General features: G+C 66.7%; 55 protein-coding genes (2 of these 55 cut by a window edge). 30 read left to right on the plus strand and 25 right to left on the minus strand.

The genetic code is table 11. The features are described from left to right. Together IBX18_RS17970 and IBX18_RS17975 are read left to right on the plus strand one after the other, a co-directional pair. Positions 1-760: the 3' portion of an acyltransferase gene (locus IBX18_RS17970; protein ID WP_306796306.1), read on the plus strand. Its footprint begins 506 nt before the window's first position; 760 of the gene's 1,266 nt are visible here — the last part of the coding sequence; its start codon lies beyond the left edge, outside the window; its stop codon occupies positions 758-760. Between the two features lie 119 nt (positions 761-879). Further along, a complete protein-coding gene (locus IBX18_RS17975) occupies positions 880-2,898 on the plus strand; it encodes a hypothetical protein (protein WP_194834744.1) in 2,019 nt (672 codons plus the stop codon). A gap of 83 nt (positions 2,899-2,981) precedes the next feature. Here the strand turns inward: IBX18_RS17975 and IBX18_RS17980 are convergent, their stop codons facing one another. Next, the gene (locus tag IBX18_RS17980; protein ID WP_194834745.1) at positions 2,982-3,455 is read right to left on the minus strand and encodes a DUF6194 family protein; all 474 of its coding nucleotides are present in this window, start codon (positions 3,453-3,455) and stop codon (positions 2,982-2,984) included. Between the two features lie 60 nt (positions 3,456-3,515). On the opposite strand from IBX18_RS17980, the gene IBX18_RS17985 reads away from it, so the two are divergent. Then, complete coding sequence (locus tag IBX18_RS17985; protein ID WP_194834746.1) at positions 3,516-4,247, plus strand: MerR family transcriptional regulator; 732 nt, start codon at positions 3,516-3,518, stop codon at positions 4,245-4,247. A gap of 221 nt (positions 4,248-4,468) precedes the next feature. After that, a complete protein-coding gene (locus IBX18_RS17990; RefSeq protein WP_107658355.1) occupies positions 4,469-4,759 on the plus strand; it encodes a hypothetical protein in 291 nt (96 codons plus the stop codon). A gap of 98 nt (positions 4,760-4,857) precedes the next feature. Here the strand turns inward: IBX18_RS17990 and IBX18_RS17995 are convergent, their stop codons facing one another. Then, positions 4,858-5,808, minus strand: coding sequence for an alpha/beta fold hydrolase (locus IBX18_RS17995; protein ID WP_194834747.1), 951 nt, complete (start codon positions 5,806-5,808; stop codon positions 4,858-4,860). A gap of 177 nt (positions 5,809-5,985) precedes the next feature. Between IBX18_RS17995 and IBX18_RS18000 the strand changes: the two genes are divergently transcribed. The 3 genes from IBX18_RS18000 to IBX18_RS18010 all read left to right on the plus strand — a co-directional run bounded on the left by IBX18_RS18000 (position 5,986) and on the right by IBX18_RS18010 (position 10,397). Next, positions 5,986-6,678, plus strand: coding sequence for a TetR/AcrR family transcriptional regulator (locus IBX18_RS18000; protein WP_194834748.1), 693 nt, complete (start codon positions 5,986-5,988; stop codon positions 6,676-6,678). A gap of 183 nt (positions 6,679-6,861) precedes the next feature. Beyond that, on the plus strand, positions 6,862-8,676 hold the full coding sequence (locus IBX18_RS18005) for an ABC transporter ATP-binding protein (RefSeq protein WP_194834749.1): 1,815 nt from the start codon (positions 6,862-6,864) through the stop codon (positions 8,674-8,676). Beyond that, a complete protein-coding gene (locus IBX18_RS18010) occupies positions 8,673-10,397 on the plus strand; it encodes an ABC transporter ATP-binding protein (protein WP_194834750.1) in 1,725 nt (574 codons plus the stop codon). Before IBX18_RS18005 ends, IBX18_RS18010 begins: the two co-directional genes overlap by 4 nt. Positions 10,398-10,451: 54 nt before the next feature. Here IBX18_RS18010 and IBX18_RS18015 read toward each other — a convergent pair whose 3' ends face one another. Beyond that, on the minus strand, positions 10,452-12,446 hold the full coding sequence (locus IBX18_RS18015) for a glycosyl hydrolase family 18 protein (protein WP_194834751.1): 1,995 nt from the start codon (positions 12,444-12,446) through the stop codon (positions 10,452-10,454). 530 nt (positions 12,447-12,976) lie between these two features. On the opposite strand from IBX18_RS18015, the gene IBX18_RS18020 reads away from it, so the two are divergent. The 5 genes from IBX18_RS18020 (at position 12,977) to IBX18_RS42120 (ending at position 16,209) form a co-directional block, all read left to right on the plus strand. Then, on the plus strand, positions 12,977-13,147 hold the full coding sequence (locus IBX18_RS18020) for a hypothetical protein (protein ID WP_194834752.1): 171 nt from the start codon (positions 12,977-12,979) through the stop codon (positions 13,145-13,147). 466 nt (positions 13,148-13,613) lie between these two features. Then, entirely contained in the window at positions 13,614-13,928 is a 315-nt protein-coding gene (locus tag IBX18_RS18025; RefSeq protein WP_194834753.1) for a hypothetical protein, read from the plus strand. Between the two features lie 179 nt (positions 13,929-14,107). Beyond that, entirely contained in the window at positions 14,108-14,959 is an 852-nt protein-coding gene (locus IBX18_RS18030) for an inositol monophosphatase family protein (protein WP_194834754.1), read from the plus strand. Further along, positions 14,959-15,489, plus strand: coding sequence for a hypothetical protein (locus IBX18_RS42115; protein ID WP_228541273.1), 531 nt, complete (start codon positions 14,959-14,961; stop codon positions 15,487-15,489). Before IBX18_RS18030 ends, IBX18_RS42115 begins: the two co-directional genes overlap by 1 nt. Positions 15,490-15,531: 42 nt before the next feature. Further along, positions 15,532-16,209, plus strand: a complete 678-nt coding sequence (locus tag IBX18_RS42120) for a hypothetical protein (RefSeq protein WP_228541274.1) — start codon at positions 15,532-15,534, stop codon at positions 16,207-16,209. A 29-nt stretch (positions 16,210-16,238) separates the two neighbouring features. Here IBX18_RS42120 and IBX18_RS18040 read toward each other — a convergent pair whose 3' ends face one another. Beyond that, on the minus strand, positions 16,239-16,625 hold the full coding sequence (locus IBX18_RS18040) for a DUF5997 family protein (RefSeq protein ID WP_228541388.1): 387 nt from the start codon (positions 16,623-16,625) through the stop codon (positions 16,239-16,241). Positions 16,626-16,688: 63 nt separating this feature from the next. Between IBX18_RS18040 and IBX18_RS18045 the strand changes: the two genes are divergently transcribed. The 3 genes from IBX18_RS18045 (at position 16,689) to IBX18_RS18055 (ending at position 18,601) form a co-directional block, all read left to right on the plus strand. Next, entirely contained in the window at positions 16,689-17,627 is a 939-nt protein-coding gene (locus tag IBX18_RS18045; RefSeq protein WP_194834755.1) for a LysR family transcriptional regulator, read from the plus strand. 177 nt (positions 17,628-17,804) lie between these two features. Then, positions 17,805-18,347: an RNA polymerase sigma factor gene (locus IBX18_RS18050; RefSeq protein WP_194834756.1), complete on the plus strand. Its 543-nt coding sequence runs from the start codon at positions 17,805-17,807 to the stop codon at positions 18,345-18,347. Next, positions 18,344-18,601: a hypothetical protein gene (locus IBX18_RS18055; RefSeq protein WP_194834757.1), complete on the plus strand. Its 258-nt coding sequence runs from the start codon at positions 18,344-18,346 to the stop codon at positions 18,599-18,601. The genes IBX18_RS18050 and IBX18_RS18055 overlap by 4 nt, the downstream gene beginning before the upstream one ends. Positions 18,602-19,473: 872 nt before the next feature. On the opposite strand, the gene IBX18_RS18060 is transcribed toward IBX18_RS18055, so the two are convergent. Next, a complete protein-coding gene (locus IBX18_RS18060) occupies positions 19,474-19,791 on the minus strand; it encodes a hypothetical protein (protein ID WP_107658343.1) in 318 nt (105 codons plus the stop codon). A gap of 203 nt (positions 19,792-19,994) precedes the next feature. Then, the gene (locus IBX18_RS18065; protein WP_194834758.1) at positions 19,995-20,264 is read right to left on the minus strand and encodes a DUF2631 domain-containing protein; all 270 of its coding nucleotides are present in this window, start codon (positions 20,262-20,264) and stop codon (positions 19,995-19,997) included. Positions 20,265-20,440: 176 nt separating this feature from the next. On the opposite strand from IBX18_RS18065, the gene dxr reads away from it, so the two are divergent. From dxr to IBX18_RS18090, 5 genes are all read left to right on the plus strand, one after another. Continuing rightward, positions 20,441-21,580 (plus strand): 1-deoxy-D-xylulose-5-phosphate reductoisomerase, encoded by a 1,140-nt coding sequence (gene dxr, locus IBX18_RS18070; RefSeq protein ID WP_194834759.1) that lies wholly within the window; start codon positions 20,441-20,443, stop codon positions 21,578-21,580. A 352-nt stretch (positions 21,581-21,932) separates the two neighbouring features. Continuing rightward, positions 21,933-23,126 carry an RIP metalloprotease gene (locus IBX18_RS18075; RefSeq protein WP_194834760.1) on the plus strand — a complete coding sequence of 398 codons (1,194 nt, stop codon included), beginning with the start codon at positions 21,933-21,935 and terminating at the stop codon, positions 23,124-23,126. Positions 23,127-23,359: 233 nt separating this feature from the next. Then, positions 23,360-24,517, plus strand: coding sequence for a flavodoxin-dependent (E)-4-hydroxy-3-methylbut-2-enyl-diphosphate synthase (gene ispG / locus IBX18_RS18080; protein WP_194834761.1), 1,158 nt, complete (start codon positions 23,360-23,362; stop codon positions 24,515-24,517). 133 nt (positions 24,518-24,650) lie between these two features. Continuing rightward, positions 24,651-25,517: a GNAT family N-acetyltransferase gene (locus IBX18_RS18085; RefSeq protein WP_107658337.1), complete on the plus strand. Its 867-nt coding sequence runs from the start codon at positions 24,651-24,653 to the stop codon at positions 25,515-25,517. An 87-nt stretch (positions 25,518-25,604) separates the two neighbouring features. Then, on the plus strand, positions 25,605-27,413 hold the full coding sequence (locus tag IBX18_RS18090; protein ID WP_194834762.1) for a penicillin-binding transpeptidase domain-containing protein: 1,809 nt from the start codon (positions 25,605-25,607) through the stop codon (positions 27,411-27,413). Here IBX18_RS18090 and IBX18_RS18095 read toward each other — a convergent pair. After that, positions 27,407-27,559 carry a hypothetical protein gene (locus tag IBX18_RS18095; protein WP_194834763.1) on the minus strand — a complete coding sequence of 51 codons (153 nt, stop codon included), beginning with the start codon at positions 27,557-27,559 and terminating at the stop codon, positions 27,407-27,409. The two genes, IBX18_RS18090 and IBX18_RS18095, sit on opposite strands and share 7 nt — an antisense overlap. Before the next feature lie 551 nt (positions 27,560-28,110). Next, the gene (locus IBX18_RS18100; RefSeq protein WP_194834764.1) at positions 28,111-28,611 is read right to left on the minus strand and encodes a peroxynitrite isomerase; all 501 of its coding nucleotides are present in this window, start codon (positions 28,609-28,611) and stop codon (positions 28,111-28,113) included. A gap of 221 nt (positions 28,612-28,832) precedes the next feature. On the opposite strand from IBX18_RS18100, the gene IBX18_RS18105 reads away from it, so the two are divergent. Continuing rightward, positions 28,833-30,200 (plus strand): TIGR03118 family protein, encoded by a 1,368-nt coding sequence (locus tag IBX18_RS18105; RefSeq protein WP_373889201.1) that lies wholly within the window; start codon positions 28,833-28,835, stop codon positions 30,198-30,200. A gap of 187 nt (positions 30,201-30,387) precedes the next feature. On the opposite strand, the gene IBX18_RS18110 is transcribed toward IBX18_RS18105, so the two are convergent. Genes IBX18_RS18110 through IBX18_RS18120 form a run of 3 tightly spaced genes read right to left on the minus strand, consistent with a single transcriptional unit; the run spans position 30,388 to position 32,385 of the window. Further along, on the minus strand, positions 30,388-30,876 hold the full coding sequence (locus tag IBX18_RS18110) for a hypothetical protein (RefSeq protein ID WP_194834766.1): 489 nt from the start codon (positions 30,874-30,876) through the stop codon (positions 30,388-30,390). A 12-nt stretch (positions 30,877-30,888) separates the two neighbouring features. Beyond that, positions 30,889-31,995: a MerR family transcriptional regulator gene (locus IBX18_RS18115; protein WP_194834767.1), complete on the minus strand. Its 1,107-nt coding sequence runs from the start codon at positions 31,993-31,995 to the stop codon at positions 30,889-30,891. 33 nt (positions 31,996-32,028) lie between these two features. After that, the gene (locus IBX18_RS18120; protein ID WP_228541276.1) at positions 32,029-32,385 is read right to left on the minus strand and encodes a helix-turn-helix domain-containing protein; all 357 of its coding nucleotides are present in this window, start codon (positions 32,383-32,385) and stop codon (positions 32,029-32,031) included. Positions 32,386-32,458: 73 nt separating this feature from the next. On the opposite strand from IBX18_RS18120, the gene IBX18_RS18125 reads away from it, so the two are divergent. Together IBX18_RS18125 and IBX18_RS18130 are read left to right on the plus strand one after the other, a co-directional pair. Then, the gene (locus tag IBX18_RS18125; RefSeq protein ID WP_306796307.1) at positions 32,459-33,217 is read left to right on the plus strand and encodes an SDR family oxidoreductase; all 759 of its coding nucleotides are present in this window, start codon (positions 32,459-32,461) and stop codon (positions 33,215-33,217) included. A gap of 389 nt (positions 33,218-33,606) precedes the next feature. Next, a complete protein-coding gene (locus IBX18_RS18130; protein ID WP_194834768.1) occupies positions 33,607-34,059 on the plus strand; it encodes a DUF4254 domain-containing protein in 453 nt (150 codons plus the stop codon). Here the strand turns inward: IBX18_RS18130 and IBX18_RS18135 are convergent, their stop codons facing one another. Together IBX18_RS18135 and IBX18_RS18140 are read right to left on the minus strand one after the other, a co-directional pair. Then, positions 34,060-34,560: a hypothetical protein gene (locus IBX18_RS18135; RefSeq protein ID WP_228541277.1), complete on the minus strand. Its 501-nt coding sequence runs from the start codon at positions 34,558-34,560 to the stop codon at positions 34,060-34,062. Positions 34,561-34,653: 93 nt separating this feature from the next. Beyond that, positions 34,654-36,036 carry an APC family permease gene (locus IBX18_RS18140; RefSeq protein ID WP_194834770.1) on the minus strand — a complete coding sequence of 461 codons (1,383 nt, stop codon included), beginning with the start codon at positions 36,034-36,036 and terminating at the stop codon, positions 34,654-34,656. Between the two features lie 211 nt (positions 36,037-36,247). Between IBX18_RS18140 and IBX18_RS18145 the strand changes: the two genes are divergently transcribed. Together IBX18_RS18145 and IBX18_RS18150 are read left to right on the plus strand one after the other, a co-directional pair. After that, complete coding sequence (locus IBX18_RS18145; protein ID WP_194834952.1) at positions 36,248-37,063, plus strand: ABC transporter permease; 816 nt, start codon at positions 36,248-36,250, stop codon at positions 37,061-37,063. Next, a complete protein-coding gene (locus IBX18_RS18150) occupies positions 37,060-37,890 on the plus strand; it encodes an ABC transporter permease (protein WP_194834771.1) in 831 nt (276 codons plus the stop codon). The genes IBX18_RS18145 and IBX18_RS18150 overlap by 4 nt, the downstream gene beginning before the upstream one ends. On the opposite strand, the gene IBX18_RS18155 is transcribed toward IBX18_RS18150, so the two are convergent. From IBX18_RS18155 to IBX18_RS18165, 3 genes are all read right to left on the minus strand, one after another. After that, a complete protein-coding gene (locus IBX18_RS18155) occupies positions 37,887-38,750 on the minus strand; it encodes a helix-turn-helix transcriptional regulator (protein WP_147129724.1) in 864 nt (287 codons plus the stop codon). The genes IBX18_RS18150 and IBX18_RS18155 overlap by 4 nt on opposite strands. 163 nt (positions 38,751-38,913) lie before the next feature. Beyond that, positions 38,914-40,173 carry an NADH:flavin oxidoreductase/NADH oxidase family protein gene (locus IBX18_RS18160; RefSeq protein ID WP_194834772.1) on the minus strand — a complete coding sequence of 420 codons (1,260 nt, stop codon included), beginning with the start codon at positions 40,171-40,173 and terminating at the stop codon, positions 38,914-38,916. 27 nt (positions 40,174-40,200) lie between these two features. Beyond that, the gene (locus IBX18_RS18165; protein ID WP_194834773.1) at positions 40,201-41,952 is read right to left on the minus strand and encodes an NAD(P)/FAD-dependent oxidoreductase; all 1,752 of its coding nucleotides are present in this window, start codon (positions 41,950-41,952) and stop codon (positions 40,201-40,203) included. Positions 41,953-42,077: 125 nt separating this feature from the next. On the opposite strand from IBX18_RS18165, the gene IBX18_RS18170 reads away from it, so the two are divergent. The 3 genes from IBX18_RS18170 to IBX18_RS18180 all read left to right on the plus strand — a co-directional run bounded on the left by IBX18_RS18170 (position 42,078) and on the right by IBX18_RS18180 (position 44,233). Continuing rightward, positions 42,078-42,656, plus strand: a complete 579-nt coding sequence (locus IBX18_RS18170) for a TetR/AcrR family transcriptional regulator (protein ID WP_373889202.1) — start codon at positions 42,078-42,080, stop codon at positions 42,654-42,656. 134 nt (positions 42,657-42,790) lie between these two features. Beyond that, a complete protein-coding gene (locus IBX18_RS18175; RefSeq protein WP_194834774.1) occupies positions 42,791-43,333 on the plus strand; it encodes a hypothetical protein in 543 nt (180 codons plus the stop codon). 3 nt (positions 43,334-43,336) lie between these two features. After that, positions 43,337-44,233 (plus strand): hypothetical protein, encoded by an 897-nt coding sequence (locus IBX18_RS18180; protein ID WP_194834775.1) that lies wholly within the window; start codon positions 43,337-43,339, stop codon positions 44,231-44,233. Positions 44,234-44,245: 12 nt separating this feature from the next. Here IBX18_RS18180 and IBX18_RS18185 read toward each other — a convergent pair whose 3' ends face one another. Next, entirely contained in the window at positions 44,246-45,670 is a 1,425-nt protein-coding gene (locus tag IBX18_RS18185) for an aminotransferase class V-fold PLP-dependent enzyme (RefSeq protein ID WP_194834776.1), read from the minus strand. A 153-nt stretch (positions 45,671-45,823) separates the two neighbouring features. On the opposite strand from IBX18_RS18185, the gene IBX18_RS18190 reads away from it, so the two are divergent. Beyond that, entirely contained in the window at positions 45,824-46,252 is a 429-nt protein-coding gene (locus IBX18_RS18190; protein ID WP_194834777.1) for a ribonuclease domain-containing protein, read from the plus strand. Positions 46,253-46,779: 527 nt separating this feature from the next. Then, positions 46,780-47,139 carry a DUF4254 domain-containing protein gene (locus IBX18_RS18195; RefSeq protein WP_107658318.1) on the plus strand — a complete coding sequence of 120 codons (360 nt, stop codon included), beginning with the start codon at positions 46,780-46,782 and terminating at the stop codon, positions 47,137-47,139. Positions 47,140-47,349: 210 nt separating this feature from the next. Here IBX18_RS18195 and IBX18_RS18200 read toward each other — a convergent pair whose 3' ends face one another. The 8 genes from IBX18_RS18200 to IBX18_RS18235 all read right to left on the minus strand — a co-directional run. Beyond that, a complete protein-coding gene (locus IBX18_RS18200) occupies positions 47,350-50,643 on the minus strand; it encodes a hypothetical protein (protein WP_194834778.1) in 3,294 nt (1,097 codons plus the stop codon). 144 nt (positions 50,644-50,787) lie between these two features. After that, entirely contained in the window at positions 50,788-51,384 is a 597-nt protein-coding gene (locus tag IBX18_RS18205) for a DUF4126 domain-containing protein (protein ID WP_194834779.1), read from the minus strand. Positions 51,385-51,506: 122 nt separating this feature from the next. Then, positions 51,507-52,304, minus strand: coding sequence for an iron ABC transporter permease (locus IBX18_RS18210; protein ID WP_194834780.1), 798 nt, complete (start codon positions 52,302-52,304; stop codon positions 51,507-51,509). Positions 52,305-52,308: 4 nt separating this feature from the next. Next, on the minus strand, positions 52,309-53,205 hold the full coding sequence (locus IBX18_RS18215; protein ID WP_194834781.1) for a 2-aminoethylphosphonate ABC transporter permease subunit: 897 nt from the start codon (positions 53,203-53,205) through the stop codon (positions 52,309-52,311). Between the two features lie 124 nt (positions 53,206-53,329). Next, complete coding sequence (locus tag IBX18_RS18220) at positions 53,330-54,520, minus strand: ABC transporter ATP-binding protein (RefSeq protein WP_194834782.1); 1,191 nt, start codon at positions 54,518-54,520, stop codon at positions 53,330-53,332. Between the two features lie 29 nt (positions 54,521-54,549). After that, positions 54,550-55,620, minus strand: coding sequence for a 2-aminoethylphosphonate ABC transporter substrate-binding protein (locus IBX18_RS18225; protein WP_194834783.1), 1,071 nt, complete (start codon positions 55,618-55,620; stop codon positions 54,550-54,552). A 71-nt stretch (positions 55,621-55,691) separates the two neighbouring features. After that, on the minus strand, positions 55,692-56,381 hold the full coding sequence (locus tag IBX18_RS18230) for a phosphonatase-like hydrolase (RefSeq protein ID WP_194834784.1): 690 nt from the start codon (positions 56,379-56,381) through the stop codon (positions 55,692-55,694). Positions 56,382-56,389: 8 nt separating this feature from the next. Continuing rightward, positions 56,390-56,444, minus strand: partial view of a TIGR03364 family FAD-dependent oxidoreductase gene (locus tag IBX18_RS18235; RefSeq protein WP_194834785.1) — the final stretch only. Its footprint extends 1,073 nt past the window's final position; 55 of the gene's 1,128 nt are visible here — the last part of the coding sequence; its start codon lies beyond the right edge, outside the window — the gene reads right to left on this strand; the stop codon is at positions 56,390-56,392.

Consider the following 56,444-nt stretch of genomic DNA (forward strand, 5'->3'; position numbering starts at 1 on the left):
GCTGGCGCCGCTGGTGGATCGACTCGGCAGCCGATGCATCGGATGGGTGCTGGCAGGGATATTTCTCGTCATTGTCGGCCTACACGCCGGTTTCTACCTCTATGCCGATGGGCCGAAGGGCGTCGAGAATCTATTCTTGCCGCGCCTGCTGCCGGATGCCGCCACGCCGGAGTACGAGATACATGCCTCGCCGATCTGGTTCCAGCAGCGTGACATTCCGGTCTCGCCGGCATACTGGCTCAGTTACAACTTTCCGCCGAGTCGGCTGCTGGAATTCTACCTGGGCGTACTCACGGCCAAGCTTGTGATATCCGGTAAATGGACCAATGCCAAATTACGCTATCCGCTATTGGGTCTCGGTTGTAGCTACGGCCTGACTTGGTTCGTGCCGATCAACTTCAAACTGTCTGTGCTGATATTGCTGCCGACCGCTGCTGTGATAGCCACAATGTGTGTACGCGATATGACCGGCGTGCGAGGTGTTAATTCCGGCCGTATAATGATTTGGCTGGGCGAGATATCGTATGCCTTCTACTTGATCCAGTACCCGGTGATGGTAGCGGTCACCAAATACTGTCTCCATGGGAGAAGATATGGCCTGTTGGGCTGGCTGAGCTGGTCGCTCGTCTGTCTGGTGTTATCGGTAGCACTGGCGGCCGTTATCTATCATTGCATCGACAAGCCAATTACCTGCCGAAACCGAGAGCGACCGGTAATCGCCCCACATGCGATACTTCCCGCCCGCGTCGCAACCGGTTGAACCCTGTTCTCGGAGCAGTAGCTCCACAATCGCACTGTGCCTTCGGAGTCCGTACCGCTTGCGCGACAGCTGGAAGATTCGATGCCTAGTCGCGAACAACCCCGAAACTGAGGCAAGCCATGACAGAACAATCCCAGGACTGCCGAGAGTCGTCGCCGCCCGCACCGCACGGGCACGTGGCCGCGCCGCCATCGCATCGCGACGGCACAAGGGGCAGCGCATCACGGCTACCGGCGATGCGAGCGTGGGTGCTGAGTGGGTTGCGGACCGGCACACTCATCGGCGGCGTGATCACGATGGCGGTCGTCGCCACCGTGGCCGCCGCCTCGACGGCACACGGCGAACCCGCCTACAACACCCGCACCGAACGAGTGGTCGAGCCGCTGGAAGCGGACCCGCTCGTGGAGATTTCCTGGGTGAGCCTCTATTCGCCGCTGACCACCGGCTTCGCGCCGCACCCAGCGGAGTGCGACTGGGTTCACTACCTGCGCTATCGGCACCGCAGCGGCCCCACGGAGTCGTCTGACGCCGACGCGGTGGTCTCCGCGCAGGCCGGATTCCAGGGCGGATCGAGCACCTACGACGTAAAGGCTCGGCAGGTCGTGCGCAAAGCCGCGGAACAGGGCAAGCATGTCGAGTTCTGGTCTGTTGAACGCCGCTCGACATGTCTGGTCGACCGCACCGGCATCGAAGCCGCGGTCGCGGCCCGCGACTACCACGTCGGGCTGGACTACTACTTCCACGGTGCCACGATCGACGGCAGACGCTATGCAGGCACCTTGGACTGGTGGGATGTGCCCGGTTCGCCACATGGCAGCGCCTCCTGGCTGCGGGACCTGCGTCAAGAACAGGAAATCCGGGACTGGCACCAAATAATGTCCGAGGCCATTCCTGACCCCGGCCTGCGTGGAAAGAAGGTGTTCTGCGGCGGACACTCCTACGGCGGTCTGCTCGCCGGCCTGTACAGCGCGTGGGATTTCACCATGGACCAGGCGAGCGCGGTGCACGACGGCCCGGGCTACGCGCAGTGCGCGGGATTCTTCGCCGATGATTCCCTCGTGACCCCTGATCCGGCCGGCATGGGCAACACACCGATCCTGGGCAGTCTGGTCGAGATGGTCGCCGGGCTGGTCTACACCTACAACCGCGGCATTCCTGGTGTGACCGGCGGGTTTTCGTCGCTGTACCCCTATTTCGACACCGGGCTGATCCTTACCCCCGAGACCTACTATCTGATCGAAATCATCGCCATGGCTGCCTATTTCGCGCCGGACGAGGAAAGCGATCTGTTGCGCCTGATCCCGCGCACCCCGAACATCGAGGCGGCAATCCGGGTCTTCCTGTCGCGCACTTATTTACAGGTGCTGACCAGCACTCCGGATGTATGGAGCTTCCGCTACACCAATGCCGCGTTGTTCGGGGCACTGCTGGGCAGTGCGGGATCGCCGGTCTCGATTCTCGGCAGCGGCATGGGGTCATACGAAGGATGCCCTGTGGCGGACAAGGACTTTCCCGTCGCCAACCAGCTCGCTGACCTACATCTGCCCGGTATCGAAGAACTACGTAAGATCCCGCAGCTGGCCGAGATTCCCGACCTCGGCACCCTCATTTCCCACCTCGTCGCGCCGGGCGCACGGCGGGTGGCTCCGGTGGACCCTTCGGTGCTGTGCCGGTGGCGTGACTACGACGAAGAACCCCTGCCCACGGTAGACGGCACGCCGTACACGTCGAAGGCAGAGCAGATCGTCGACCTGCGTGACGCCGCCCGCCTCTGGTTCGAGGGTCCTGGCAACTATGTCGAAATGTACCTGCCGTACATCCGAGGCCCGGGAAACACGTTCATGGCCAACATGAAGTGGTGGGAGTACGCCGCCGCGCCGCACCGCCAGGAGGTCTACCGTCGGCCGATGCTGACCACACTCGGCACGGTCGGAGAGATCACCGACGGGATACACCTGCTCAACCCATTGGTCGCGCTGTTCCCGGTCAGCGGGCCGCTGGTGCCCGCCAACACCGTCTACGCGCCGGGGCGGCACCACTTCGATGTGGTGCTTGCCGCCGAGCAGCAGAACGACGGGCGTCCCGAGATCGGCAGTCAAGCGATGACGGATTGGATCATCAAGAACGCCGGGCAGTGAAATGCCCGCCACGGCCGACTGTTCATCTCGATAGGGCGAGCTGAGCACAGTATCTGGTCTCTCTGCGCGCGAGGTCGAGTCGGTCAGTGCGGGTCTGCTGCACGCCGCTCGTAGCGGGAACGTGCGCGGTGGTAGGCGGTGTGCAGCAGTTCTCGGGTCGCGGTGTCGGCGCGGGTGCCGGGATTCACGACGGCGAGCCAGGCTGCGGTGCCGTAGCTGGGGTGGGGGATGACGGTGTCGGTGATGCTGTGGTCCACGTCCGTGGTGGTTGCCTCGCGCGGCTGGTAACCGGTGTGGTCGAGGAAAGCGTCTTTTCCGGCGGCGATATTGACTCGGAAGGTACCGGGGCGGTTCAGGCGCGAGGTCTGGTCGTCGGGGTAATCCTTCGTGACGATGGTGGCGAAGGGCTGGGTGTTGGTGGGGACCACGCCGTCGGGGGAGTAGTAGAAGAAGGTGTCGCCCCAGCTGATCTCCGGCCACTGGTCGCCGGCGGTGGGGCGCAGGGTTAGTACGCCGTCGAGGGCTGCCACGAAGTCGATGATCTCGTCTATGGTCATGGTTCCAGCGTGTCATTCAAGTGCTTGTGTGGACTTTGGGTGCGATCAATAGGAGTTTGATTGCGAAACCTAAAATCGCAGGTCACGCGCACTGTCGATATCGCACGCCGTGTCGGGTACTCGGTGCAGCAGGTGCGCAACCTCGAACGCGTGGGCGTCCTGCCGCCTGCGGCACGCACTCCGGGCGGTCACCGGGTTTATGGGGAGGTACACCTCCATTCGGCGCTTGCCTACCGGGCACTCGCGGCCGCTACCGGCCCGACCGAAGCAAAGGAGATTCTGCGGACCGTCCACACGGGCCCGCTCGCAGCAGCCCTTGCGCTGCTCGACGCCGCGCATGCGCGTCTGCACGTCGAGCGCATCGAACTCGGCCATGCTCGACAGGCCGCCGCATCGATCTCCTTCGAGCCGATCGTCGACGTACACAGCGCCGATTCGATGAGCATCACCGAACTCGCCGACGCCCTCGGGATCCGCACCTCGACGTTGCGGCATTGGGACGCTGAAGGTTTGGTCATCCCTGAACGCAGCCGAACCCACCAGGGCGCACGGCACTACGCCCCGGCGCAGGTTCGAGACGCTCGCATCGTCCATCAACTCCGCAAAGCCGGCTACCCGATCACACACCTCCGGGCCGTGCTGCCCGAGTTGCGCCAGGCCCACCGATCCGACGACGTGCAGTCCGCTTTGGCTGCCCGAGACGCCACCCTCGCCATGCGGTCCACCGCGTTCCTCGACGCCGCCGCAGCACTGCACGCCGTGATTTCATCCACTGCTGGACCAGGCCGCTGACCGCTAGCCGACCGGCTGCGGCGAGGCTCACAATGCGCTTCTGAACAGGGGAAATGCTGCCGACCGCGAAAAATATAGTTTCGCGAAGCAGCCGATGGCTACTCCTGAGAGAACGCCGGTATGGCCTGCCGACGCCGATGGGGGCGTTGGTGGCGGTCGGCGGGATCGGAGTTCGCCAAATTCTTGGCTGACTGTCACGACAGCGGGAAGGAACCACATATATGTTGATGCTCACCCCCACCGCCATCGAGGTCGTTCGCACTATTACGTCCGCGGAAGGCACACCGGAGGATGCCGGGCTGCGCATCTCCACGGCCGACGGCGCGGAAACGCTGCAGCTCGAGGTAGCCGCGGTACCGGCTGAGCAAGACCAGATCCTGACCGCCGAAGGGTCACGAATCTTCTTGGACGAGGATGCTGCGGCGTTCCTGGACGACAAGGTTCTCGACACCGGGCAGGACGCCAACGGGCAGGGTGGTTTCGTCATCGCCCAGCAGGCGCAGTACACCTGAGTTTTCGGGATGCGCGGGTGTCGTGCGAATCGACCGGTCGGTGACGCTGACGGTTGACCCGCACGACACCGCTCTGTTTTGAAGCACCAGCAGAAGCGCTATGCAACGAGCGTGAGACGTGCCCGCGGCTGAATCCCGCTCACCCGCTTCGCCAACCGAGCAACAGCCTCGGCAACCCGCTCCGGCTGCTCGAGTATGACCGAGTGCCCAGCTCCCTCGACCAGCACCAAATCCGAATACTCGATACCCGCCGCCATAGCGATGGAGTGCGAGGGCGGCGTCATCAAATCCGCTGTCCCGCAAAGCACCAACGTGGGAATCTGCGAGAGCACCGCAAGCGCATCGGTCCGGTCATAGTCCATGAACGAGCTCAAGAAGCCCGCCATCGTCACGATCGGTGTCGCGTTGTGCATCGCGTTGGCCAGCGCGAGCACGCGCGCGCTGACCTTGCGATCACCGAACTCGGCCATCCGGATGATGGGCGCGAAAACCTTGCAGGCCAACAACTTCGCGTGATGCATCAGCACCGGAGCCCGTCGAACCGCAGCCTGGAACACCGAAATCACCGGGTTGCGCAGTAGAAGACCGAAGCCCGCCTCGGCCAGCCCACTCGCCGCGGTGGCGATGAGTGCGACGCCGACGATCCGAGTGCCGATCTCGTGCGGTCGCTGGCTGACGTAGGTCAGCACGGTCATGCCGCCCATCGAGTGGCCGACGAGCACTACCGGGCCGGTCGGCGCGACGGCGTCGAGCACGTCGCGCAGGTCGTACCCGAGTTGCGCGAGTTGATAGGTCTGTCGGGACGCGGCGGCGGAGTCACCGTGCCCACGGTGGTCGTAGCAGACGATCCGGGCACCGGGGTACTGGCGCCGCAGCCCGTCACGCACATCGGTCCACGACTCGGTGCGCAGGCAATGCCCGTGCAGAAGAACGACGGTGAGCTCCGCATTCCGCGGCCCGTATTCCCGAACCGCAAGCGCCACACCGTCTTCGGTCGACACCGTCGCACGGCGTGCTGCCGAGGTGGCAATGGTGCTCGAGATCGACATCGGGGGCTCCGGGTTCGCTGGTGGTGACTTCTTCCAGAGTCCACCGCAACGGCCGCCGTTTTCAGAGCCCCGAGTGCTGGGCTCGATCCCCCAAGGTGGAGCAGACCGCCACCAAGGGTGTGCACGGATCTATGCTCTGGATCGCCGTTCCAACTCCGCTCACGATTAGGAATACCGATGTCCGCAGGTTCCAGGCGCGCCTACCGCACCGGCATGTCGCGCGACATGATCGTGGCGGCCGCGACGGCGCTGACGGCCGAGCGGGGGCTCGACGGCTGGAGCATGCGCGAACTCACCGCCCGCCTCGACACCTCGCTGTCGGTGATCTACCACCACGTCGGCGACCGGGCGAAAGTCTGTGCGGCCGTCGTCGACCGCGTGTACGCGACGATGGACCTGACGATCGATGACACCGACTGGCGGTCGATGCTGCACAGCGTGCTGTCGGCCATGATCGACCACTTGCCGCAATGGCCTGGTGTCGCGACCTGGCTGCTGCACAACGGACCGCAGACCGACCAACTCCTGCCGACGCTCGCCACCGGGATGCGACTGATGGTCGAGGCGGGGTGGGGCGACGAGTCCGCCGTCGCCTACTCGACCGCCTTCGACACCTGTCTCGGGCTGATCGCCGTCGGCGAGCGATCGCGCGCCGACACCGGGGCAGGTCTGGCGGGCCTGCTGACCATGCTCGAATCGCATCCCGCCGCGGGAACCGGCACCGAGGAGATGCGGCGGATGGTCGCCCGCTTCGAGGGTGATCCCGCCGTGCGCGACGCTATGCAGCGGGAGTTCTGCCGGTACGCACTCGACCGGGTGCTGGACGGGCTCGCGGTTCGGTTGGCCGAGCTCGGTGCGTCGAGGCAGTAGCCGACGCGTTGCGCTCGCCAGGAGGCGCCGGATCGCAGGGTGGGCGGGGGCAGTTGCCGCGTAACCCGCAGTCGCCCTTCGCTATTCGACAGCCCTCGGTGGGCTGAATTCAATGCTCTTGCATTCGTCGGAGTCATCTATACACTCTGAATTGAAACACTGATCTAATTTGCGAGGGGCCGGATGAGTACGGCAGTGCGAGATGACGCAACGGTGGCTGAGGCAGCGCAGCCGGAACAGAAGCGCAGCGGATTGGGTGTTGTCCTCGCGCCCGTGCGTGGCCGCCTGGCGGTGGCGGGGGTGCTCCAGCTGCTGGGGTCGCTGGCCGGACTCGCGCCGTATCTCGCTATCGTCGAGATCGCCCGCGAGTTCCTCGGCGATGACGCGGTGGATCGCGACCGGATCTGGGCGTTCGTGGCGGTGGCGGCCCTCGGCTTCGTCATCCGCACGGTATGTGCGGGATTCGCGTACACGCTGAGCCACAATGCGGATGCCGATGTGAGCCTGCAGGTCCGGCGCAGCACAGCGCAGCGGCTGAGCCGAGTTTCGCTGGGCTGGTTCTCCGAGCACAGCTCCGGTCGGGTCAAGCGAGCGCTGTCCGATGACGTCACCGCCGTCCACCACGTGGTGGCGCACGCGATCAACGATCTGGTGGCCGCCGTGGTCACTCCCGTTGTCGCACTGGGCTATCTGTTCTTCCTCGACTGGCGGCTGGCGGCGCTGTGCCTGGCGCCGCTGGTGCTGTGGTTCGGCTTGGTGGCGTACATGGAGCGCGGCGAAGGGGTGCGGATGGCGCGCTGGAACGCGGAGGTGGACAAGGTGAACTCCGCCATGGTCGAGTTCGTCGACGGCATCGCGGTCGTGAAGGCGTTCGAGCGAGCCGGACGTGAGGCCCGCTACCGGCGCGCGGGCGACGACCTCGCGCGTTTCTTCAGCGAGTGGGCCGGACCGACCCGCCGACTGGATGCCCTTGCGTCCATGGCTATTTCGCCGCCCGTGCTGTTGCTGGTCGCCCTCGGCGGGGGTTTGTGGCTGCGGGCTGATCCGGTCGAGCTCATCGCGTTCGTGATGTTGGCAGTGGGGCTCGGGGCGCCGGTGCTGGCGCTCGGCTTCGGCGCGATCGCGATGCAGCAGGCGACCGCTGCCGCCGGGCGCGTCGCCGAACTGCTCGCGACGCCTGAGCTGCCGCGAGTCGCCGAGCCATCGGTGCCGAGCGGTGCGCGCGTCGAATTCGATTCGGTGCGTTTCTCTTACGACGGGCAGACGACTGTGCTCGACGGTGTCGATCTGGTGCTGGAACCGGGCACGGTCACCGCGCTGGTAGGCGCGTCGGGTTCGGGGAAGTCGACGCTGGCGCGTCTGCTGCCCCGCTTCTGGGATGTCGACGGTGGCGCTGTGCGGATCGGTGGCGTCGATGTGCGGCATATCGCGGAGCGTGAACTGTATCGCCGGGTCGGGTTCGTCTTTCAAGAAACATCATTGCTGCGCACCAGTATTCGCGACAATATCGCGCTCGGACGGCCCGAGGCCGAGCTGACGGAGGTCGAGGCCGCTGCGCGGTCGGCTCAGATCCACGAGCGCATCACCGCTCTGCCCCACGGCTACGACAGCGTCGTCGGCGCGGATGCACAACTTTCCGGCGGTGAGGCGCAACGGATTTCGATCGCACGAGCGTTGCTGGCCGATGCACCGGTGCTGGTGCTGGACGAGGCGACGGCCTTCGCCGATCCGGAATCCGAAGCGGCGGTGCAGGATGCGCTGTCACGCTTGGTCAACGGCCGCACCCTGCTGGTGATCGCCCACCGCCTGTACACGATTCGCGGCGCGGACCGCATCGTCGTTCTCGCACGCGGCCGAGTGGTCGAAGCAGGCACGCACGACGAACTGCTCGCGGCCGACGGCGAGTACGCGCGGATGTGGGCGACCCAGCGGCACGACACGGTCACTGTTGCTCCCGCCGCCTCGGCTCGGCCGGCATATGGAAAGGAATCAGTATGATCCGCAAGCTCTTTCGGATCGTCCACCCGAATGATCGAGCACGGTTCATTCGGTGGGTGGGGCTGATAGTCGCCTTCTCGGTGCTGCAGGGCGTCTGCCTACTACTCGTGGTTCCCGTGCTGCGTCCGCTGCTGGACGGCGATCGGGACGCCGCGGCACCGTGGTTGACCGCCCTCGCCGCGACGACGGTCGTGACGTGCATGGTGTTCTATGCGCAGGCCATACATGGCCAGCGGATCGCCGACAGCCTGCTGGCCGGGATGCATCACCGCGTCGGCGACCATCTGGCCAAGCTGCCGTTGGGCTGGTTCGGTACCGACCGGACCGGTCGGCTGACGCACCCCATGACGCAGGGGACGATGAGCATCCTCGGTGTGCCCGCACACCTGATGCAACCGGTGGTCGGCGCGGTGGTCACCCCGGCGGTCGTGGCCGTGGGAATGCTGCTGTTCGATTGGCGGCTCGGGGTGGCGTTGGCCCTCTCGGGTCTGGTGCTACTTGCCGCATACCGCTGGTCGCAGCATGCCCTCGCGCGCAGTTTCGGCGCGGTCGATGACGCTGCGGTCGAAGCGGCCGGGCGCGTAGTGGAATTCGCGCAATGCCAACCGGTGCTGCGGGCCTTCGGTCGCACCGGCACCGACAATCATCTGCTCGACAACGCGCTGGTCGGGGAGCGGCGCGCCTTCGGTGAGCTGAGCCGGAACGCGGTCTCCGCGCTGCTCGTGTTCTCCGTCGCCGTGCAGGCGGTGTTCGTCGCGTTGATCACGATCGGCGTCGCCCTCGCGCTGGGCACCTCGCTCGATGCCGCCGAGTTGATCGCGTTGCTTGTACTGGTAACCCGGTTCGTCGGCCCACTGGTCGAGATCATGGACCACGGGGCAGCGTTGCGGGTGGCCGCGGAGAACATCGATCGGATCGATGAGGTGCTTGCGGTCCCCACACTGCCGGAAGGTGCAGTGACACAGGTGGTTACACCCGGCGCGGTGAGTTTCGAGAACGTCGGTTTCAAGTACGGCGATCGGCCGGTGCTGCGAGGCATAGGTTTCGAGGCAGGCCCCGGCACGCTCACCGCCATCGTCGGCCCGTCGGGAGCAGGAAAGACCACGCTGCTGCGGCTGGCCGCCCGCTTCTGGGATGTCGACGCCGGCACGGTCCGGGTCGGCGGTGTCGACGTGCGTGAACTGACCACCGAGGCGCGAATGAACCAGCTGGCCATGGTGTTCCAAGACGTATACCTCTTCGATGACACCATCGAGGCCAACATCCGCCTCGGCCGACCCGACGCCACCGACGCGGAAATCCGCGACGCCGCCCGGCTGGCCCGCGTAGACGAGATCGTCGAACGCCTCCCCGACGGCTGGCGCACCCGCGTCGGCGAAGGCGGCGTCAGTTTGTCCGGTGGTGAACGCCAACGGGTTTCGATAGCCAGGGCACTGATCAAGCAGGCCCCGATCGTGCTGCTCGACGAAGCCACGGCAGCACTCGACCCGGACAACGAGGCGGCGGTCGTCGACGCGATCCGCGTACTAGCCCAGCAGCGCACCCTCCTGGTCGTCGCCCACCGCCTGCACACCATCGCCGCGGCCGACCAGATCCTGGTGCTCGACAAGGGACGAATCGTCCAGCGCGGCAACCACGATGAGCTGATCTCGCAAGAGGGCAAGTACGCCGACTTCTGGCGTGAACGCGAGCGGGCACAGGGGTGGCGGTTGACGGTATAGACGCCACGAAAGGTGGGTCTCGTCGAGCGAGACCCACCTTCGTGTGTCGGGTTCCTACTTCAGCGTGATGTCATCCGCGTTGTAAGACCCTTGGCCGTACCAACCGTGGACCCAGATGGTGACCTTCGTGGTGGAAGGTCCGGTGGTGAACTTGGTCGAAAGTTGTTGGTAGGCACCGTTGGTTCCCGGTGTCCAGGTGGACGTGTCAGTGGTGCCGGAGCCGGTGACACCGAGGTAGACGTACTTGCCGTTGACCCAGGCCGACAGCGTGTACGTGCGGTTCGGTTCGACGGTGATCTCCTCGGAGCAGCGGGCAGTGTCACTGTTGCTTGCCGCGCCGGTGAGGGCGTTCTTTCCGCCGTGGACCGTGGTGGTGGTGATCGAGCCGAGGTTGCCCGCGCACGACCACGGGGACAGGCTGCCGGTCTCGAAATCGCCGTTGATCACACCGTTTCCGTTCGGCGGTGTGGTTGTCGTGGTGCTGGTCGGCGGGGTGGTCGTTGTCGTAGAGGTGGGCGGAGTGGTTGTTGTGGAGGTGGGCGGTGTGGTTGTTGTGGAGGTGGGCGGGGTCGTGGATGTCGGCGGGTTGCAGTTCGTCGCGGTACCGTCGACGGTCTTGACCACCTGGTTGAACAAGGTCGACGCGGGATCCAGGTTCTCCAGCGAGTACATCATCGCGCCGCCGAGACCCTTGCAGTGCAGGTAGTCCGACTTGGCTTGGATGGATCGCAGTGAGTCGCCGCCCCACCAGTTCGTGCCGTCGTAGAAGAAGGCAGCCTGGGCGACGGGGTCGTAGAAGGTCCGCGACGGGTTGTCCACCACGCCGGCCAGTTCCTTGTACATCCGGATGCCGGGGACGTTGCCGGAGGACGGACCGCCGGGTGCCGGACCCGTCGCGGGTTGGAACAACCCATTGCTATTGCCCGCGGGCACACCCGTCCAGCCGCGGTAGTAGAACGGATATCCGATGGTCAGTTTGTTCGCCGGGAAGCCGCCGGGGATGCCGTACGAGCTGTCGCCGGTGGTCCATGCGCTGATCGCCGCGTCGATGTTGTACTTCCCGTTGCCCGGCGGGACCGGTGCCATCGGGTCGTCCGGCCTGCTGTAGATCGGATCCTGGAAGTTCGTGGGGCCCTTGGCATCCCACGCGCCGTGCATGTCGTAGGTCATGACGTTGACGAGGTCCAGGTACTTGCCGAGGTTGTTGGTCTCGTAGTGGCGGATCTTGTCCTGGCCCGCTGCCACCGCCGCGGTCAGTGCGTAGCGTTTGCCGTCGACCGCGCCCTGCGCGTCCAACTGCTTGCGCAACTCGGCCGTCAGCAGCGTGAAGTTCGCCCTGTCCGCAGCCGAGGCGTGGTTACCCACATGGCCGCCGCCGCCCGGGTACTCCCAGTCCAGGTCGAGACCGTCGAAGACGCCCTTGCCGGTGCCCGGACCGCCGTAGCCGTCCATCTTCGGCAGGTTTCCCTTGATGAACATGTCGATGCAGGAGGAGGCGAACTTCTTGCGCGCGGCGTCGGTCGCGGACGCATCGGAGAAGAACTTCGAGTACGTCCAGCCGCCGATCGACAACAGCACCTTCAGGTTCGGGTGCTTGGCCTTGAGCTGCTTGATCTGCTTGAAGTTGCCGACGATCGGGTCGTCCCACTTGTCCGCGGTGCCGTCGACACTCATCGATGCGTCGTGGGACTTGCCGTAGTCGGCGAACGCGTCACCCGCGCCGTCGCCGGCATTCGGGTTGTTCTCGTCCTGGCTCGCCGCCTTGTTCGCCTCGAAACAGGTGTGTTCTGTCGGGTGGATGTTCGCGAACGCGTACATCATGTAGTCGAGCTTGGCCGCCATACCCGAGGTATCGACGTTCTTGAGGTAGAAGCGGTTCTCGTAGACCGACCACTGGTTGAAGTAGGCGATCTTGACACCGCCGGAGGTCGCGCCGACCGACGCCGTGTGCACCGGCGCGGCATTGGTGAATCCCACCAACACCGCCGATATGCCGATCACCAGACTCGCGACCGTGGCGATGAGCCCCGTATGTTTCGCGGTTCGCATGGGTCCTCCCTATGGGGACGTTGTATCGGTCCCCGATGAACCGAATCGCCTAGGTCAGCGAATCGGCCACCCCGACACCCAATTTCGGTGAATGCGCGCGGCGACAGCCCGAACAGAGGAGGCAAACGAGAACCGAGAACTGTTGTGCAAGAGGATGTCCCGGCCAACAGCAGACCGGTCTGCCGTCACTGCCTGAACAACCATTTGAATCATGACACGAAAAGTCACCGGCGAATCCCCAGTGTAAGAGTGGGGATTTCGGCACGTCAGTGGGTATTTACTTCCCCAGTTGCGTTGACAGGGAGGCTGAGGATTATTGTTCGCGGCGTTTATTCAACTATTTGCTGTTGCGTATTATGCAAAACGCCAGGTGTGTGCGGCTGGAAAACTGCGGCCGTGCAACTCGATTCGGTTCACGATCGTGCTCGGCGAAATGATCGAAAAGTTATGCCGGTGGGGTAACGGTCACGCGGCGCTCTCGACGAGACCTAGCGTCCGAACGAGCGGACCGTTGAGTATGTGAGGCCGCCATGACCGAGCAACCGTTCACCCAGTCCGATCCTGGTGACTCGCCGCAGTCGAACGTCTGGTCGCTGCGACCACGGATGGTCGCCCTGATCGTGGCGGCGGCGTTGGTCGCCGGCACGCTGGTAGAGGCATCGTCACGCGCCTGTCCCGGCCCGGTGTGGCGGCAACACTGACGGATGCACCGCCGACTCCCACCTTCGTCACCGCATTGGCCGACGGCGGAACCGGTCGGGTCGGCCCCTGGTCACTGACCCTCTCCGACTTGACGGTAATCGGGCCCGTCGACCGCCCCGACCGTTTTGTGGTGACGGTAGTCGCCAAGAATGTCACCAAACTGCCCGCATATCCGGAGAATTTGCGGTTCTTCGACGCCATTCGTGACGACAAAGGTAGTTCGAGTGGACGCGATGGAGTGACCAGGATCGATTGCGCCCGGGAAGACGGAAGTCCGTTACCTCGAACCGGCCTGATCGCCGCCGGCGCCAGCGTGACGGGGCGAGTATGCCTGACCGGCTTCGCCCCCTTGAATGCATTCTCGGAGACGCCTGTTCCCATGTGGATCCATATCAGTGCCTACGTTGCCGATCTCGAACTGCTCGAGCCGGCGGGCAATATACGAACTGTGGCGGAAGGTGATTCATGGGCAACGCCGGACATGTACGCCGCTATCACGAATGTCCGCACCGAGGCCGCGATACGCACATCGAGTCCGTCATCGCCACCAAACCCTTACGCCCCCATGATCGGCTACTCACCGTGGCCGCCGTCGACCGCAATTACGGCAGCGCCACAGAATGCCACCCGGGATCCGGCTTCCACCCGTCCGAAACGATCCCCTCCCACGGAACAGACCTGACCGGCGGCACCACCGAACTCTGCGTCCGCGGCCCGAACCTGTACTACTACGGCTACCTACCTCGCGTGTTCTGGGACATCCCGTACCCGCAGCGCTGACAGCCGAGCGCGCTGGGTTCGACGCCTTTGCCCGCAATTCCTCTGTCGCGCGCCTCTTTCCGTAGCGCGGCCTTGTCGGCGTGCAATGCCCCGTCCGACCTGGCTGAACCGGCGGGTTACCGCCTCCGATGACCCCCACGGCCGCTACCCTCGGAGGACAACACTGCGGGGGAGGCGCTTTGAGCGACGTCGGATCGTTGTGGAAAGCACTGGATGAGCAGTTGCTGCCGTTGCTGCGCCGATACCGCCGCAACCTCGCCTCGATGCAGGTCGATACGAAAGCCGACGACACGCTGTTGTCCGAGGCAGACCTGGCTGCTCAGACGACCATCATCGAAACTATCGGGAGACACTTTCCCGGTTCACGTTTCGTCGCGGAAGAGGACGAGGCGGCGCTGCCCAGCTCGGGTGAACCGACCTGGATCATCGACCCGATCGACGGTACGAGTGAGTTCATCACACCCGGCGGACGCGAATTCTGCAGTGTCGTATGCCTTCTCGAAGCCGGTGTGCCGACTGCGGCGTACGTCCTTGCCCCGGAGTTGGGTGTTGATCGTGCACCCATCACGATCCATTGGTCGGGCGAGGTACTGGTGAACGGAACAACCGCTGAGCCGGTTGGCCCTACGAAGACGCCGAGGCGGGCCTCGGTCACGCGAAGCAAGAACACCGCCGCGCGAAAGTTCGAGGCCGACCTCGCCGATGTCGGATGTGCCATGAAGACCCGCACCACCTCGCAAACCTTGGACATGGTCAGAACCTGCATCGACCTCTCCACTTGGACCCAAACACCGGAACATCAGTTCGACCTGTTCTATCGGCCCAATCAGAAAGTATGGGATGGGGCTGCGGGCATCGGCCTAGCGACGGCGATGGGCCGCACCGCGACCGACGGCCACGGGCTCAGCCCGTTACCGCTCGACGCGCAGTTCCTGAACCAACGCGAGCCGACATTCCCCGAAACGATTGCCGGCGACTCCGATTGCGTGCAGTGGTTCGTCGACTTGCTGGCGGAGTCTCGGAGCGGCTGATGTCGAATCGTGTCATGGTGGACGTCACGACGTTCACCAGTGCAGAAGAATTCATCCTGTCGCAGAACCACAGCTCGCCATCGCGACCGCGTGATCCCTTCGCCCAGCAGTGTTACGCCGAGCTCGTCCAATCCCTCATCTACTTCGATGAGGTACTCGTACCGCATCCGACCAAGTTGAATCCGGTTCCCGCCGATTACGGTGACTTCCCTCGAATCCTTCGCCACCTCTTCGACCTGCGGATCGCCGTGCCGATGTTGATCGGCATCGGCGAAGAGCCTGCTCTCGCCACGGCCGAGCGGACCGCTATCGAAACGCTCAAGACCACCGGTGTCGAGACCATGCTGCGGTTCATCGACAAGACCCGCCGCGCCGATCGCGAAGTGCAGGAGCGCGGCGGTGGGCAGCGGATGCTGGCGAACATCGCGGCGTGGGCGGACTACCAGTGGGAGAACGTCAGAATCGAGGGCCATCACCGGGCTCGTATCGCCAGTGCTGATGGAGTGGAACTCGACCCCTTCGGCCAATAGGCGCGTGCGTCGTCGTTTGCCATGGAAGGGCAATTCCGTAGCTTGATCGAGGACAGCGAACAGCAACTGTGGCTCATCGCCACGTTGGTGCGCTCGCTGCGCTATTCGGCGCGGGCGAAGGTGAAAGCTGTGGCCTACACGCCACACCCGCTGCGCCGGGACTTCTCGGTGATGTTCGATCTCTTCGATGACGGTGTTCCCGACAACACGATCGAAGAAGTGATCTCCGCGGTCCGCGGGATACCCAGCGAGATTCGCAAGGTCGCAGGCGCTAGGCATGGTCGTCGACTCCAGCTGTTGGAGTACCAATTACCGCTGCTGGGTGGGCGATTGTGGTCGCTGCGGGACCGGGGACGACTCAGTGACGAGCGGTGGCTCGAGATGGTGTGCGGTCGTATCGACGAATACCGGGCGCGGGCAGTCGATTTCCGGCGCGCGCTGTCGCGCTGTGATACCGAGGAAGAAGCGCGTCGCTTGGAACTCGACGTGGAAGGGGTGCGCGACCAGTTGCTCCGGCGCCTGGGCCTCGAGGCGGCTGAGCCGAATGAGACCGAGGCGACGTTGATCGAAGCGGCGGCTTCTGTGGCAGAGCTAGTAGGGCCGGGCATACCGATTACCCGGCCACTGCGCCTCGCCTTGATTCCCTTCCGGCGGCACTCGGGAACCCTGGAAAGTCTGCATCAGAAGTTCCTTTACCGCGAGTTCGTCAGCGGTATGTGAGGGGTTCCGAGGGGCGCGGGGGAGAACGCCTACGTGCGGTTCTTTGCGGGGCGGTTGGTGGCGGCGCGGCGTTCGGCTTCCTTGGCGGCGATTCGCTCGTTTTCCTTGAGGACCTCGGCGTAGTTCTCGCGTTCGCGGACCAACCATTCCGGGGGGTCGGCGAGGAGGGCGGTGATCTCGTCGGCGGTGAGGGCGTCGGAGACTTGGGCGCGGGAGAGGCCGGAGTTGGAGACGCCGAGTTTGCGGGCGGTGACGTCGCGGGGGAAGGGGCCGGTGCGGCGGAGTTCGGTGAGCCATTCCGGCGGGTCGGTGCGGAGGGCTTCCAGGTCGGCGCGCGAGAGGGGGGTGTTTTGGAAGGATTCGGGGGCCGCGGGGAGGTAGATGCCGAGCTTGTTGGCTGCGGTCAGGGGCTTCATCATCTGAGGGTTCGGGTCCGGGCTCACCGAGACAGCCTATCGGGTGGCGATAGTGTTCCTGGCATGAGCCGGTTCGAGTCGATCGATGTCGCGCGGCTGCGGTGGTTTGTCGCGGTTGCCGAGGAGCTGCATTTTGCGCGGGCGGCGAAGGGGTTGAATATTTCGCGGCAGCGATTGAGTCAGACGGTCATCGAATTGGAGGGGGAGCTGGGGACGAAACTGTTCGTGCCCGGCGCGCAACCTACTCAGTTGACTGAGGATGGGGCGGCGTTGTTGGCGGAGGCGCGGGAGCTGATCGCGCGGGCCGAGCCGGTGGTCGAGGAGACGACGGACGGTCCGGCGGCGTTGCGGGTGGGGTTTGTGCCCGGTGTGACGGTGTCGAAGTGGACGCGGATCTGGGGGGAGCGGTTTCCGGATACGCCGCTCGAGGTGGTGGGGGTGCCGATGGGGGAGCAGGAAGCGGCGTTGCGGGCGGGGCGGGTCGACGTGTGCTTTGTTCGGCTGCCGATCGACCGGGACGGGATGAGTGCGATTCCGCTCTATCGGGAGGTGCCGGTGGTTGTGGTGCCGAAGGATCATCCGATCTCGGTGTTCGAGCAGGTGAGCATGGCGGATCTGGCCGATGAGCGGATGCAGGACGCCTCCGATATCGACGCCGTTTCGGATGCTATCGAGCTGGTCGCGGCCGGGGTGGGTGTCGCGGTGGTTCCGCATTCGATCGCTCGGCTGCATGCTCGTCGTGACCTGGTGTATCGCACGGTCACCGACGTTGCGGACACTGAGATCGCGTTGGCGTGGCCGACGGATCGGACCAGTGATCTGGTCGAAGATTTCGTGGGCGTGGTGCGGGGTCGCTCGGAGCGCAGTTCTCGGTCGCCGGCCGTGCGGGCGAAAAGTGCTGAGCCGCAGAAGAAGTCGGCGACGAAGCGGACTGGGGGACGACCTGGTCCGGCGAAGAATGCGGTCGGTAAGAAGAAACCTGCGAAGCGTCGGGGGCGGTAGCTCGGATCCAGTCGGTGCGCGGGTGAATCCTTTTTTGGAGTCCGCCCCTCTCTTACTTGTGCCGGCAACCACGTCGGCACTGGCTCGGGAGGTTGCTGTGATCATTGCCGCGATTATCGTTGGCGGACTGCTGGTTTGTGCGTGCAGTGTTGCCGTGTTGCGTCGGCGGAGCCGGAAATGAGTTGGCCCGACGAGCAATTGGTGGCCTGCGCGCGGGCGGGTGATGTGGAATCGATCGCCGCGTTGGTGTCGGGGACGCATCCGCATGTGCGGCGGTTCGCCTATTCACTGTGTGCCTCGCCGGAGGATGCCGAGGATGCGGCGCAGGAGGCGTTGATCATCCTGTATCGCAAGATCGGCACGCTGCGTGCGTCAGGAGCGTTGGCGGCATGGATGTTTCGCATCGTGCGCAACGAGTGCCTGCGTCAGTTGCGGCTGATGGCGCGACCTGTCGAGGTGACACCTGACGTCTTGATGGTCTCGGCGGAGGACGAGGCGATGCGCCGATTGGATGCTGAGCGGGTGGCAACGGCTATCGCGGCGTTGCCGATTGATCAGCGACAGGTGCTCATCATGCGAGACATCCAGGGGTACAGCGGGCGAATGGTGGCGGACCGGCTTGGTCTCAGCACCGCGGCGATGAAGTCGCGGTTGCATCGAGCTCGTTCTGCCGTGCAGCACTCGTTGCATAGCAGCATTCTGGAGGCGGGCCGCGAATGAACGAGCAAAGCTTCGCCAGCACTTCGGTGCCGCGACATCTGGCTAGAGGGGTTGCCGGATTCGGCGCACTGATCGGAGCTTTCGCGCTGCTGCCGTGGATCGGTGTGGCGAGTTTGCTACTGGCCCCGGTCGGCTTCATCGCACTCCGGGGCTGCCCGACCTGCTGGGCAATCGGATTGATGCAGACCATTTCGATGGGGCGGTTGCAACGATCATGCGCGGATGGCCGATGCCAGCTGACGCTCGCCGACTGACCCACACCCCGCTCGTGCGTCGAGCGGGACATGGCGGCAACTGAAGACAAGCGAGCACCCCGTCATCTCCCGCTCGATGCTCTCGGACGGCCGCGCCCAGGACCACTTTCCGTCGAGCGGTACATAACGGCGGCGAAGTGCGAGTAAGCGCTGCGTCATGTCCCACTAGACGGCATCGTTCGGCTTGTCCGGGACGTAGCGGCGGCGAATCGCGAGTGGATTGCACCCTCATATCCCGCTCGACGCCATCGAGCGGCCTTGCCCTGAACCACCTTTCGCCGAATGGGACTTAGCGGCGCCGAAGTGTGAGTGAGCGCTGCGTCATGTCCCACTCGACGGTGTTGGGCGGGCTGGCCGGGATGTGGCGGCGGCGAAGTGTGAGTGAGCGCTGCGTCATGTCGCGCTCGACGGTGTTGGGCGGGCTGGCCGGGATGTAGCGGCGGCGAAGTGTGAGTGAGCGCTGCTCATACCGCGCTCGGCGGCGTCGGGCAGGCCGGCCGGGACGTAGCAGCGGCGAATCGCGACTGGCGGGCACCCTCATATCCCACTCGACGCCATCGAGCGGCCTTGCCCTGGACCACCTTTCGCCGAATGGGACTTAGCGGCGGCGAAGTGTGAGTGAGCGCTGTGTCATGTCCCGCTCGGCCACGTCGGGCGGGCTGGCCGGGACTTAGCGGCGGCCAGGTGCGGGTGAGCGCTGTGTCATGTCCCGCTCGGCGGCGTCGGGCAGTCCGACCGGGACATGACGGCGGCGAATCGCGAGTGGCGGGTACCTCATGTCCCGCGCGACGGCATCGTTCGGCTTGTCCGGGACGTAGCGGCGGCGAATCGCGAGTGCTCGCTCCCACCCGACGCCGCTACTCCCGAAGCGGTCAGGCGCCGCAGACGCGGTTGAGTTCGGTGGTGTAAGGGTCCAGGTCGGTGACGTTTTCGTCGAGCAGGGCGTTGGCGTAGCCGGTGATGGCGGCCTTCTCTTCGCCTTGGGCATCGAGGGACATCAGGGTGAAGTGCAGGGCCTGCGCGACGACGTCGTCGATGACACCATCGGGGGAGCCGTCGATGGCCTTGTTGATCGCGACGATGGCACGGTTGCAGGCGTCGGATTGGGCGTGGGCCGGGGCGGCGGGAACTAAGAGCAGGGAGCCGATGGCGCTGGCGGTCAGCAGTGCGGCGGCGAAGATCTTGGGCATGGGGGTTCCTCACAAGTCAGCAGCGAAGGTCCGCGACTCGAGTGAGTCGCGGACCTCTCGACGCACACCGTACTCGACCCCGCTGGCCTGCTGAAAGCCGGTATATCTCAGGGCATTCGACGGGATCGGCCGGTCGCATCATGATCAACGGCACCTGACCGTGGCCGCTACTCGCGACGGTCAGGTGCCGTTGATGAGGAAAGCTAGCGAGGCTTGCGCCGCAGGAACGAATCCCGGACCAGAATGCCGACGATGGCGGCGGCGAAACCGATGAGGAAGATGTCCTCGACCCGCCCCTTGTGGTTACCGATGATCATCGCAAGCAGGATGAACGCGGTGATCCAGCCGGCGATGCGGAAGGCACGGGGCGACTCACCGCTCCATCCCCACTCCGCGGAGGGAACCTCGGCGGTGTCCACGTGAGTGACGATGCCGCGCTCGGTGCTGGCGGGTTCGAGTTCCGTGGCGGCCACGATCGCTCCTTAGCTGGTTCGGGTACCGCGGGTTCCGGTACACGCTCGATGGACTGCTGCTCGATATCGTGACATACGACGGTGCGTCGTTGTAAGTCGGCCACGCCGGTCCGGCGATGACAGCGGGCTGGACGGGTAAGCACTGCGCGTACTTTCTTGTGCGCCACAATGAACCCGTGTCCGACATCGTGAGAGTCCTGCTCCTCGGCAGTACCGGATCCATCGGTACCCAAGCGCTCGAGGTGATCGCCGCCAACCCCGACCGGTTCGAGGTGGTCGGCCTGGCCGCGCGCGGCGGCAATACCGAGCTGCTCGCCGCGCAGATGGCCGCCACCGGGACGCGCAATGTCGCTGTCGCCGATCCGGCCGCCGCTCAGCAATTGGAGGTGGCGCTGGCCGGCCCCGATGCGGCTACCGAACTGGTGCGTCGCACCGAGGCCGACGTCGTGCTCAACGCGTTGGTCGGCTCACTCGGCCTGGAACCGACCCTGGCCACCCTGCAGTCGGGCACCCGGCTGGCGCTGGCGAACAAGGAATCGCTGGTCGCTGGCGGCTCGCTGGTCACTCGCGCGGCCGCGCCCGGCCAGATCGTGCCGGTCGATTCGGAACATTCGGCGCTCGCGCAGTGCCTGCGCGGCGGGCGGGCCGAGGAGGTGGACCGGCTGGTGCTCACCGCGTCCGGCGGACCGTTCCGCGGCTGGACCACCGAGATGCTGGAATCGGTGAACCCCGCTGAGGCTAAGACGCATCCGACCTGGTCGATGGGTCCGATGAACACGCTGAACTCGGCCTCGCTGGTCAACAAGGGGCTCGAACTGATCGAGACGCACCTGCTGTTCGGCATTCCCTACGACCGCATCGACGTCACCGTGCACCCGCAGTCGATCGTGCACTCGATGGTCACCTTCACCGACGGCTCCACTCTCGCCCAAGCCAGCCCGCCGGACATGAAACTGCCCATCGCGCTGGCCCTCGGCTGGCCCGACCGGGTGCCGGGCGCCGCCGCGGCCTGCGACTTCGGCACCGCCGCCACCTGGACCTTCGAGCCCGTCGACAACAAGGTCTTCCCCGCGATCGACCTCGCCCGCCAGGCCGGCGAAGCAGGCGGCACCGTCACCGCCGTCTACAACGCCGCCAATGAGGTTGCGGTACAAGCCTTCCTGGATGGCGCCATCCGCTTCCCCGCCATCGTCCGCACCGTAGCCGCCGCCATCGAGGCCGCCGACCAGTGGCGCACCGAACCGAACTCCCTCGAGGAGGTCCTCGCCGCCGACACCTGGGCCCGCGCCTTCGCCCGCTCTCGAGTGCGCGCCTGAGGTCGCCCGCGATCCTGGGTGCGCGCCTCGCGGCCGACGCCTAACCGTGTGCGCGTCCCGCGCCGACGCCTAATCGTGCGCGCCCCAGCCCGCCCGCTGACCGGCGTAAACACGCAACTTCCGCGTCGACACTCCAATCCTCCGCGCACGCCGAACTCGCGTTGCCGCGGATCGACTCGCCTGGTGAGCCCCGCCTGGCACACTGAATACGCAGGGTCGGGCGGGGTCCGGTTACTGTGGTCGGGGTGCTCGCGGCCGTGACGGGATGTGCGGGTGCAGGTTTTTGGGCGGCCGACCCGGCGGTCGCACTTCATCGAGGCGAGCTGCGCTATGCAGGAGGGCTGCTAAACACATGGTCTACGCGTTGGGGTTCGTGCTGTTCGCGCTTGGCATCACGATATCGATCGCGTTGCACGAATGCGGGCACATGTGGGCCGCCCAGGCCAGCGGTATGAAGGTGCGGCGGTACTTCATCGGCTTCGGGCCGAAGGTGTTCTCCTTCCGCCGCGGCGAAACCGAGTACGGCCTCAAGGCGCTGCCGCTGGGCGGGTTCTGCGACATCGCGGGCATGACCGCGCTGGACGAACTGGAGCCCGACGAGATCGACCGGGCGATGTACCGGCAGGCCACCTGGAAACGACTCGTGGTGATGTCCGGCGGGATCGCGATGAACTTCGTGCTCGGCTTCATCCTCATCGTCGTCATGGCGGTCGGCTGGGGGTTGCCGCTGTTGACGGAACCGCCGGTGAAAGTCGGCGCATTGCAATGCCTGTCCGACGAGAACCCGGACCGCTCCACCCTGCCGTGCTCGGGCGTCGGGCCCGCGCAGCAGGCGGGATTGCAGATCGGTGACACCATCACCGCCGTGAACGGCAAGTCCGTCGACACCTGGGCCAAGTTCACCACCGAAACCAGGAACGCGACCGGGGAGATGACCTACACGGTCGACCGCGCCGGGCAGACGCTGAGTTTCCGCGTGAACCCCCAGCGGGTCGTGCGCTACACCGAAACAGGCGAGAAGCGCGAGGTCGGCGCGGTCGGCATCGTCCGCGAACTGCCGAAGAGCCCCGACTACAACGTGCTGACCGCGATCCCGGCCTCGCTGTCGTTCACCGGTGACCTCACCGTCCGCACCGTGCAGTCGCTCGCCCAGATGCCCGCGAAAGTGGCGTCGCTGTGGGAAGCGGTGACCGGTGGCGAACGCGACCCGGAGACCCCGGTGAGCGTCTACGGTGCGAGCCGGATCGGCGGCGAGACCGCCGAGCGCGGCCTGTGGGGGATGTTCATCCTGGTGCTGGCCAGCCTGAACTTCTTCCTCGGCGCCTTCAACATCCTCCCGCTGCTGCCGCTCGACGGCGGACACATCGCCGTGGTCATCTACGAGAAGATCCGCGACGTCCTGCGCCGCTGGCGCGGGCTCGCACCGGGCGCACCCGTCAACTATCTGAAGCTGCTGCCCGCCACCTACGTGGTCGTTGTCATCGGCGGTGCGTACATGCTGCTCACGCTCGCCGCGGACATCGTCAATCCGATCAAACTGTTCTGATTTCGCACTACTCGACCTGAACGAGGTCCCCGTCGAGGACCGACCTCCCACTGTGCGCCCGCGACGCGGTAACCTGTCGCCGGCACTTGGGGGACAGTACGTTGTCGTGGGCGTCACAGGGTGGTCGTTCGGCGTGCGCGACTAAGCTCGGAAAGCGAACGGCCCGGAATGTAACAGAGCGCTTGCGAGCCGCGGATGCGCGAGGCCGCACGTATGAAAGTAGGCAGCCGAAGGTGACCAGCACAATCGGATTGGGGATGCCCGCCGCTCCTGCGGCCGTTCTCGCTCCTCGACGCAAGACCCGTCAGTTGATGGTGGGCAATGTCGGGGTCGGAAGTGATCACCCGATCTCCGTGCAGTCGATGACCACCACCAAGACCCACGACATCAACGCCACCCTGCAGCAGATCGCGCAGCTGACCGCTTCCGGCTGCGACATCGTGCGCGTGGCCTGTCCGCGTCAGGAAGACGCGGACGCATTGGCGACGATCGCCCGCAAGAGTCAGATCCCGGTGATCGCCGACATCCACTTCCAGCCGCGCTACATCTTCGCCGCGATCGACGCGGGCTGCGCTGCGGTGCGGGTGAACCCGGGCAATATCAAGGAATTCGACGGCCGCGTCGGCGAGGTTGCCAAGGCCGCGGCGGCCGCGGGCATCCCGATCCGCATCGGCGTCAACGCCGGTTCGCTGGACAAGCGGATGCTGGAGAAGTACGGCAAGGCCACCCCGGAGGCGCTGGTGGAATCCGCGCTGTGGGAGGCCAGCCTGTTCGAGGACCACGGTTTCGGCGACATCAAGATCTCGGTCAAGCACAACGACCCGGTGGTCATGGTGGAGGCCTACCGGCAGCTGGCCGCGCGCAGCGACTACCCGCTGCACCTCGGCGTCACCGAGGCGGGTCCGGCGTTCCAGGGCACCATCAAGTCCGCGGTGGCGTTCGGCGCGCTGCTGTCGGAAGGCATCGGCGACACCATCCGGGTCTCGCTGTCCGCGCCGCCCGCCGAGGAGATCAAGGTCGGCGACCAGATCCTGCAGTCGCTGAACCTGCGCCCGCGCAAGCTCGAGATCGTGTCCTGCCCGTCGTGTGGCCGCGCCCAGGTGGACGTGTACACGCTGGCGAACGCGGTCAGTGCCGGACTGGAAGGCATGGAGGTGCCGTTGCGGGTGGCCGTGATGGGCTGCGTCGTGAACGGCCCCGGTGAGGCGCGCGAGGCCGACCTCGGTGTCGCGTCCGGCAACGGCAAGGGCCAGATCTTCGTCAAGGGCGAGGTCATCAAGACCGTGCCGGAGGCGATGATCGTGGAGACCCTGATCGAGGAGGCGCTGCGCATCGCCGAGCAAATGGGCGTGGAAGCGGGCGCGGGCGAACCGGTCGTCACGGTCAGCTGAGTCGCCGACCGAACTTTCACCAGGCCCGGGCGGGGCTGAAGGTGCGCTTCGCCCGGTTCAGTTCGACACACCTCGGACTGTTGCGTTCGGCATAGCCGTACCACATCGTCGATATTCGTGGCAGGCTATCACCGTGCGGAGTCTGCTGGAGCCGACGCGAAGGACGAAGTACGTCCCCGCGCGGCAGCTCGCGAACCGGGACCTGGGGCAGGTCCTGCGAATTCTGGATGCCGATCCGGTGGCCTCGTGCATGGTCGCCGCCCGGCTCCAGGAATTCGGCCTGGACACGGCCAGGTGCGGGCAGGGTGAACTGTGGAGTCGCGGCGGCCCTTCGGAGTCGCTGTGTTTCTCCGGTGCGAACCTGATCCCGCTGCGTGGTGACCACAATGCGCTGCGAGCGTTCGCGGACCGGGCGATCCGGTGGCCGCGCATCGCCTCCTCGGTGGTGGGACGCCGTGAACTGGCGTTACCGCTGTGGGAGATGCTGTCCGACCATTGGGGTCCGGAGCGGGAACTACGCGGCGAGCAGCCGCTGCTCGCTCTGACCCAACCGCCGCTGGTGGCTCCCGACCCGACCGTCCGCCGGGTGCGCCCGGACGAACTCGATCGCTACCTCTGCGCCGCGATCGCCATGTTCATCGAAGAAGTCGGTGTGGACCCTCGCGCTGGTGACGGTGGCCGCGGCTACCGTCGCCGCATTCAGAGCCTGATCGAATCCGGCCGGGCCTGGGCACGTTTCGAGGACGGCGAGGTCGTGTTCAAGGCCGAGGTCGGTTCGCTGTCCCGGCGCACCGGCCAGATCCAGGGTGTCTGGGTGCATCCCGAACACCGCGGCACCGGGCGCGGCACCATGGGCACCGCCGCCATCGCCAACGCGGTCATCGCGTCCGGCCGCACCGCGAGCCTTTATGTGAACGACTACAACGAAGTCGCGCGCCGCGCCTACTCCCGAGTCGGCTTCCGGCAGATCGCTACCTTCTCCACGGTCCTGCTGGACTGACCCGCTTACGCTGAAAACTGTTTCAGTGGAAAGAAACACGGAGCGGCGCGGGGGTTTGCTCGCTGTTGGCTATTACCATCGGTATCGATGTCGACTAGCACTACTCCGCTGAGAACACCGTTTCTCATCACGCTGACTGTCGCGCTGCTCGCGGTGCCCGCGGCGGGTTGTGCGCGCGGCCCGCAGGGCCCGGTGCCCGCGGCCGACGACTTCGTCGCGGCGTTCGCCGAGCGCGACCTCACGGCCGCGGCGCAGCTCACCAACCAGCCCGAAAAGGCCGGAGCCGCAATGGGTTCCGCCTGGGACCATCTGCAGGCCGATCGGCTCACCGCTCGCATCGGCTCGTCCAGGGTCACCGGCGACACCGCGACCGTCGACTACACCTATGAGTGGCGCCTCCCCAGGGACCGGACCTGGCGCTACACCGGGCAATTGCAGATGGGCCGCAGCGGCGGTCGCTGGAAAGTGCGCTGGACCTCGTCGAACATCCATCCCAAACTCGGTGACACGCAGACGATGTCGCTGCGATCGACCCCGGCCCCGCGCGCCAGGGTGAACGAGCAGGCGGGCAGCGACGTGCTGGTACCCGGCAAGGTGTCCCGGGTCGCGTTCACCGCGGCGAACGCCGGCGATCCCGGCGCGGTCGCGACCGTGCTGGCCGGAGCGCTGCGCCGGTTCGACCCGCAGCTCACGCCCGAATCCATCCGGGACGCCGCCACCGCGACCAGCGGCGCGTACACGGTCGCATTGCTCAGCGAGTACGAATTCGACCAGGTGAGTTCCGATCTCATCGGTCTGCCCGGCGTGGTGATCAGCACGCAGTGGGACCTGGTGCCCACCGACCGCGCCTTCGCCCCGGATTTGCTGGCCCAGATCCGCAAGACGGTGATCGCCGAGGTGGACGGCAAGGCGGGCTGGAGCGTGGTCACCATGAACGCGAACGGCGCCGACACCGACGTGCTCACCGAGGTGCCCTCGCAACCGGCCCCCTCGTTCTCGCTCAGCGTGGACCGCAATGTGCAGAACGCCGCGCAGCGCGCCGTCGACCTGCGCGAAGAGCAGACCATGATGGTGGCGCTGCGCCCGTCCACCGGCGCGATCCTGGCGATCGCGCAGAACAAGGCGGCGGATCGGGACGGCCCGGTCGCGACGATCGGGCAGTATCCGCCGGGTTCGGTATTCAAGACGGTGACCGCGGCCGCCGCGATGTCCACCGGACTGGCCACCCCGGACACCGTGCTGCCGTGCCCGAGCCGAATCACCATCGGGGAACGCATGATTCCCAACTACAACCTGTTCACGGTCGGTGACGTGCCGATGATCACGGCCTACGAGCGGTCGTGCAACACCACCTTCGCCAACGTGGCCAGCAGGCTGCCGGGCGACGCGCTGCACGCGGCCGCCGCGAAACTCGGTGTCGGACCGGGCTATACGGTGGCCGGCCTGCCGACGTTCTCCGGCTCGGTGCCGCCCTCCGACGAGCTGATCCAGCGCACCGAGGACGGTATCGGCCAGGGCAAGGTGGTGGTCAGCCCGCTCGGCATGGCCTTGATGGCGGCCACCATCGCGCACGGCTCGGTACCGGTGCCATACCTGATCGCGGGCCGCACCACCACGGTCGACGGCGAGCTGACGACCTTCTCGCCGCAGGTGATCACCGGATTGCGGGCGATGATGCGCAGGGTGGTCACCGGCGGCACCGCGGAGCGGATCGCCGATCAGGGGGAGGTGTACGGCAAGACCGGCGAGGCCGAGGTCGACGGCGGGTCGCACTCGTGGTTCGTCGGCTACCGCGGGGATATCGCGTTCGCGACGCTGCTGGTCAAGGGTGGCAGCTCCGACAATGCGGTCGCGGTCACCCGCGATATGGTCGCCGCGCTGCCGGCCGGTTACTGAGCCGGGTCTTGCGCTGACTGGTTGCTGGTCGCGCCGGTGTGGTCCATGATCGCGGCGCCCGCGTCGCCGCCGTCGAGGATCTGCACGGTGGCCGCGCCGCTGAGGATGATGGCCACACTGGCCAGAACTGTGGTGGAACGCTTCATTGTTCGGCTCCCTCGGGTCAGGGGTGTCGACGGGGGAATGGTGCTGATTACTCCGCGCGGAGGTTGCCGAGCGAAGTTTTCTGAAAGTTTGCTGAAGCAGAACCGTAAACCGGGATCGTTTCGGTAACAAGCGCAAGTGACGGACGACATGTCAGGCCCGTGAAGTGCGCCGGGTCACATTTTCTGGCGATCTTCGGTGAGGCTACCGCCGAGCGCGCGGCCGATTCGTGGATTGTGGCGATGGTGGAACTACTCCGCGAAACGAGCGATTGGGCCGAATAATGTCGAGAATTTACGCGCGCTCGGCGGAGGTATTCGGATCTGCCAGGTTTGGCCCCTGCGTGGGGGTCGGTTGTACCTCGCCGCAGTCGGTGGGGCCTCGCGGGCGATCGGGGTTTGTCCGCAGCGATCGAAGCCGCCAAGGGAACTTCGGAAACCGAGCCGAGGGGAGCCGCCAAGGCGGACCTCGAAGCGCTTGTCCGTGCAGCGGCGACTGGCGGCGGTTCGTCGAGCTCGCTATGCACGGCCTCGCCGCACGGAGCCTTTCGCGGCTAGTCGGCGCGGCGCAACGTGGCGGCGAGGTGGTGTTGCAGTGGCTCCCCAACGGCGGCCATGCGCAACGTGTAATCGATAGTGTCGCCTTTCAATTGAAAGGTGCGACCAAGGGCGGTAACGAGTTTCGCGGTGCCGGTGCGGCCGATGCTGGTGGAGTCGAATTCCATGTGCAGCGCACCGTCGGCGACATTCAGTGCGCCCTCACATATTTCGGTGATCCCGGTGGGATGCGCCAAGATCAATTCCACGCGATCCGGGCTGGGGCAACGCAGATAGCCGGTTTCGGCGTGCATCGGGCGGCTGCCGTCGGCGGCACGGGTGCGCTGCCGATAGGTGAGGAACGGGCGGCCGAGATGGCCGAACCGGACTTCTTCCAGGTAATCGAACGACTGGATGGTCGGGTATTCGCCGTGTCCGTTGCCACGCCAGGTGCCGAGCAGTGGAGCGAGGGGGGCGATATCGGGATGGGGCGCGATTGCGGGTTGGGGTTCGACCACGGCGCACAGCCTAAACCTTGTTGGTTCGCGGGGTGTTCGTATACTGCCGAATTCTCTTGGAGCTAAGGTTAGCATCGCCTAAACGCCAAACGTGGCGTGTGGCCTACAGAACTTGCCGGCAAATGTCGACGGGCTCGGAGAATGCGCTTTTGTCGGGGTGGCGCGTGCTCCGCTGTGCGGTTCGTCCCGGCAGGGGCGAGCCTGTCGGAAAGGAACAAAAGTTGAACGGACACTGCAGTGAGTTGCGCCGGGCCGGTGCGTGGCGGGCGCGGACGAGAAACGGTCTGCTGCGCGCCGCGGTGCTCGGCGCCGCGCTGGTGGTCGCCGTCGCATGCTCGAAGTCCGAGCCGGCCGACACCGAGGTGCCTGCGCTGGACGGCAATCGGTATGTGCAGACGAACCTGGCCGCCAACAAAGCCGAGTATCAGGCACTGTTCACCTTTCCCGACATGGTGAACGCCTGGGGCCTCGCCGACCGGCCGAAGGGTGCGGGCGGTCATTTCTGGGTGGGTGCGGGCGGTAAGTCGTTCCAGTTCGTCGGCGATGTGACCGCGGCCGCGGACCCGAAGCTGCAGAAGCTGTTCCAGGATCCGCTGAAGATCGTCACTATCCCCGGTGCCGACGCCGACACCTCGGACAACGGCATCGGCAAGGCCACCGGTGTGCTGTTCAACCCGGCGCCGATCACCTCCGACCTGTTCGTGGTGCGCGATCAGCCGGTCGAAGTGAACGGTGCGCGGCAAATGCTCAGCGGCTCGGCGCGATTCATCTTCGCCACCGATTCCGGCAAGATCTCCGGCTGGACCGAGCAGGCCGCCGACGGTGCCATCGTCCGGCAGGACGGGCCCGCCAACCTGATGTTCGACGGCGAACCGCAGGGCATGCAGTTCTTCGGTATCGCGCTCTCCCCGTCCGGTGACAAGCTGCTTGCGGCCGACTTCGGCGAGGATCCGCAGGTGCGCACCTTGGACAAGAACTGGCAGCTGATCCCGACCACCGGCTTCGCCAACCCGTTCGCCACCGGAGACGCCGTCGACGCCGCCGCGCCGGACAAAGGCAAGAAGGTGAAGCCGGGCGATCCCGCTCCGTTCAACGTGTCCACCGTCGGCAACCGCGTGTTCGTCGCCTACGCGACCACCAAGCCGGCCGAAACCGATGCGACCAAGCTCGATGTCGGCGAAGAGGATTCGCTGGACAAGGATCAGGAGAAGGACGCGAAGGGTCTGCCGGACAAGGGCAAGGTCGCGGAGTTCGACGCCGACGGCAAGCTGGTCCGGGTGCTCGACGGCGACAAGCGCTTCAACGCACCCTGGGCCGTCACCGTCGCACCCGCCGGCTTCGGCCCGCTCAGCGGCAAACTGCTGATCGGTAACTTCGGCGGCGCGGGATACATCCTCGCGTTCGATGACGCCACCGGCGAGTTCGTCGACTACCTGCGCGATGCGGAGGGCAAGCCCGTTGCGGTCGAAGGGCTTTGGGCGCTGATGTTCGGCAACGGGGAGAGCCTCGGTGATGCCGACTCGCTGTACTTCACGGCGGGTCCGGAGGATGAGAAGGATGGGCTGTTCGGCAAGCTTCGCCTGAAGTAGGCCCTGACGTCGACGGCCCGCGCTCCCGGAGTGCGGGCCGTTCGCGTGTGTCGGCCAGAGCTGAATCGAGCAGAGTCGAATGGTCGCTACTTGATCTTGACGAGCAACCATATGACTCTGCTCAATTGGCAAAACTCGACAACGTCGCCGCTGCCCTCTCAGTGCCGCACGGTTGTGTCGTCGCTCGTTACCTGCCGGTGGGTGCGGATGGGCGGGGGTCGGTGTTCTGGGCGCGGATCGCTTGCTCGACCTCCTCGACCGCGGTGCGAATCATGGTGGCGTAGGGGGTGTCGGGCAGGGCGTGAAGGGTTGCCCGGGCAGCGCTGACCTCGCGTTGGGCGGCGGTGAAGGAGCTCAGCCGGCGGTAGTTGTCGGCCAGGTTGAGGTGCAGGGAAGGGTAGAAGCCTTGGACGTCCACGCTGGGCTCGTACTGCTGGGCCCGGGCGTTGGTCAGCGCGTCCGCGGCGTCGAGGGCGCGGATGTCCCAGGTAAGGGCTTCGGCCGCGTCGTCGTAGAGGTCGGCGAGATAGTGCGCGAGGCTGCAGCGGTGTAACGGATCACCCTGTGGGCCAACGGAATTCCAGAGGGTCAGCAGGGATTCACGGGCCGCATCGGAGTGGCCTTCGTGCCCGAGTGTTACCGCCTGCGTGATGGCGGCCATGGTGTCGTCTGTCATGGCGGATGGTCCTTATCCGTCGAGTGGCTGCCGGGTCGGCATGGCCAGCGTGGTGAGGTCGCCGTCGGTGGCGGAGCGCAGGACGACCGGGAGATCGGCTGCGGCGATGTCGAGCATGAGATCCGGGCCCAGCGCGGTGTGGATCGCGGGCAGCAGTGTTGCGACGTCGAAGGAGATATCGATGGCGTCGCCGGTGACCGAGGCGGGGAGGTGGTGTCGGTGGCTGTCGTCGGAGACGGTCAGACCGGTCTGGTCGAGCGGCGCGTCGGTGGCGGACGGGTAGACGAAGCCCGTGGTCGGGAGCAGCTCGAACCGTACTGTGCGGGAGGACTTTTCGAGTAGATCGCGTAACCGATCCCGGGCCGTGAGTACTCGCGTTCGGACCGGCGCGAGCCCGGACAGCACCGCGCGATAGTCGGGAAACGGTTCGTCGATCATTCGGCAATGCCGCTCGGCGCCGTCACCGGTGAGTACCAGTGCCTGACCCCTTGGGGCAGCGATGATTTCGCCCTGCTGGCGCAGCCATGCGATGACCGGCGTGACCTCGCTCGCGTCGACGACCAGCGCCCAATCGTCGCCTCGCCGATCCCGTGTCACCACGGTTCGTGTCGACAGCCGATATCGATCGGTGGCGGTGAGCGTCAGCGAATTCGCGTTGGCCTCCACCAGAATCCCGGCGAGCACAGGTATTTCGCGATCGATCGCCGCAGCGGCCCGCACCTGCTCGATCGCCGCTGCCAGCAATGCGGCTGACAGCACGACCTGGTCGCCCGTCGATCCGACACCGAGAGTCTGTTTGATCGTCTCGGCAACGCGTGCGGCCTCCTGTGCCCGGCGCGCCAGCTCGCCGACGTGTTCGTCCAGCAAGCGTTCCGCGCGCTCGGTATCACCGGACAGGATGTCGGAGATCGAGTCGAGCGGTACCTCGATCGCCCGCAGCCTGCGGATCAGCGCCGCGCGTTCCCGCTGCGCCGCCGTGTAGTAGCGGTACCCGGTGAGCGGATCCACCCGGGCGGGCACCAGCAACCCGCTGTCGTCGTAAAACCGCAGCGCACTGGCCGTGAGCCCGCTCGCTCGCGCCAGCACGCCTATCGTGATCAACCCGTCGGACTCTGCCACCCCGTCATCATGGAGTCTCAGGTAGGCGGAAGGTCAAACCTCGCGATCGGCCGGGGCGGTGAGTGTCGCGTCCCGTCGTCGCGACCAATCCCAGACGCCGCGCAGGGCGACGCCGAGTTCGGTTCCCGCGGTGGTGAGTTCGTAGGACTTGTCGGCGTTCTTCACGATCAGCCCAGCGCTTTGCAGGTGTTGCAGCCGCACCGACAGCATGCTGGAGGAGCAGTTGTCCATCCGTCGCCGCAGTTCGAGAAAACCGAGCCGCCCCGGTTCCAGCTCCCACAGCACGCGCAGCACCCACCGCTGACCCAGCAGTTCCATCGCGGCCAATACCGGTGCGTTCGCTGGATCGGCCCGGTCCTTGGGCGGCCTCGCCCCGCTTGCACTTCTCATTTAGAACTACCATAGTGATTCTGAATTAGAAGCAATCCGTCGGGCCGCCGGGTCCGCAACCGAGAGGGAGACGGTGGTCGAACCAGCCGGACAGCGAATCGTTCTGATCACGGGTGCCTCCCGCGGCATCGGCGCCGAATCGGCGCGCATCCTCGCCGGTCGCGGCGACCACGTGATCATCAACTACCGCGAAAAGGCCAAGCGCGCCAACACGATCGCCGACGAGATCATCGCCGCGGGCGGCAGCGCGTCCACCGCGGGCGCCGACATCTCCGACGAGGTCTCCGCCCGCGCCCTCATCGACGGCATCATCCAGCAGTTCGGCCGCCTGGACGTCCTGATCCTGAACGCCTCCGGCGGCCTGGAGCGCAACGCCGCCGCCGACTACGCCATGTCGATCAACCGTGACGCGCAAACTCGGCTGGTCCGACTTGCCTTGCCGCACCTGCCTTCCGGTGCCCGCATCGTCTTCGTCACCAGCCACCAGGCGCACTTCCACGGCCGCAAACCCGTTCCGGCCGAATACGAACCCATCGCCGCCAGCAAACGCGCGGGCGAAGACGCACTACGCGCCATGATCCCCACCCTCACCACCCACGGCGTCACCCTGCACACCGTCTCCGGCGACATGATCGACGGCACCATCATCGTCCAACTCCTCGAACGCCGAAACCCGGACGCCGTCGCCGCCCGCCGCGACACCGCCCCACTGCCCACCGTCACCGAATTCGCCACCGCCGTAGCCGAAGCCACCACCAGCCCCGCCGAATCCGGCCACACCACCTACATCGGCGGCCCCGACTACCTGACCACCGAGCCCGCCCTCTCGTAACCGGCGTCCGCATCGGGTGGGATCAACCGACTGCGGCAACCGTCGACCCGCTCGCCGCAGCGGCGTGCGCATCAGGCACGATTTGCCCGACTCGCCCGGGATTGGTTTCGACGCCGCATCGATTGGGCATAGCCGCAGGTCATTACTTCCGGGTGGCAGATTAAGGTGTGCTCACTCGAGGTTTGCCGAACCCGGAGGGGCGCGACGGCAGGCTGGTGGGGAGGTCGTTGACCAGCGCGTGTCGGATGAACGGAAGTAGGTGAAATCGACGTGGAGGGGGGAAGTCTCGTTCACGCTATCGATGTGTGCCAGGTGCGCGATGAGCTGCGGCGACGGCGCGGTGTTCGGTACCCGGGTGAGTGGTCGCACGACCAGGTTGGTGCGCTGCGATGAACCACTCGGGCAACGACCGCGCGCTCCCCGGGAAAGACCTGCTGCTCGCGGCTTTCCGCGGCTTCCCGCACGAGGATCATCCGATGCTGGAGGCGGCGGGTGAATTGGCGCAGCTGCATCTGGTCCGCGAGCGGATCCCGGCGACCGAGTCGGTCAAGATCGATCGGCGTCGCATCCAGTTGGTGCGCACCATCGACCGCTGGGTCACCTTGGCGACCCCGGTCCCGGAGATCGCGGCTCCCGAACACACCGAAACCGTCGGCAGAATCGTGGACCGGCTCGCGGGGATGACCGCACAGGCGTTCGCCGCGCTGGCCTTCGCCCCGGAGGCGGTCTTCTACGACGCGTGGGTGCAGATCGAGGAACTGGCCGACGGCTACCAGGACCTCATCGAAGACCTGCGCTACGGCATCCGGCGATTACCGGAGGACCCGTACGAGCGCTCGTAATTATTTCCCGCGGCCGAACAGCCGGAACGACCGATTCCGGCGCTGCGGCAAGGTCGCGTAGACCATGGTCATATCGGCGAACACCTCCGCCTCCCGCTCCCGGTCGACGCCGAACTCGGTCCGTCCGAGCACATGCTCGATCGACTGCGGCGACACCGACGGCAGCAGCAGCCCCAGCGACGGCGGCACCGGCGTGCTGCGATCCGATTCGGTCGTGCCGTGACCGAGCAGCATGTGCCCGACCTCGTGCAGGATGATGTGGTCGGCATTGCGGTCGGTGGCGTCGACGTCGTAGACGATGATGTCGTCGTGTTTGCGCGCGACCCAGAGACCGCCTCCGCCGCAACCGATCTCGTTCAGCAGCGGCTTGGGCGCGGTGTGCAGGCTGATAGAGCGGCCGCGGTGCGCGGCAACAGCGGCGAGATAGGCCGCCAGGTTCCACGGGTTGGGGAGGGGCACGGTTCGGGTCGCGTCACCGAAACGAGCTTCCATGCTGGTCATCCCGGCACACATTACTCACCGTGCCGCGACTAGTCACCTAGTGATCCGGGCGAACCCGGCGTGAGCTGGTGCACTGTCCGAGAACAAGATCCACTATTCGGCGGGTGGTTTCGTCGCTGCGGGTGCGGCGTGGAAGTACCGAATCGCCAGGTGATTGACTGCCCACAACACGACCCCGACCGCGAGCAGCATCCCCGCGATCGCGTACTGCTGCGGATTGCGGTCGGTCCACGGCGTCACCAGGAAGCCGCACGTCAGCGCGCCGATCACCGGGAGCGCGGTCGGCGTGCGGAAGTGCTCGTGCGACACCGGGTCTCGGCGCAGCACCAGTACGGCGACGTTGACGATGGTGAACACGGCGAGCAGCAGCAGCGCGGTGGTGCCGCCGAGCTCGGGCACCTCGCTGACGACCGCGATCAGGCACAGCGCCAGCAGCGTGGTGAACAGAATGGCGATGTAGGGCGTGCGCCGACCGGCGTGCACGTGCCCGAGCGGCCGCGGCAACACACCCTGCCTGGCCATGCCGTAGAGCAGGCGACTGGCCATCAGCATGTTGATCAGCGCGGTGTTGGCGACGGCGATCATGCTGATGTAGGCGAAGACGTGCGTCGGGAACGCCGGCCAGCCCACCTGCACCACTTGCAGCAGGGGTGTGTCGCCTTGGCCGAGTTGCGCCACCGGCACCAGCGCGATCGCGGTGATCGAGACGAGTACATACACGAGCGCGGTGATGGCCAGCCCGGCCAGCAGCACCTTCGGGAAGATCCGGCTCGGCTGCTTGCACTCCTCGGCCATATTGACCGAGTCCTCGAAGCCGACCATCGCGTAGAAGGCCAGCGTGGTGGCGGCGATGACGCCGCCGACCGCGGTCCGGTCGCCGGTGTCGAACTCGACCACCCGCCCGAAGTCGCCGTCACCCGCGCCGAGCGCCCAGCAGCCGATCCCGATGACGATCAGCAGACCGGTCAGCTCGATGCAGGTGAGCAGCACGTTGAGCTTGACGCCCTCGCTGACCCCGCGCAGGTTGATCGCCGCGACCACCATCATGAAGGCCAGCGCGATCAAGGTGATCGCGATGCCCTTGCCGAGATCCAGGTCGAAGGCCGCGGCGAAGTTGGCCGCGAAGGCGCGCGATGCCGTGGAGGCCGAGGTGATCCCGGAGCACATCACCGCGAACGCGACCATGAAGGTCAGGAATTGGATGCCGAAGGCCTTGTGCGTGTAGAGCGCGGCGCCCGCGGCATGCGGGTATTTGGTGACCAGTTCGAGGTAACTCATCGCGGTGACCAGCGCGACCAGGAACGAGACCACGAACGGCACCCACACCGCGCCGCCGACTTCGTTGGCCACCTTGCCGGTGAGCGCGTAGATCGAGGAGCCGAGGATGTCGCCGACCACGAACAGCAACAGCAATCCCGGGCCCATCACCCGCTTCAGCTCCGGCTGCGATTCCCGCTGTGCGGTGACCTCGGCCATGCGGTCCCTCCCGATGTTCGAACAGATGGATGCAGTTCCCCGAACCACTCGAAAGTAGTCGACCGACTTTTACTTTCGCGGCAAATCGCGCGACGCGATGAACCGAAACGCGCGCTGTCTCGGTATCTCCTAGGACAGCCACCCGCGACATGCGGACAAGTGCCGGTTCCCGGCAAACCGGTGCGGGTATCCGCAGGATGAGAGCGTGCAGATGAGCCTGCTGACGGTGGCGTCGCGGCCGCGGATCGGGGCGGCCGCCCAGTGGTGGGTGCTGACCTGCCGCCTGATCCGGCCGTCCTGGCGCAACGGCGAGTTGGTGACCGCCGTGGTCGCGCCGACCGTGTTCACCCTCGGGTTCTACGTGCCATTGAACCTGGTGATGAGCGTGTACGGGCACGGGCTCAGCAGCTACGCCCAGTTCCTCATGCCGATGATCGTGATGCAGGCGGTGGCCTTCTGCGCGACCTCGGCCGCGTTCCGTGCGGCCAGCGATGCCAAGGACGGGCTCACCGTCCGATTCGGCTCGATGCCGATGCCTGCGACGGCGCCACTGGCAGCGCGGGTGACGGCGGCCATGTACCGTGCCGTGGTCTCGTTGGCGGTCGCCGTGCTGTGCGGACTGGTGATCGGCGTCAGGTTCTATGGAAGCTGTTGGCATACCGCGGGTTTCATGGCTCTGTCCTTGTTGATCGCGTTGTCGTTCTGTCTGGGCGCCGATCTGATCGGCAGCCTCGCGAAGAGCCCCGAGGCGATCACGCAGGCGCTCATCTTCCCGCAGTTGATCCTCGGCCTGGTGTCCACCGGTATCGCGCCGGCGCACCAATTTCCGTCCTGGCTCCAGCTTTTCGCGCGCAATCAGCCGGTGTCACAGTTCGTGTACGCGCTGCGCGCGCTGGCCGGTGATCCGAGCGGCAACGCGGGCGTCGTCGGCTGGCCAGTGCTCGGACCCGGGTTGGCCTGGGCGGTCGGGATACTCGTGGTGTTCGGTGGGCTGAGTGCGGTCGTCGCCATGCGGAGGACGGGATGACGCAGACGGACAATCAGGTAGCCGCGGCTAATCTGCCTGTAGTGCACGGTCACACCGAGACCTGGCGGTTGCTGGTGCCGCAGACCGTCATCCAAACCCGGCGGCTGCTGCTGCGCTGGTGGCGCGACCCGCTGACGATGGTGCAGTCGCTGGTGTTTCCGGCGCTGTTGCTGATCGTGCTGAATACCGTGCTGGGCAAGCAGATTTCGGTGTTCTCCGGCGCGAGCGCCCTGTACGGCTCGGTGCCGATGGTGGCGCTGGTCGGAGTGATGTCGGGGTCGCTGGCCGGGGCGATCACGCTCGGCCGGGAACGCGATCAGGGCCTGCTCGCCCGACTGTGGGTGCTGCCGGTGCATCGCGCGTCCGGGCTCGCCTCGCGGATTCTCGCCGAGGGCGTCCGAATCCTGTTGTGCACCATGGTGTTGTTCGGGGTGGGCATGCTGCTCGGCTTCCGGTTCGAGCAGGGGCTGCTCGCCGGTATCGCGCTGTTCGGGGTGCCGCTGCTGTATGGGCTCGGCTTCGCGACGCTGGTCACGGCGTGCGCGGTGTTCAGTGCGAAAGCGGCACTGGTGGAGGCGGTTTCGCTGGGCTCGTCGATCATGATGTTCTTCAGCACGGGGTTCGTGCCGTTGGCCGCGTATCCGCGCTGGGCGCAGCCGATCGTCGCGCACCAGCCGATGAGCTACGCGATCGACGCCATGCGCGGGCTGTCCCTCGGGGGAGCGGTGCGAACCCCGTTGCTGGCCACGGCGGCGTGGTCGGTCGGCGCGATCGTGGTGTTCGCGGTGCCCGCAGCCGTCGGCTACCGGCGTGCCAGCCGCAGCTAATGGCCCATCCGCGCAGCGGCGTCCATGATCATCTCCGCGGAGTCGCGCGGGCTCAGCGCCATCGCGCGCAGTTGGTCGAAAATCACGCCGAAGCGCCGGATTTCGGGGTGACCCTCGATGAGTTCGTCGCCCGCGATGCCTTCTACGTACACCAGCTCCGGGTCGGCCGGGTCGTGGAAGTCGAGCAGGGTGAACGAGCCTGCCATGCCGGGGTGCGCGCCCGCGTCGAACGGGAGGACCTGCAGGATCACGTTCTTGCGCTTGGTTTCCTGGAGTAGCCGGTTCAGCTGGCCGTGCATGACGGCGGGCCCGCCGACGGTGCGCCGGATGGCGGCCTCGTCCATCACGACCCACAGTTCGAGCGGGTCTTCCTTGGTCAGGTTGGCCGCGCGGTCCATCCTGGCGCGTGCCCGGTCCTCCATGATCGACGCTTCCACCTTCGGCATCGAGGTGTCGATCACGGCGGTCGCGTATTCCATCGTCTGCAAAAGCCCTGGGATGGTGGAGGTCTGGTAATGCCGCGCGGACAAGGCCTCGGCCTCGAAATTGATGTACGCCGCGTACACCTCCGACACGCTGCCCTCGTACGCCCGCGACATCCCCGGCTTGAGCGCGTCCGACAGCAGCTCCATCGCGTCCTCGCGCTGCTCCTCGGTCACGCCGTACAGATCGAGCATCGCCTGGAGGGTGCGCCGCTGCGGCCTGGCCTGCGCGGTTTCGATCCGATACAGCGTGGTGACGTTGATACCGGTCTTCCCACTCACGTCTTCTTTGCTGAGCTCGGCCTGCTCGCGCATGACCTGCAGCATCGAGGCCAACCGGCGTAACCGCACGGTCAGGACGGTGCGCTTGCCTGCCATGACCACTTCCCTTCGGACTGCGCGCTGCTCGGCACACTCGCGGGTCGGTGAGGAAAGTCCACGTCGACGGCAGAAGTGCCACGGGAGCGTGTTCGTAAGACGAAGCGTACCGCTTTCGATCTCGCTGCAATCCAAGGTTTTAGGTTCTCGCTCAGTAGGTTTTTCAGCCGCGTTTGTGGCGGAAGGCATCGAGGCCGTTGCGGTTGAGCATGCTGAACGTCGTTTTCCACCAGGGGCGGGCAGGGTCGGGATCGTTGCCCGCGCCTAGCCGGTGCAGCTGATCGGTGTGCCACTGCAGGTCCAGCGCACCGTCGAGCGAACGCAGGCTGGTGACCTTGGACAGCGGGCCGCGCAGGCCCATCGCGATGCCGACGGTGCGCAGGCGTTCGTCGCGGCCGGTGAGTACGGCGTCGGCGGCGTCGGGGGTGACACAGGTCGGACGGCCGATGCCGATCACGTCGCAGCCACCGGAGGCGAGGGCGTCCGCCATGGCGCTGCGCGAGCGGAACCCGCCGGTGACGGCGATCGGCAGCGGGCCCGCTGCGGCGCGGGCGGTCCGCGCGTAGTCGAGGAAGTAGGCCTCGCGGGCCAGGGTGCTCGCCGCGGGTGCGTCCTTGCGGCCCATCATGGCGGGGGATTCGTAACTGCCGCCGCTGATTTCGATCAGGTCGAGGCCCTCGGTGGCGAGCCGTTCGATGACCCCGCGCGACTCGTCCTCGGTGAAACCCCCACGCTGGAAGTCGGCGGAGTTCAGCTTGATGCCGACGGCGAAGCCGGGCGCCACCGCGGCGCGAATGCGGCGAACCACCTCGACGGGGAAGCGCATGCGGCGCTCGGGATTACCGCCCCACCGGTCGGTCCGCTGGTTGGCGAGCGGCGACAGGAACTGCGACACCAGGTATCCGTGCGCGCCATGGATCTGCACGCCGTCGAACCCCGCTAACTCGGCGATCCGCGCCGTCGTCGCGTAGCGGTCGATGAGGTCTTCGATCTCGGCGTCGGTGAGCGCCCGGGGCGTCGGCATGCCGGGGATCTTCGGGGCGATCGCCGACGGCGCGACCGGCCGGGTCCGCGTCACCAATGGATTGGCTTGTCTGCCAGGGTGATTGATCTGCATCCAGATCGGCGCGCCGCCGTCGTGGGTGGCCTTCGCCCAGGCGGTCAACGCGTCGAGATCACGCTCGTCGTCGACCACCACATTGCCCGGCTCGCCGAGATGGCCGCGGTCGACCATCACATTTCCGGTGACCACCAGCCCGTAACCGCCTGCGCCCCACCGCGTGTAGAGCCGAGTCAGGCGCTGGTCGGGTGCGTTGGCGGTGTTGCCCAAGCCTTCGCTCAAGGCCGATTTCATCAGCCGGTTGGGCAGGATCTGGCCGCACGGCAGCGCGAGCGGGTCGGCCAGGGTGGTGGCGGAGGTCATGCTGAGTCCTTCTGCTTGGCAATGGGTTCAGGATCGTGCGGCGGCCGCACGCGCGGTACGGACCGCGAGTTTCTTGGCCGCGGCGAGCGGCTCCCACTTCGCGGGGTCGGCGGCGTGGTCGGCAACGCCGAAGACCTTGCCTGCGCGGATCTCCGCGTCCAGGTCGCGCCCGCACGCCGCCCCTGCGGCATGCAGGCCGGACAGCATCGCGCCTTCGACCGCGGGGCCCCACGCGGTGCTCGCGCCGCACAGGAACAGGCCGTCGATTTCGGTGCGGGTACCCGGCCGGAACGGCCCGAACTGGGTGAGGGACAACTCGAGTCCGTAGGGAGTGCCCGCACTGGCGCGGGTGTAGCGGTGCTGGGTCAGCGGGGTGGCCGCCTCGCACCACACGATGTGGTCCGCGATGCCGGGGATGACCTCGGCCACCCGCGCGATCATGATCTCGGTGAAAGCCGCCTTCACGCGCAGGTATTCGGGGTTGCGCTGGTAGCTGTCGTCACCGGCTGTGGGCCAGGCGGCCAAGCCCCAGAATTCGGGCTCGCAGGGGACGAGGGTCATCACCTCGAGTACCGAGGAGCCCTTCGGCGAGCCGTGCGAGTTGTCCGGGTCCTTGACCGTGGTGACACTGACGTACGCGGGCAAGCGCTTTCGAGCCTCTGCGATGCGCTCATCTTTGGTGTAGCCCGGCTTGTTCTCCGACAGGGCTTGGAACAGTGAGGTGACATCCTCGGAGGTCGGCAACGAGTAGAAGTTGGTGTTGGCCATCCAGGTACTCAGGTCGACGTCGACGCCCAGATAGCAGTTGAAGAACGATTGCGACATCCGTAACCGCTCCACCCGCGCGATGGTGGTGCGGCGCAAGTGTTTTCGTCCGACGAGCTGGAGATAGGTCTGCTTGAGGTCGGCGTTGGAGACCACGATCGGCGCGGTGAACTGGGTGCCGTCCTCGAGTTCGACGCCGGCTACCGCCTTGTTGTCGACCAGGATGCGGTGCACCGCGGACCGCGTACGAATCTGTCCACCGTTGGCGACGACGACCTCGCCGAGCCGGGTGGAGAGCATTTGTCCACCGCCCTTGGGGAACCAGGCGCCGTCGCTGAGGAAGTTCTGCAGCATGAACGCGTGCACCGCGACCGGCGTGCGGTGCGGTGGGCTGGCGTAGGTGCCGTACTGCACCGACATCGCGGCTTTGAGTGCGGGACTGAGGAAGTGCGCGTTCAACAGCTGGGTCAGCGGCACCATCGCCCACGGCGCGTGAATACCGGCGGCCAGCAAGAACTTTGCGTTGCCGAGCAGGGACGCCGGCGTGCGGCTGTGGTCGATGCTCGCGCCGATCCGCCGCAGAATGCCGACCACCCGGCGGATCTTTCGTGCTTCGGCCGGGAATGCCTCGATCAGGTTGCGCTGGTAGTTGTCCCAGCCCCGCGGGATCTTCAGCGTCAGGTCGGGAAAGACGATGGTGTCGAAACCGTCGGGGTTCAGCGGCAGGAACTCGATCTTCTGGTCCAGCCCGAGGCCGCGCAGGATGGTCGGGATCTGTCCCGTCGGCCCGCAATCGCCCAAATAGTGCACCCCGACATCGAATTCCCACTTTCCCGCCCGCCGGAACACGTGGGTGCAGCCGCCGATCACGTCGTAGGCCTCGAGCACCACGGTGCGTTTACCGGCCGCCGCCAGATACGCGGCGGCGGTCATGCCGCCGATGCCCGCGCCGACGACGATCGCGTCGAAGGTGTGGTCCGCGGTGGCCGCGTCCTGCTCGACGAGAGCGGTCATGTGTTCCTCCATGATCGGGCCTCGCCGCGGCGAGCTGGACCGTTGCTGTTACCAAAGGTCACGGTTTCCTACACGGTAGTAGCATGATCGGTCTACCGCAAGCAGGAAATGGGTAAGCTGCGACCATGACGATGCGTCCCCGTGAGCGGCTCATCATGGGCACGATCGATCTCATTCGCCGCCGCGGCGTCGCGGGCACCGGCATGACCGAACTGCTCGCGCACAGCAACACCGCCCGCCGGTCGATCTACCAGAACTTCCCGCGCGGCAAGCAGCAGCTGGTCGAGGAGGCCACCCGGACGGCGGGCAAGGTGATGGCTGCGGCGATTGCCGCGACTGCGGAATCCGGCACTGCCGCCGCCCGGCTCGCCGACTTCGTGCGGATGTGGAAGGACACGCTGGTCAACGGCGACTTCACCGCGGGCTGCCCGGTGGTCGCGGCGGCCTTGGCTGGGTCGGAAGTGCCTGCGGCGCCTGCGATCGCCGCCGAGGCGTTCGCCGAATGGGAGGGGCTGATCGCCGAGCAGTTGATCGCCGAGGACTTCGACGGTGCGACCGCGGCGTCGTTGGCGACCACGGCGGTGGCGGCCATCGAGGGTGCGGTTGTCATGTCTATCGCCGCCCGTTCGGTTACGCCGCTCGAGCGGGTCGCGGCGCAGCTCGATCAGCTGCTCCGTTGCCCGCGGTCCGGGCGCGAGGCGTAATCAGGACTTCTACGAGTCCGGCAGATCCACCGCGGCTTCGGTGCCGAATACGTTCTGGCCGGAAGTGCTGACCCGGGTCCGCTCGGGGCTTCGTCCGGCCTGTCGGCGAGCACGAATCCATCGAAGGAGATCCCGTGTCCCACAGCTACCGTTCGACCGGTGCCGCAATCCTCGCAGGCGCGGTACTCGGCGCATGCATACTTGCCGCGCCCAGCTCGGCCAGGCCGGATCCGGCCGGAGACGACGCGCGCATCACGTGCAAGGAAAGCGGCCAGGTTACCTGGCTCAACGTGGGGATCGGAGAGGAAGCCTTGCCCGTCGGATGGCAGGCGACGATTCTCTTCAGCGGTTGCTCGGGGCCGGACATCTCGCTGACCAAACCGAAGCCGGTCAGTATGGCCATCGCGGGGACTGAGCAGGTCGCCTGCGACGGCCCGGTCGAGGAGCACAAAGGCACCGGGGCGATCACCTGGTCGGACGGAACCACCAGCAAGATCAGTCAGACGAGTGAAGGGCAGACCAAGACCGACGGCTCTGGCCCCGGCGATTTCCCGATCAAGATCGAGTCGGGTCATTTCAAAGGCCATGAGGCAGTGGACAGCAATGACGTGCAGGTGGAAGGTACCTGCCCGGGTGTGACAGCTGGGGTGCTCACCGGAGAGTTCTACATCTTCTGACGAATGCCAGACCCTTCCGCGTTCGGGCCGCTCCGGGCGGAGCCGTTGCTGCTCGCGCATCCGCACGTTCTCCCGGACCGGCTGGCGATGTTTCACCGCCGAGCCGCGCACGACGAGCCCCCGCCCGTCACGTGCGCGGCAACGCATTCGCTCACCGCGGGCGAGGGCGAACACGACGAGTTCTTCGGGATCCGGCGTGCGGCAGGGGATGTCGAGTCGCTCTGGCATGCTGCGTTCGCGCGTGTCGTCGAAGCCGTTGTGGCACATACTCCGAGACATCAGCACGAGGAGCTGTGCGGCGCTTTGACCACGGCGTTCCCTGCGCTTCGCTGGTCTTCGGCGCAGCCACCGAATGAGCCACTGTGGGCCGGCCTCGACTACTGGGTCCGCGGCCATCAATTGTTCGCGGTCCTGACCCAGGCCGCCACGGTGAGCACGCGACACGCCTGCACGCGTGCACGACTCGGTGATACTACGGCTGCCGCAGCTGGTCTCGAGACCACGGCGTCCGTCTTTCGTTGCAGCGCAGCGGCTTTGCGGCTCACCGCGGGATTCACCGCCGATGAGTATCGGGAGCGGGTGCGGCCGTTGATGGAACCGCCGCGAGTGACCGCAGGCTTCAGCGGGATCCTGTCCGTCGACCATCGTGCGCTGGTCGACGCTCTGCGAAAGTGGCGGAGCTACAGCGAGATCCGTGAGTTGTCCGGCGGAGCCGCGCTGCTGCGCGATGCCCTTACCGAGGTATACGCGGCGCACGTGGGTGTGTGCGAGCGCTTCGTCGGCGAACAGGCGCCCAGTCTCCGCACCGCGGCCACCGGGCAGCAGTCCGCGGCGGTGCGGGTACTGCGCGCGCTGGGACAACGTCGACTCGGCTTGGTCGATGGGTCCGCAGATCGATAGGACCGCGGCCGCTCAGTCGCCGAGCAACCCGGATGCGGTGCTGCTGAGCAGATCCCATGCGGCGGTGACGTGTTCGTCGCGGGTCGCGGTGCCGCCGATGGCGAGCCGGAGGGTGAACGCATCCCGAACCATGGTGTGGGACAGATAGATTCGCCCCGACGCATTGACCGTCTGCAACAGCTGTCGATTGGGCTCGTCGGCACCACGCAACCGGAAGCAGACCAGCGAAAGCGGATGGGGGGCCATCAGTTCGAAGCGGTCGTCGGCGGCCACCCACGTGGCGAACTGTTGCGCCAGCGCGACACTGTGCCGAATGTGCGCCCGCAGCCCTTCGACGCCGTAGCAGCGGATCACGGCCCACAGTTTGAGCGCGCGGAACCGCCGTCCCAGTGGCACCTGCCAGTCGCGATAGTCCACCACCGCGTCCGCCGCACTCACGTTGCTGCGCAAGTACTCTCGCACCACCGAGAGGGCACCGACCAGCGCCGCGCGGTCGCGGACATAACAGGCGTCGCAGTCGAAGGCGGTGAGCAGCCACTTGTGCGGATTCGTCGCGTAGGAATCGGCGTAGTCGGCCACGCCGTGCTGGATCCAGCGCAGCTCCGGGCACACCGCGGCGACTCCCGCATACGCGGCGTCGACGTGCAGCCACGCGCCGAACTCGGCGCAGATCGGGCCGATCCGGTCCACCGGATCGATGGCACTCGTCGAGGTCGTCCCGACGGTCGCCATCACCATCACCGGGATGAGGCCCGCCTGAACATCATCCGCGATCGCGGTACGCAATGCCCCGGGGTCCATCGACGAGTCCGCGCGAGTACCGATGAACCGGACCGCCGCTGTGCCGAGACCGGTGATGCGCGCGGCCTTCTCCAGCGCCGAGTGCGCGTCGGTCGAGGTGTAGACGCGGTAGCGCGCCCGGTCCACGCCCTCGGTCTGCACCCGACCCTCCGATGCCCGGTGCAGCGCGGCGAGCAAGGCGACGAGGATCGCGCTGGACGCCGAGTCCTGGATGACGCCGCCGCCTGCGCCTGCGAAGGTGAAGCACTCGGGCAGTCCGAGCAGGCCGGCGAGCCAATCGAGCACGTGCTGTTCGAGTTCGGTGCAGGCGGGGCTGGTCTGCCACATCATGCCCTGCACGCCGAGGCCGGCGGACAGTAGTTCCGCGAGCACCGCCGGGCCCGACGTGCTGGATGGGTAGTACGCGAAGAACCCAGGATGCTGCCAGTGCGTCAGCCCGGGAACCAGGATCGAGTCGAGATCCGCCAGTACCGCGGTGAAGGGTTCGCCGGTCTCGGGTGGTGTGTCCGGCAACCCGGCCCGCACCTGTCCGGGCGTTACCTGGGACAACACCGGCAGCGACGCCACCCGGTCCCAGTAGTCGGCGACCCAGTCCACGACCGCGCGGCCGTGTCGGCGAAATTCCTCGGTGCTCATGTGGTCGGGCGCAGGCTGCATTCCTGGTATTCGGTCCGGTGACTCGCGCGGATAGGCCACGAGCTGCGGAAAGTGCTGTCGGGCACCAAAGCTTCACGGATCGGAAACCTGCGGAAACCTGGCGTTCGGATCCGTGACGTAGGTTCACGCGTTATGACTGGGGCGGGATCGACCTCGAAGCGGTTCGTGCACATCGTCGTTGTGGTGACTGCCGCGTTGGCGCTGATATTCGGGCTGTCCACGGGCGCGCCGGAGCAGGCGCGGCCGGTGCGGGCGGATGAGTCGATCATGCTGGTCAGTGCCGCTGTCCCGCAGCGGGCCTGGGACACGCTGGCGCGGATCGACGCGGGCACGTGGCCGCCGAACGACGGTTCGGGCACCAAAGGCGGTGGGGTCTGGTCGAACCGGGAGGGGCGGCTGCCCGCTACCGACCCGGCGGGCAGCCGGATCGCCTACCAGGAGTGGGACGTCAATATAAAGAAGCCGGGGCAGACTCGCGACGCCGAGCGCATTGTCACCGGCAGCGACCGATCCGCTTGGTACACCGGCGATCACTACACCAGCTTCACTCGAATGCGCTGAATGGACTGGTCCGGACCGCGGCTCGTTGGTAACCCGCCTTGACATGATGGGCGGCTGATATCGGGGTCTGCGGTGGGTCCGGCAACTGATCGGCATCCACTCGAATGGTGGGAAAGTAGCGTCGATTCGTCCCCCGCGCGGTAGCCCTGCACCTACGCTGGCGTGCAGTGGAAGTCGGCTCTCGGATCGTCTCGTAATCCGCGGCGACGCCCTCGGCTCAGGTGGCGCTGAAGGTGTGGTGAGCCTGCGGAAGCGGGCGCTTGATCCCCCGCGTAGCGGCCGGTTGCAGCAATGCGGACGCACTCTTGCGTTCTTGCATCTGTAAGAGCATGATCCAGCTAGCCTAGTTGTGAACAACCGATCCGATGACCGGGATTACGGAATCGAGAGCCAATTATGTTGGTACAAAGCGTGTTGGTATCGGGCGCACTCGGGGTGACACGATGAGTGCACCTACCGTGGGGGTACTGCCGACAGCTCCGCAATTATTGTGTGCCTTTCAAGGACGTCGTTTCCAAGATCGGGAAATGCTGCGTTCCGCGCACGCGCTCGCCGAACTGCATGCGCGCAGGCAGCAGGTGCGAGACACCGCATTGATCATCGAAATAGACTACCGCCGGGGTGAACTCGTCGACGAGATCAATGATTGGATCGGCAAGGAAATGCCGCAGCATCGCAATGGTGCGTCGCTGCACACGGAAAGCCTCGGCGCGGTGGTGGACCGGATGGCACGCAGCTGGGTGGACGCGAACCAAGCCATTGACGTCTCGGGCGCGCGCAGCGACAATACCCATAAACATTGGTATCACCTGGCCGAACTTGTTGATGGGTACACTGATCTGGTAACCGACGTGGCCGGTGGCCGGCGTCGATTGCCTGAGCAGTGACCTTCTTGACCGATGTTCTCACCGCGATAGTGACACTGCCCCGACAGCGTCGCTTGCCAAAGAAGGCGACGTTCAGCGTAGTCATCCGACCAGTGACTTTCTCTGAATGATCACGTCGTCACAGTGACGGCGGGCGCAACGGGGCGCCCCGCCCGGCGTGCCGCGTGGTCGACTGGCGCGGCACGCCCGCTGGAATCTCATTCACTGCAATCATTCGGCAATAGTGAAGATTTCGTGCGCCGCCACCCGGACGCTGCTCTGTCCGTGCGTCCGCATCCGGGTGAGTAGCTCCACCCAGGCGGGCGTCCAGCCGAAGTGATTGCCGCACTGCGCGATCAACGCCAACGCGGCCAGTGCGACCGCGCTGTCCACGTCCACGGACAACTCGCGCGCCACCCGCGTCATGGTGTCGGCATCGACCATCTGCCCGCTGCGGGACAGCCGCGTACGCAACTGTTCGGCCGGATAGACCACCAGGGCGCCTCGCGCGAACCCGCACGCCTGCCGGATCGACCGCACGCTCGAATCGACGTCCGCCCAACGGATTTGGGTCACCAGCAGGTCGATCGCGAACCGGCGCCACTGCGGTTCGACCGCCAGTCGTTCGGCCACGGCGACCGCCGTCTCGCGCGCCGCATCGGACACGCCCGCCGAGCTACCCAGATTGCCGAGCAGCGTCGAGAGTCGTTGCCGGGCAGGAAGATCGCGGCCCGGAATGACGACATCCTCGGCGCCGAGCAGCCGGTCCACCGCCGCAGGCACCGCGGCCCGGAAGTCGCTGGCGACGAGCACGCGCGCGGCGTGGCGCCAGAGTCCTGTCTCGCTGAGGTCGGCGAGCCGGTGCACCAGCATGTCGCCGGTATCGGAAGGTGCCCAGCGTTGCCACACGCCGAGGACCCGCATCGCCTCGGTGGCCAGCTGGACGTCGGCGCCGCCCGCCATCTCCCGCACCAGCCCGGCCATCCTGCGCCGCTGCGGAATCGGCAGCAGGGCGGGCACGAGATCGAGCACCGCACTCGCCACCGCGGGGTCACGCGTCGCCGCATCGAGGATCTGCCAGGCGTCCTCGTGGTCGAGCAGCCAGCGGCACGCGAAGACGATCGCGCGCCGGACATCCCGATGCTGGTTCGGGCGGTCCCAGATCGCTCGGATGACGGCCAACGCCTCCGGTGCGTGCAGCGCCGCGAGCAGCCGCACGCCCTCCTTCAGCGAGGTGATCTTCGGGGAGTCCAGCAGCGGTGTGAGCGCGGCCGCGAGCCGATCCGGGGCGATACTCCTGGCCCGGGAAGCGATGCCGCTCACCGCGACTCGCGCTCGATCGGAGTCCACGTATCTGCTGAGCGCGCCGATCGCGGCCTCGGCCTCGGTGCTGCGGCCGAGCGCGGTGAGCGCCGCCTCGGCCACCGTGAGCTCCGGGTGATCGATGTAGCCGACGAGGCGGGCGAAGCTGCCGGGCAGCCGGCCCAATCGGCGCACCGCCCAGGCTTTTTCCCACGGCGAGGACTCCTTGGCACGCACCAGCGCGGTGAGCGCTCGCGCGTACAACTCGACCTGCCGTGCGGTCCAGCCGCCGAAGCCCTCCGAAAAGTCGGGCACCAGGCGCACTTTCGGCGCAATGAAGCGCCCCGGTGTGGCGCCGTTGAGCACCGTGTCGAGCAGGTCGGTGCGGCGCGTGGCGATCAGGTGCTGTACTCGGGTTAGTGAGATGAGCGAGCGGTCCCGGTTCAGCAGGGTGGTGAGGTGCTCGTCGCGGGTGGCCGGGTCGGCCAGCACCAGGTCGACCGCGCGGTGGATGACGGAGTCGTTGCGTGCGCTGCACGCCCGGAGCAGCAACTGCTGCAACGGCACAACGTTCCAGGCGCGCTTGTTCAGGCCCTGGGCCAGGTCGAGTGTCAGCCCCCATTCATCGCGCACCGCATCGCTGTCCAGTCGCCTGCGCAGCGCAATGCAGAGCTGCTGTTCCGCACCACGCGGCAGATCTCGGTCCAGTTCCCATAGCGGCAGTGATATCGATTGTGCTGCAAGGTGTTCTATCAATCGCAGCGCCGACTCGGTGTAGGCCGGATCGGCGGCGCGGGCACCATGTACCAGCAGTGTGCGGGCCATAGTGCTCACCGCGCCGGTGGTCATGGCGGATCGATCGCGGGCTTGCAGCGCGTCCGTGCCCAGCTCTTCCAGCGTGGGTAGGTGTTCGGTGCGCAACAGGGTTGGTGGGATCTGGCTGATCGCTTGTAAAGCTGTGCGCCGCACCGGGTCCTGTTCGTTGCGCAGCCGACGCATCCCCTCGAACAGCGCGCCGACCACCGCGGGGTCGCGACTGCCGATCGCCGCGGCGACGAGCAGCGGATAGGCTTGCGCCCGCTCGTCGGCGGTCGGGCGGCGGATGCTCTCGCGCAGCACGGGTTCGGCGTCCTCCCAGGGAAGCCGGGCGATCAGCCGCTCCCGGGTCAGCCGATCATCGGATCCGCCTCGGCGCGACAGCAATTCGCGGGCCAGCATGGCGCGTTCGTGCCGGGGCAGGCTGTCGAGGGCGTCGAGATCCACCTGCGCGGCGTCGACGCCAGGCCGGATGAAGACTTGCCGCACCGGCTCGAGGCGACGGCTCGGCGGCAGGACATGTAGCAGATGCCGTTGGTGATAACCCGAATACGCGGCGCACACGGCGATCAAGCGCTCGTCGGGGAGCTCGCGCAACGCCGTGAACAGCGCACGCCCGGTCAGACAGGTGCCGCGCCCGCTCGGATGCAGGATCAGTTCGACGACGGCATCGGTGTTGTGCCGAGCCAGCTTTCCCGCGACGGCATGCAATCCGTACGGTTGCACGTACCGAACCGCGTGTGCAGCGAGGGCGAGCAGGCGGTCCGGGTCTCGCAGCGCGAAGCTGCTCGCACCGGCGGCAATGCGCGGCCACAGCTCGGGCCAGTCGGATTCGCCCGCCTGCGCCGCGAGGTCCGCCAGATAGGTGAGCACCACCTCGGTGTGCCTGCGGCCCAACGTCTGCCAGTTGGGCGCCGCGTAGGCGAATTCGGCCAGGTACTCGGTGACGAGCGCCGTCGAGCAATACGGCAGCACGCGCACCGCCTCCCCGTCACCGAAGCGGCGGCGGACCTCCGGCAACAGGGCGTCGGCGAGAGCGGCACTGTGCTTACGGCGTCCGATCGCCCGATACAGCATTGTCCGCGTCCGGTGCGCCATCCGTGGTAGTCGCTCGACGAGCACCGGTGGCTCGACACCGATTCGGACCAGCGCGACGATGGCCCGGGACACGAACTCCTGCTCGGCCGAGTCCACTTGGCCGACAAGGTGATCACGGTCGGCGGCGATCGCGGCGAGGTGAATCGAGAGGACCCGTTCGTAGTGACCGCGCCCGGCCAGATCGGTCAGCAGTGCGCGCAGCTCCGCGGTGCCCGCCAACCGCAATGCCACCGTCGCGAGAGCCCGGCGCCGCTGCGGCGCGGACAACGGCTCGAGGTCCTTCACTAGCTTCGTCGCCGGTGCTGCCATTCGTCGACCGCCAACCTTTCCTCGGGTGTCGCGGGATCACCCCGTGGTCGTTGTGAGGATATGTCGCGCACACCGGGTTTCGCGGAACGAGCTCGAAACGGCGGCCCACGCCGGGTTTTTCGCAGGCGGTGAGCCACCCGGCGCTCAGGTCGCGGCGGCGGTCCGCGCCGCCCTGCGCTGTCGGCGGCGGCGCAGATAGCTGCGGATGCGGGTGGCGAGGAAGGTCACCAGGACCAAGCCGATCAGCAGCAGGATGCCCGCGACGATGGCCGCGGGCAGCGGGTGAAAGACGGCGAGGGTGATGATGCCCGCGACGGAGATGTCCTCCGCGGTGCTCGCCACGATGTTGCTCGCGGGTTCCGGCGAGGTGTTGATCGCCATTCGAGTCCCGGCCTTCACCAGATGACTCGCCAGCGCGGTGGCGCCGCCGACCGCGGCCGCGCCCAGCTCGGACAGTGAACCATCCTGTCCCGCAAGCAATGCCGCGACGACGGCGCCCGAGGCGGGCCGGACCACCGTGTGTAGGGCATCCCAGAAGGAATCGAAGTACGGAATCTTGTCGGCGACCGCCTCGATCGCGAACAGCACCGCGGCGGCGATCAGCACGTCGGTGCGCTGCAGCGCCTCGGGCACCGAATCGGTCAGGCCGGTGCGACCGAACAGGCCGAGCAGCAACACGACGGCGTAGGCGTTGACTCCGCTCGCCCAGCCCGCGGTGAAGATCAGGGGAAGTGCTGACACGTCGCCATCCTAGGTCGAGACCTGGCCACCCGCCCTGACCACCGCAAACCCGCGCGCCGCCGCACCCTTCCCAGGGGCACGCACGCCATTGCGGGGGCGGGAATCCGAGGTGCGCGGCACGGTCAGCGCAGGGCGGCGCGGCTGCGTAGACGGCCGAGCAGGACCAGCGCCAGCAGGGTGACCAGGACGAGCAGCGTGGTGCTGGCGGCCGCGTCGAACACCTCGCCGCGGTCGGTTTGGGCGAAGATGCCGACGGGCAAGGTCTTCCAGGTGGCCGGATAGACCATGATGGTGGCGCCGAGCTCGCCCATGGACAGCGCGACGGCGAGTCCGGCGGCCGCGCCGAGCGCCGGGAGCAGCAGCGGCAGCGTGACCTGGCAGAGCACCCGGACCGGGCCGGCACCGAGGGATTCGGCGGCCTGGCGGTAGCCGGGGTCGATGCGGTCCAGTGCGGCGGCGACCGCGCTGAAGGAGTAGGCCAGCACGAGGACCGAATGTGCCAGGATGACAATCCATTTGGTGCCGCCGAGCAGCACCGGTCGCTCGTTGAACGCGATCAGCACCCCGAGGCCGATGGCCACCGACGGGACCGCGACCGGCAGATGGAACACCGCGTCGGTACCGCGCCGCCACCAGCTAGGTGCCTCGCGCGCCGCCAAGGCCGCCCAGGTGCCGAGGATCAGCGAGACGGCGCCGGCCAGCAGCGCGGTCTGCAAACTCACCGAGAGGCTGGCGGCCTGCTCGCCGGACAATGCGCGCTCGAAATTGGCGAAGCCGAGGTCCGACGGCAGCGGGCCGGTCCAGTGCCCGGCGAGGGCGGCCGCGACCACGGTGGCGATCGGCGCGACGAACACCACGAACACCACGAGGGCGAACACGGCGAGCACCGCGACCCGGCCGCGTCTGGTCCACATCAGCATCGGTTCAGTTCTCCTTCTGGGCCGTGAACCGGGCGAAAACCAGCCGGTACCCGATGTACAGCGTGAGCGAGAGCAACACCTGCACCGAGGCGAGCACCGCGGCACCGGGCAGATCGAAGGTGACGATGCCGCGGGTGTAGATCAGCGCGGGCAGCGTGATCACGCCCTTGGCGCCGGTGAAGAGCACGATGCCGAACTCGTTGAGCGTCAACAGCAACACCAGGCTGCCGCCCGCCGCGAGCGCGGGCCACGCCTCGGGCAGCACCACCTGGCGCAGCACCCGCCACGGTGATGCGCCGAGACTCGCGGCCACGTCGAGCTGTTCGCGCGGTAGTTGCGCGAACGCGGCGAGCAGTGGGCGCACGACGAACGGCGTGAAGAAGGTGATCTCGGCCAGGATCACGCCGAGCGGGGTGCTCAGGAAGTTCAGTGCGGGTTCGTTGTTCCCGGTGAGGCGCGTGATCAGCGCGTTGACCGCGCCTGCCGTGCCGTAGAGGAAGGTGAATGCCAGCGTGATGAGAAACGACGGGAGCGTCAGCACGGTGTCGATGAGCCTGCCCACCACCTGCGACCCGGGAAACGGCACGAACGCCAGCACGATCGCCAGAAACGCGCCGAGTATCAGGCAGCCCGCGGTTGAGCTGACCGCGATGAAGACAGTGCGCCACAACGCATTACGGAAGGACTCGGAACCGAGCACCTGGGACCAGACCGAGGTGCCGCGGCCGGTCGGAGTCACCGTGGATTCGGCGAGGACCCGCACGATCGGGTACACGGCGATGAACAGCACCACCAGCAGCGGGGGCAGGCTCCACAGCACCGGCTTCCAGTTGCGTTGCCGCGCAGTTGGTTGCGGGCCGCCTGGCGCGGTGATCGGCTCCAGTACCGCAGGCGCGCTCATGCTCGGCCCCCGCTGCGCGGTTGTCTCGCCGACCTGCCGCACACTTCTTGATTTCCCGCACATCGAATCGCATGCGATTGCGTATGCGGGAAATCAGAAAGTGTGCGGCACCTCTGACTGCACCTCATCGCGGCACCTCGGTGGGGGTCGTGCGGCCGACCGCGCGGGGGATCAGCACTCCGGCGGGGTCGGGGAAGAGCACACCGACGACCGAGCCAATGGCGGTGTCGACATGCCCAGAGACGTCGGCGGAGATCTGGTCGGCCACACCGTCTATCGCCAGGTGCAGGCGCGTGGACGCGCCGCGCCAGACAGCGGAGACCACCGTGCCGCGCAGCGCGTCTCGTTCGGAGGTAGCACCGATCCGCACGGTGTGCGGGCGCACGCACAGCAGGGCGGGGGAGTCGAGGGCCCAGTTCTCCTGTCCGACACCGGGTGTGGGTGCCTCGGCCCGCAGTGTCCGGTTGCCGACGGTGACCAGCGCCGAACCGCCCGACAGCCGGTTCACCGTGCAGGGCAGCAGGTTCGCGCCGCCGAGGAAGGCAGCGGTGAAGTCGCTGGGTGGCCGCCGCCAGAGGCTCTCGGCGGTGTCGATATCCACCAGGTGGGCGTCGCACATGACCGCGATCCGGTCGGCCAGCGCGAGCGCCTCGGACTGATCATGGGTCACGTACAGCATCGCCGTGTCCGGCAACGCCTTTCGCAGCTGCTGGAGCTCGCCGAGCATGGACTGGCGCAGCTGCGCGTCGAGTGCGGCCAGCGGCTCGTCCAGCAGCAGCACCTTGGGCCGGATGGCCAGCGCCCTGGCGATCGCCACCCGCTGCTGCTGACCGCCGGACAGTTCCCTGGGCAGCCGCTGGGCGTAGGCGCCCATGCCAACCATGGCCAATGCCTCGGTGACCCGTGCGCCGATCTCGTTGCGCGGCACCCGATGTGACTTCAGCCCGAAGGCGACGTTGCCGTGCACACTCATGTGCGGGAACAGCGCGTAGGACTGCACGACAACGCCGATGCCGCGTTTGGCGGGCGACAGGTCGGTGACGTCGCGCCCGGCCAGCCGGACCGCGCCCGAGGTCGGCCGGACGAATCCAGCCAGAGCCTTGAGCGCGGTCGACTTGCCGGAACCGCTCGGTCCGAGCAGGGCGACGGTCTCGCCCGCGGCGACGCGCAGCGTGAAATCGGCCAGTGCGACAGTGGTTTTGCGGCCGCTGCGGTAGCTGACGCCGACCCGGTCGAACACGATCGCCGGTTCGGTAGCGGCCGGTCGGGACAGGGCGGTGGTGGATGACTTCGTGAGTGCGTCACCGGTGGACATTGGTCGACTCCCTTGGGGTTGACGGCGTTTCAGCTACCGGTGGCCTTCTGGTAGGCCGCCAGATCGCCGTCGAGGTCGGTGAGCACCGTGTTCCAGTCGACCGGCAGCAGTTCGACGCCCTGCAGCAGCGAGCTCGGCGACGGTCCCGATCCGGCCGGGGCATCACGCAGTTCCGCGCGGGCGGGCACCGCGAAAGCGTCCGAGCCCAGCGACTTCTGCGCCTCGGCCGAGAGCAGGAACTCCATCAGCTTCTTGGCGTCATCTTTATGCGGGGCACCCTTGGCCAGGCCCATCACGTAGGGGACCGCGACGGTCGACTTCTTGCCGTCGGCGGCGGCCGGGAAGAAGACGCTGAACTTCGCGCCCTTCTCCTTGATGGTGGTCAAATTCATCTGCACGTCACCGTTGGCGATGCTCAGCTCACCCTTGTCGACCTTGGCCTGTAGCTTGCCCGTCGACGAGGACGGCCCGACATTGTTGGCCTGCAGCTTGTTCAGGTAGTCCAGCGCGCCCTGCTTGCCGAGCAGCTTCTGCAACAGGATCAGTACGGCGGTGCCGTCACCGGCCTGGCCCGGCGTCGAATACTGCAGCTTGCCTTTGAAGTCCGGCTTCAGCAGGTCGTCCCAGGTGATGGCCGTGGTGTCGACCGACGGGTTGGCGATGAAGCACAGGTAGTTGTTGGCCAGGGTGACGTACTTGCCCTCGGCGTCCTTGTCGGCGGCCGGGACCGCGCTGGTGTCGACATCGCTGTCCTGCAGCAGCCCATTGGCTTTCGCCTTCTGGATGAACGGCGGCAGCGTGACGACCACGTCGGCCTGCGGGTTGGCCTGCTCCTTGTCGACCCGGTTGACCACCTCGCCGGAGCCAGCCTCGACCAGGTTGACCGCGATGCCGGTCTGTTTCTGGAACGCCGCGAACTGGGTCTGGTACCAGCTGCCGACACCGTCGGCGGAGTAGACCGTGACGGTCTTGCCGGTCGCGCTCTCGGTGCCGGTGCCACCACAGGCGGCGGTGGCTGCGACAGCGGTGGCGGTGGCGAAGAGCAACGCGGTGCGGGCGAGGGTGCGCGCCAGGCGGGCCGGCGGGTACGAAGTACGCACGATGACTACAACTTTCGGTTCGTGAGGAGTGTCGGAGTCGAAGGGGTTTATCCGGCGGCTGCCGGAACGGTTCAGCTGTGCTCGGCGAGCACCAGTTCGGCGAACTCGACGACCGACGGCACGACGTGGGTGGCGCCTGCCGCGCGCAGCTGCGCTTCGTCGTGTGCGCCGGTGAGCGTGCCCGCGACGATGCGGGCGCCCGCGGACAATCCGGTGGCGATGTCGCTGGTCGTATCGCCCAGCACCGCAACACGATCCACGGCGTCGGCGTGCAAACGGAGCAGCGCGGTGAGGACCATGTCGGGGTAGGGGCGGCCACGCCCGGCGTCCGATGGGGCCAGGGTCAGGTCGGCAATGTCGGTCCAGCCCAGCGCGTTCAGCAGCCGGTCCTGGGTGGTGCGGCTGAACCCGGTGGTCAGTGCGACCCGCACACCGGCGCCACGCAGCTTGCTGATCGCTTCGGCGGCACCGGGAATCGGCGTGATCTCGACTTCGTCGATCAGCGCGTCGTAGGCGGACTCGAAGGCCCGGTTGGCTTCCTGCGCGCGCTCTTCGTCGCCGAGCAGGGCACGGAATACCGCGATCTTGGACTGGCCCATGGTGTCCAGCACGTACTGCCGGGCCTGCTCGCGTTCCGGTCCGTCGGCCGCGATGCCCGCCGTGGTGGCGGCGGCCTCGAAGGCGCGCAGGACCAGCCCGCCGTCGGCGACGGTGGTGCCCGCCATGTCCAGGACGACTAGTTGAATGGTGTTGTCGGACACTGCACTCCTCACAAGTTCAGCAGGTCGGCGGTGTGTTCGCCGAGTGCGGGGCCGAGGGTCATG

This window comes from Nocardia sp. XZ_19_369 (assembly GCF_015355715.1).
Taxonomy (GTDB): Bacteria; Actinomycetota; Actinomycetes; order Mycobacteriales; family Mycobacteriaceae; genus Nocardia.

What these genes read in the sequence shown, in the direction of transcription:
- IBX18_RS17975 (WP_194834744.1), top strand. Translation starts at nt 880, where the DNA reads ATGACAGAACAATCCCAGGACTGCCGAGAGTCGTCGCCGCCCGCACCG.
- IBX18_RS17980 (WP_194834745.1), bottom strand. Translation starts at nt 3,455, where the DNA reads ATGACCATAGACGAGATCATCGACTTCGTGGCAGCCCTCGACGGCGTA.
- IBX18_RS17990 (WP_107658355.1), top strand. Translation starts at nt 4,469, where the DNA reads ATGTTGATGCTCACCCCCACCGCCATCGAGGTCGTTCGCACTATTACG.
- IBX18_RS17995 (WP_194834747.1), bottom strand. Translation starts at nt 5,808, where the DNA reads ATGTCGATCTCGAGCACCATTGCCACCTCGGCAGCACGCCGTGCGACG.
- IBX18_RS18000 (WP_194834748.1), top strand. Translation starts at nt 5,986, where the DNA reads ATGTCCGCAGGTTCCAGGCGCGCCTACCGCACCGGCATGTCGCGCGAC.
- IBX18_RS18005 (WP_194834749.1), top strand. Translation starts at nt 6,862, where the DNA reads ATGAGTACGGCAGTGCGAGATGACGCAACGGTGGCTGAGGCAGCGCAG.
- IBX18_RS18010 (WP_194834750.1), top strand. Translation starts at nt 8,673, where the DNA reads ATGATCCGCAAGCTCTTTCGGATCGTCCACCCGAATGATCGAGCACGG.
- IBX18_RS18015 (WP_194834751.1), bottom strand. Translation starts at nt 12,446, where the DNA reads ATGCGAACCGCGAAACATACGGGGCTCATCGCCACGGTCGCGAGTCTG.
- IBX18_RS18020 (WP_194834752.1), top strand. Translation starts at nt 12,977, where the DNA reads ATGACCGAGCAACCGTTCACCCAGTCCGATCCTGGTGACTCGCCGCAG.
- IBX18_RS18025 (WP_194834753.1), top strand. Translation starts at nt 13,614, where the DNA reads ATGGGCAACGCCGGACATGTACGCCGCTATCACGAATGTCCGCACCGA.
- IBX18_RS42115 (WP_228541273.1), top strand. Translation starts at nt 14,959, where the DNA reads ATGTCGAATCGTGTCATGGTGGACGTCACGACGTTCACCAGTGCAGAA.
- IBX18_RS18040 (WP_228541388.1), bottom strand. Translation starts at nt 16,625, where the DNA reads ATGAAGCCCCTGACCGCAGCCAACAAGCTCGGCATCTACCTCCCCGCG.
- IBX18_RS18045 (WP_194834755.1), top strand. Translation starts at nt 16,689, where the DNA reads ATGAGCCGGTTCGAGTCGATCGATGTCGCGCGGCTGCGGTGGTTTGTC.
- IBX18_RS18050 (WP_194834756.1), top strand. Translation starts at nt 17,805, where the DNA reads ATGAGTTGGCCCGACGAGCAATTGGTGGCCTGCGCGCGGGCGGGTGAT.
- IBX18_RS18055 (WP_194834757.1), top strand. Translation starts at nt 18,344, where the DNA reads ATGAACGAGCAAAGCTTCGCCAGCACTTCGGTGCCGCGACATCTGGCT.
- IBX18_RS18060 (WP_107658343.1), bottom strand. Translation starts at nt 19,791, where the DNA reads ATGCCCAAGATCTTCGCCGCCGCACTGCTGACCGCCAGCGCCATCGGC.
- IBX18_RS18075 (WP_194834760.1), top strand. Translation starts at nt 21,933, where the DNA reads ATGGTCTACGCGTTGGGGTTCGTGCTGTTCGCGCTTGGCATCACGATA.
- IBX18_RS18090 (WP_194834762.1), top strand. Translation starts at nt 25,605, where the DNA reads ATGTCGACTAGCACTACTCCGCTGAGAACACCGTTTCTCATCACGCTG.
- IBX18_RS18095 (WP_194834763.1), bottom strand. Translation starts at nt 27,559, where the DNA reads ATGAAGCGTTCCACCACAGTTCTGGCCAGTGTGGCCATCATCCTCAGC.
- IBX18_RS18110 (WP_194834766.1), bottom strand. Translation starts at nt 30,876, where the DNA reads ATGACAGACGACACCATGGCCGCCATCACGCAGGCGGTAACACTCGGG.
- IBX18_RS18120 (WP_228541276.1), bottom strand. Translation starts at nt 32,385, where the DNA reads ATGAGAAGTGCAAGCGGGGCGAGGCCGCCCAAGGACCGGGCCGATCCA.
- IBX18_RS18130 (WP_194834768.1), top strand. Translation starts at nt 33,607, where the DNA reads ATGAACCACTCGGGCAACGACCGCGCGCTCCCCGGGAAAGACCTGCTG.
- IBX18_RS18135 (WP_228541277.1), bottom strand. Translation starts at nt 34,560, where the DNA reads ATGACCAGCATGGAAGCTCGTTTCGGTGACGCGACCCGAACCGTGCCC.
- IBX18_RS18140 (WP_194834770.1), bottom strand. Translation starts at nt 36,036, where the DNA reads ATGGCCGAGGTCACCGCACAGCGGGAATCGCAGCCGGAGCTGAAGCGG.
- IBX18_RS18145 (WP_194834952.1), top strand. Translation starts at nt 36,248, where the DNA reads ATGAGCCTGCTGACGGTGGCGTCGCGGCCGCGGATCGGGGCGGCCGCC.
- IBX18_RS18150 (WP_194834771.1), top strand. Translation starts at nt 37,060, where the DNA reads ATGACGCAGACGGACAATCAGGTAGCCGCGGCTAATCTGCCTGTAGTG.
- IBX18_RS18155 (WP_147129724.1), bottom strand. Translation starts at nt 38,750, where the DNA reads ATGGCAGGCAAGCGCACCGTCCTGACCGTGCGGTTACGCCGGTTGGCC.
- IBX18_RS18160 (WP_194834772.1), bottom strand. Translation starts at nt 40,173, where the DNA reads ATGACCTCCGCCACCACCCTGGCCGACCCGCTCGCGCTGCCGTGCGGC.
- IBX18_RS18165 (WP_194834773.1), bottom strand. Translation starts at nt 41,952, where the DNA reads ATGACCGCTCTCGTCGAGCAGGACGCGGCCACCGCGGACCACACCTTC.
- IBX18_RS18170 (WP_373889202.1), top strand. Translation starts at nt 42,078, where the DNA reads ATGACGATGCGTCCCCGTGAGCGGCTCATCATGGGCACGATCGATCTC.
- IBX18_RS18180 (WP_194834775.1), top strand. Translation starts at nt 43,337, where the DNA reads ATGCCAGACCCTTCCGCGTTCGGGCCGCTCCGGGCGGAGCCGTTGCTG.
- IBX18_RS18185 (WP_194834776.1), bottom strand. Translation starts at nt 45,670, where the DNA reads ATGAGCACCGAGGAATTTCGCCGACACGGCCGCGCGGTCGTGGACTGG.
- IBX18_RS18190 (WP_194834777.1), top strand. Translation starts at nt 45,824, where the DNA reads ATGACTGGGGCGGGATCGACCTCGAAGCGGTTCGTGCACATCGTCGTT.
- IBX18_RS18195 (WP_107658318.1), top strand. Translation starts at nt 46,780, where the DNA reads ATGCTGCGTTCCGCGCACGCGCTCGCCGAACTGCATGCGCGCAGGCAG.
- IBX18_RS18200 (WP_194834778.1), bottom strand. Translation starts at nt 50,643, where the DNA reads ATGGCAGCACCGGCGACGAAGCTAGTGAAGGACCTCGAGCCGTTGTCC.
- IBX18_RS18210 (WP_194834780.1), bottom strand. Translation starts at nt 52,304, where the DNA reads ATGCTGATGTGGACCAGACGCGGCCGGGTCGCGGTGCTCGCCGTGTTC.
- IBX18_RS18215 (WP_194834781.1), bottom strand. Translation starts at nt 53,205, where the DNA reads ATGAGCGCGCCTGCGGTACTGGAGCCGATCACCGCGCCAGGCGGCCCG.
- IBX18_RS18220 (WP_194834782.1), bottom strand. Translation starts at nt 54,520, where the DNA reads ATGTCCACCGGTGACGCACTCACGAAGTCATCCACCACCGCCCTGTCC.